This window comes from Streptomyces sp. CB02058 (assembly GCF_001905505.1).
In the GTDB taxonomy this organism is placed as follows: Bacteria; Actinomycetota; Actinomycetes; order Streptomycetales; family Streptomycetaceae; genus Streptomyces.
The window spans coordinates 1-57671 of sequence record NZ_LIPG01000009.1; the positions used below are offsets into that span (position 1 = coordinate 1).

49 protein-coding genes (1 of these 49 running past the window's edge) are annotated in these 57671 nt (G+C 71.6%); 20 read left to right on the top strand and 29 right to left on the bottom strand.

Annotated elements, in window-relative coordinates:
• The first annotated feature begins 344 nt into the window (after nt 1–344).
• On the top strand, nt 345–1340 hold the full coding sequence (locus AMK10_RS35020; protein ID WP_079180992.1) for an aldo/keto reductase: 996 nt from the start codon (nt 345–347) through the stop codon (nt 1338–1340).
• 347 nt (nt 1341–1687) lie between these two features.
• A complete protein-coding gene (locus tag AMK10_RS35025) occupies nt 1688–2953 on the top strand; it encodes an acyltransferase family protein (protein ID WP_073753580.1) in 1266 nt (421 codons plus the stop codon).
• 171 nt (nt 2954–3124) lie between these two features.
• Here AMK10_RS35025 and AMK10_RS35030 read toward each other — a convergent pair whose 3' ends face one another.
• Genes AMK10_RS35030 through AMK10_RS35050 form a run of 5 tightly spaced genes read right to left on the bottom strand, consistent with a single transcriptional unit; the run spans nt 3125 to nt 8959 of the window.
• Nucleotides 3125–4366: an NAD(P)/FAD-dependent oxidoreductase gene (locus AMK10_RS35030; RefSeq protein ID WP_073753582.1), complete on the bottom strand. Its 1242-nt coding sequence runs from the start codon at nt 4364–4366 to the stop codon at nt 3125–3127.
• 56 nt (nt 4367–4422) lie between these two features.
• Nucleotides 4423–5775 carry a condensation domain-containing protein gene (locus AMK10_RS35035; protein ID WP_073753584.1) on the bottom strand — a complete coding sequence of 451 codons (1353 nt, stop codon included), beginning with the start codon at nt 5773–5775 and terminating at the stop codon, nt 4423–4425.
• 36 nt (nt 5776–5811) lie between these two features.
• Complete coding sequence (gene hppD, locus AMK10_RS35040) at nt 5812–6939, bottom strand: 4-hydroxyphenylpyruvate dioxygenase (RefSeq protein ID WP_073753586.1); 1128 nt, start codon at nt 6937–6939, stop codon at nt 5812–5814.
• 29 nt (nt 6940–6968) lie between these two features.
• Nucleotides 6969–7181 carry an MbtH family protein gene (locus AMK10_RS35045; protein WP_073753588.1) on the bottom strand — a complete coding sequence of 71 codons (213 nt, stop codon included), beginning with the start codon at nt 7179–7181 and terminating at the stop codon, nt 6969–6971.
• A 32-nt stretch (nt 7182–7213) separates the two neighbouring features.
• On the bottom strand, nt 7214–8959 hold the full coding sequence (locus tag AMK10_RS35050) for a non-ribosomal peptide synthetase (RefSeq protein WP_073753590.1): 1746 nt from the start codon (nt 8957–8959) through the stop codon (nt 7214–7216).
• Between the two features lie 144 nt (nt 8960–9103).
• Between AMK10_RS35050 and AMK10_RS35055 the strand changes: the two genes are divergently transcribed.
• The 6 genes from AMK10_RS35055 (at nt 9104) to AMK10_RS35080 (ending at nt 15283) form a co-directional block, all read left to right on the top strand.
• Nucleotides 9104–10528, top strand: coding sequence for an FAD-binding oxidoreductase (locus AMK10_RS35055; RefSeq protein WP_338014686.1), 1425 nt, complete (start codon nt 9104–9106; stop codon nt 10526–10528).
• Nucleotides 10529–10610: 82 nt separating this feature from the next.
• Entirely contained in the window at nt 10611–11279 is a 669-nt protein-coding gene (locus AMK10_RS35060) for an aspartate/glutamate racemase family protein (RefSeq protein ID WP_073753592.1), read from the top strand.
• A complete protein-coding gene (locus AMK10_RS35065; protein ID WP_073753594.1) occupies nt 11279–12562 on the top strand; it encodes an aminotransferase-like domain-containing protein in 1284 nt (427 codons plus the stop codon). Before AMK10_RS35060 ends, AMK10_RS35065 begins: the two co-directional genes overlap by 1 nt.
• Nucleotides 12563–12659: 97 nt before the next feature.
• Nucleotides 12660–13475, top strand: a complete 816-nt coding sequence (locus AMK10_RS35070; RefSeq protein ID WP_073753765.1) for an SAM-dependent methyltransferase — start codon at nt 12660–12662, stop codon at nt 13473–13475.
• 7 nt (nt 13476–13482) lie between these two features.
• Entirely contained in the window at nt 13483–14133 is a 651-nt protein-coding gene (locus tag AMK10_RS35075; protein WP_073753596.1) for a maleylpyruvate isomerase family mycothiol-dependent enzyme, read from the top strand.
• A gap of 364 nt (nt 14134–14497) precedes the next feature.
• Nucleotides 14498–15283, top strand: coding sequence for an SDR family NAD(P)-dependent oxidoreductase (locus AMK10_RS35080; protein WP_073753598.1), 786 nt, complete (start codon nt 14498–14500; stop codon nt 15281–15283).
• 43 nt (nt 15284–15326) lie between these two features.
• On the opposite strand, the gene AMK10_RS35085 is transcribed toward AMK10_RS35080, so the two are convergent.
• The 4 genes from AMK10_RS35085 to AMK10_RS35100 all read right to left on the bottom strand — a co-directional run bounded on the left by AMK10_RS35085 (nt 15327) and on the right by AMK10_RS35100 (nt 19984).
• Nucleotides 15327–16718, bottom strand: a complete 1392-nt coding sequence (locus AMK10_RS35085; protein WP_241839784.1) for a cation:proton antiporter — start codon at nt 16716–16718, stop codon at nt 15327–15329.
• Nucleotides 16719–16864: 146 nt separating this feature from the next.
• Nucleotides 16865–17944, bottom strand: coding sequence for a glucose-1-phosphate thymidylyltransferase (locus AMK10_RS35090; protein ID WP_073753602.1), 1080 nt, complete (start codon nt 17942–17944; stop codon nt 16865–16867).
• Between the two features lie 202 nt (nt 17945–18146).
• Nucleotides 18147–19070, bottom strand: a complete 924-nt coding sequence (locus tag AMK10_RS35095; protein WP_073753604.1) for an oxidoreductase — start codon at nt 19068–19070, stop codon at nt 18147–18149.
• A 539-nt stretch (nt 19071–19609) separates the two neighbouring features.
• Nucleotides 19610–19984, bottom strand: coding sequence for an acyl carrier protein (locus AMK10_RS35100; RefSeq protein WP_073753606.1), 375 nt, complete (start codon nt 19982–19984; stop codon nt 19610–19612).
• 304 nt (nt 19985–20288) lie between these two features.
• On the opposite strand from AMK10_RS35100, the gene AMK10_RS35105 reads away from it, so the two are divergent.
• From AMK10_RS35105 to AMK10_RS35120, 4 genes are all read left to right on the top strand, one after another.
• Nucleotides 20289–21521, top strand: a complete 1233-nt coding sequence (locus AMK10_RS35105) for a helix-turn-helix domain-containing protein (RefSeq protein WP_073753608.1) — start codon at nt 20289–20291, stop codon at nt 21519–21521.
• 458 nt (nt 21522–21979) lie between these two features.
• Nucleotides 21980–22954 (top strand): proline dehydrogenase family protein, encoded by a 975-nt coding sequence (locus tag AMK10_RS35110; RefSeq protein ID WP_073753610.1) that lies wholly within the window; start codon nt 21980–21982, stop codon nt 22952–22954.
• A 198-nt stretch (nt 22955–23152) separates the two neighbouring features.
• Entirely contained in the window at nt 23153–23548 is a 396-nt protein-coding gene (locus AMK10_RS35115; protein WP_143195005.1) for a hypothetical protein, read from the top strand.
• A gap of 150 nt (nt 23549–23698) precedes the next feature.
• A complete protein-coding gene (locus AMK10_RS35120) occupies nt 23699–24754 on the top strand; it encodes a carboxymuconolactone decarboxylase family protein (RefSeq protein WP_241839786.1) in 1056 nt (351 codons plus the stop codon).
• A 33-nt stretch (nt 24755–24787) separates the two neighbouring features.
• Here AMK10_RS35120 and AMK10_RS35125 read toward each other — a convergent pair whose 3' ends face one another.
• The 5 genes from AMK10_RS35125 to AMK10_RS35145 form a co-directional block, all read right to left on the bottom strand.
• The gene (locus AMK10_RS35125; protein WP_073753614.1) at nt 24788–25861 is read right to left on the bottom strand and encodes a prephenate dehydrogenase/arogenate dehydrogenase family protein; all 1074 of its coding nucleotides are present in this window, start codon (nt 25859–25861) and stop codon (nt 24788–24790) included.
• A 145-nt stretch (nt 25862–26006) separates the two neighbouring features.
• The gene (locus AMK10_RS35130) at nt 26007–26810 is read right to left on the bottom strand and encodes a TIGR03084 family metal-binding protein (RefSeq protein ID WP_073753616.1); all 804 of its coding nucleotides are present in this window, start codon (nt 26808–26810) and stop codon (nt 26007–26009) included.
• Nucleotides 26811–27011: 201 nt separating this feature from the next.
• Nucleotides 27012–27485 (bottom strand): acyl-CoA thioesterase, encoded by a 474-nt coding sequence (locus tag AMK10_RS35135; protein WP_073753618.1) that lies wholly within the window; start codon nt 27483–27485, stop codon nt 27012–27014.
• A 164-nt stretch (nt 27486–27649) separates the two neighbouring features.
• On the bottom strand, nt 27650–29308 hold the full coding sequence (locus AMK10_RS35140; protein WP_073753620.1) for an FAD-dependent oxidoreductase: 1659 nt from the start codon (nt 29306–29308) through the stop codon (nt 27650–27652).
• On the bottom strand, nt 29305–29883 hold the full coding sequence (locus AMK10_RS35145; RefSeq protein WP_241839787.1) for a DUF5987 family protein: 579 nt from the start codon (nt 29881–29883) through the stop codon (nt 29305–29307). The genes AMK10_RS35140 and AMK10_RS35145 overlap by 4 nt, the downstream gene beginning before the upstream one ends.
• A 300-nt stretch (nt 29884–30183) precedes the next feature.
• Here AMK10_RS35145 and AMK10_RS38370 point away from each other — a divergent pair, with 300 nt between their 5' ends.
• Nucleotides 30184–31224, top strand: coding sequence for a transcriptional regulator (locus AMK10_RS38370; protein WP_241839789.1), 1041 nt, complete (start codon nt 30184–30186; stop codon nt 31222–31224).
• A 25-nt stretch (nt 31225–31249) separates the two neighbouring features.
• Nucleotides 31250–32023: a helix-turn-helix domain-containing protein gene (locus AMK10_RS38375; RefSeq protein ID WP_241839790.1), complete on the top strand. Its 774-nt coding sequence runs from the start codon at nt 31250–31252 to the stop codon at nt 32021–32023.
• Between the two features lie 36 nt (nt 32024–32059).
• Here the strand turns inward: AMK10_RS38375 and AMK10_RS35155 are convergent, their stop codons facing one another.
• The 8 genes from AMK10_RS35155 to AMK10_RS35190 form a co-directional block, all read right to left on the bottom strand.
• Entirely contained in the window at nt 32060–33409 is a 1350-nt protein-coding gene (locus AMK10_RS35155; protein ID WP_073753624.1) for a cytochrome P450, read from the bottom strand.
• Nucleotides 33406–33954, bottom strand: a complete 549-nt coding sequence (gene sgcE6, locus AMK10_RS35160; protein ID WP_073753626.1) for an NADH-dependent FAD reductase SgcE6 — start codon at nt 33952–33954, stop codon at nt 33406–33408. Before sgcE6 ends, AMK10_RS35155 begins: the two co-directional genes overlap by 4 nt.
• Nucleotides 33955–34162: 208 nt before the next feature.
• Entirely contained in the window at nt 34163–39988 is a 5826-nt protein-coding gene (locus AMK10_RS35165; protein ID WP_073753628.1) for a type I polyketide synthase, read from the bottom strand.
• The gene (locus tag AMK10_RS35170) at nt 39985–41103 is read right to left on the bottom strand and encodes an enediyne biosynthesis protein (RefSeq protein WP_073753630.1); all 1119 of its coding nucleotides are present in this window, start codon (nt 41101–41103) and stop codon (nt 39985–39987) included. Before AMK10_RS35170 ends, AMK10_RS35165 begins: the two co-directional genes overlap by 4 nt.
• A gap of 2 nt (nt 41104–41105) precedes the next feature.
• Complete coding sequence (locus AMK10_RS35175; protein ID WP_079180996.1) at nt 41106–43034, bottom strand: CRTAC1 family protein; 1929 nt, start codon at nt 43032–43034, stop codon at nt 41106–41108.
• Nucleotides 43031–44017, bottom strand: coding sequence for a DUF1702 family protein (locus tag AMK10_RS35180; RefSeq protein WP_073753632.1), 987 nt, complete (start codon nt 44015–44017; stop codon nt 43031–43033). The genes AMK10_RS35175 and AMK10_RS35180 overlap by 4 nt, the downstream gene beginning before the upstream one ends.
• A 104-nt stretch (nt 44018–44121) precedes the next feature.
• Complete coding sequence (locus AMK10_RS35185) at nt 44122–45105, bottom strand: DUF1702 family protein (RefSeq protein WP_073753633.1); 984 nt, start codon at nt 45103–45105, stop codon at nt 44122–44124.
• A 187-nt stretch (nt 45106–45292) separates the two neighbouring features.
• Nucleotides 45293–45736 (bottom strand): winged helix-turn-helix transcriptional regulator, encoded by a 444-nt coding sequence (locus AMK10_RS35190; protein ID WP_073753634.1) that lies wholly within the window; start codon nt 45734–45736, stop codon nt 45293–45295.
• 143 nt (nt 45737–45879) lie between these two features.
• Here AMK10_RS35190 and AMK10_RS35195 point away from each other — a divergent pair, with 143 nt between their 5' ends.
• A complete protein-coding gene (locus AMK10_RS35195) occupies nt 45880–46443 on the top strand; it encodes a hypothetical protein (RefSeq protein WP_073753635.1) in 564 nt (187 codons plus the stop codon).
• A 50-nt stretch (nt 46444–46493) separates the two neighbouring features.
• Complete coding sequence (locus tag AMK10_RS35200) at nt 46494–46919, top strand: hypothetical protein (RefSeq protein ID WP_107428561.1); 426 nt, start codon at nt 46494–46496, stop codon at nt 46917–46919.
• A gap of 115 nt (nt 46920–47034) precedes the next feature.
• On the opposite strand, the gene AMK10_RS35205 is transcribed toward AMK10_RS35200, so the two are convergent.
• A complete protein-coding gene (locus AMK10_RS35205; RefSeq protein ID WP_073753636.1) occupies nt 47035–48225 on the bottom strand; it encodes an IS701 family transposase in 1191 nt (396 codons plus the stop codon).
• A 322-nt stretch (nt 48226–48547) separates the two neighbouring features.
• Between AMK10_RS35205 and AMK10_RS35210 the strand changes: the two genes are divergently transcribed.
• The gene (locus AMK10_RS35210) at nt 48548–49150 is read left to right on the top strand and encodes a TetR/AcrR family transcriptional regulator (RefSeq protein ID WP_073753637.1); all 603 of its coding nucleotides are present in this window, start codon (nt 48548–48550) and stop codon (nt 49148–49150) included.
• A gap of 74 nt (nt 49151–49224) precedes the next feature.
• Here AMK10_RS35210 and AMK10_RS35215 read toward each other — a convergent pair whose 3' ends face one another.
• Nucleotides 49225–49995, bottom strand: coding sequence for an SDR family NAD(P)-dependent oxidoreductase (locus tag AMK10_RS35215; protein WP_073753638.1), 771 nt, complete (start codon nt 49993–49995; stop codon nt 49225–49227).
• A 127-nt stretch (nt 49996–50122) separates the two neighbouring features.
• Entirely contained in the window at nt 50123–50797 is a 675-nt protein-coding gene (locus AMK10_RS35220) for a ScbR family autoregulator-binding transcription factor (protein ID WP_198959859.1), read from the bottom strand.
• A 149-nt stretch (nt 50798–50946) separates the two neighbouring features.
• Between AMK10_RS35220 and AMK10_RS35225 the strand changes: the two genes are divergently transcribed.
• Both AMK10_RS35225 and AMK10_RS35230 read left to right on the top strand, forming a co-directional pair.
• Nucleotides 50947–51864, top strand: a complete 918-nt coding sequence (locus AMK10_RS35225) for a ScbA/BarX family gamma-butyrolactone biosynthesis protein (protein WP_079180999.1) — start codon at nt 50947–50949, stop codon at nt 51862–51864.
• Nucleotides 51865–52106: 242 nt separating this feature from the next.
• Nucleotides 52107–53534 (top strand): DNA primase family protein, encoded by a 1428-nt coding sequence (locus tag AMK10_RS35230; protein WP_073753640.1) that lies wholly within the window; start codon nt 52107–52109, stop codon nt 53532–53534.
• 128 nt (nt 53535–53662) lie between these two features.
• On the opposite strand, the gene AMK10_RS35235 is transcribed toward AMK10_RS35230, so the two are convergent.
• Nucleotides 53663–54526 (bottom strand): hypothetical protein, encoded by an 864-nt coding sequence (locus AMK10_RS35235; protein ID WP_198959860.1) that lies wholly within the window; start codon nt 54524–54526, stop codon nt 53663–53665.
• A gap of 348 nt (nt 54527–54874) precedes the next feature.
• Between AMK10_RS35235 and AMK10_RS35240 the strand changes: the two genes are divergently transcribed.
• The gene (locus tag AMK10_RS35240) at nt 54875–55429 is read left to right on the top strand and encodes a carboxymuconolactone decarboxylase family protein (protein WP_073753641.1); all 555 of its coding nucleotides are present in this window, start codon (nt 54875–54877) and stop codon (nt 55427–55429) included.
• 45 nt (nt 55430–55474) lie between these two features.
• Here AMK10_RS35240 and AMK10_RS35245 read toward each other — a convergent pair whose 3' ends face one another.
• The 3 genes in view from AMK10_RS35245 to AMK10_RS35255 are tightly spaced (each overlapping or abutting the next) and all read right to left on the bottom strand, a layout consistent with a single transcriptional unit that may run on beyond the window.
• Nucleotides 55475–55876, bottom strand: a complete 402-nt coding sequence (locus AMK10_RS35245) for a DUF6009 family protein (RefSeq protein WP_073753642.1) — start codon at nt 55874–55876, stop codon at nt 55475–55477.
• Nucleotides 55873–57423 (bottom strand): DNA primase family protein, encoded by a 1551-nt coding sequence (locus tag AMK10_RS35250; protein WP_073753643.1) that lies wholly within the window; start codon nt 57421–57423, stop codon nt 55873–55875. The genes AMK10_RS35245 and AMK10_RS35250 overlap by 4 nt, the downstream gene beginning before the upstream one ends.
• On the bottom strand, nt 57420–57671 hold the final stretch of the coding sequence (locus AMK10_RS35255; RefSeq protein WP_079181001.1) for a bifunctional DNA primase/polymerase. 861 nt of this gene lie beyond the right edge of the window; the window shows 252 of its 1113 coding nt (coding positions 862–1113); the start codon falls outside the window, past its right edge; its stop codon occupies nt 57420–57422. Before AMK10_RS35255 ends, AMK10_RS35250 begins: the two co-directional genes overlap by 4 nt.

Sequence of the window (57671 nt, forward strand, 5' to 3'; positions counted from 1 at the left end):
TTCCGGTGCAGACGGGCTACAGATGGGCGATGAATCGGCCAGGAGCCTATCGTTCGACCGCATTTCCGTATGCGTCCCGGGAATAGACAGGGAGACTTTGGCAGTTCTTCGGGTAAACCCGCGCGGTTGCTCGTTCTGATTGCTCTGGACCCGGGCATGCCCTGCGCCCTGGTCACCGCGATGTCGTCGTCTCGCGCTGTACCGCGTACCGGGTGTGCCGCCGGCACCCCGGTACGCGGCGGTCGTTGTTGGCGGCGGTGAAGTGCGGGGCACAGGAGGAGATGCGGCGCTCCCACGGCCCGCCGGAGACTGGCGCACCGAGGGACCGGCACCGGGGAGGCCGCATGAGTACGGACCGGCAGATTCCGTTCGGCCGCACCGGTCTGCGGGTCGGGCGGCTGGCCGTCGGCACCGTGAACTTCGGCGGACGTACCGAGGAGTCCGAGGCGCGCCGCATCCTCGACGGCGCGCTGGCGCACGGGATGAACCTGGTCGACACCGCCGACATGTACGGGTGGCGTGTGCACCGCGGGTACACCGAGGAGCTGATCGGGCGATGGCTGAAGGGTTCGCCCCGCCGCCGTGACGCCGTCGTCGTCGCGACCAAGGTCGGCGAGCGGACGGGTGAGGGCCCCAACGACCGCGGGCTGTCCGCCCACCACATCATCCGGGGCTGCGAGGCCTCGCTGCGCCGTCTGGGCACCGACAGGATCGACCTCTACCAGATGCACCGGTACGACCCGGACGTCGGCTGGGACGTGGTGTGGCAGGCCATGGACCAGCTGATACGCCAGGGCAAGGTGCGTTATGTCGGCTCGTCGAACTTCGCCGGGTGGAACATCGCCGACGCCCAGCACGCGGCCCGCGAACGCGGCCTGGTCGGGCTGGTCTCCGAGCAGTGCTCCTACAGTCTGCTCACCCGCCAGCCCGAGTTGGAGATCCTGCCGGCCGCGCGGGCGCACGGCCTCGCCACGCTGGTGTGGGCACCACTGCACGGCGGGCTGCTGAGCGGGGCGCTGCGCAAGGCGCGTGAGGGCACCGGGGCCAAGTCGGCGCAGGGGCGTGCGGCGGCGGCGCTGCCCGTGCACCACGCGGCCGTCGAGCGGTACGAGCGGTTCTGCGCCGGACTGGGGCGTGACCCCGCGGAGGTCGGGCTGGCCTGGGTGCTCTCACGGCCGGACACGCCGTTCCCGGTGATCGGGCCGCGTACCGTCGGGCAGCTCGACGGTGCCGTGCGGGCTCTGGACGGGGCGCTGTCCCCCGGGGAACTCGACGAGCTGGAGAAGATCTTCCCGCCGGTCGGCCACGGCGGTCCGGCACCGCGCGCGTGGATCGACTGAGGTGCCGGTCCCTCCGGCACGCTCCCCCGCACCGGCGGACAGCGGTGGCTTGAACGCATGGGTGGTATTGCTACGGTCCCGGCAGGGCCGGCGAGCCGCGCGCGAGGGCTTGATCCGTCCGGTCCGGTCGACACGTCTGTGAACAGGACGAACTTCCTCCCACCCGGCTGATGTGTCCCCGCGGGCCCCATGGCGGCGGTGCTCCGGCGCCGAGGGTGCGCACGAACGGAGATGCTCGCCGACTCGGCTGGAAAGCACGCTTCGGTCCGCACCGATACGCCCCCTCCGACCGGTCTCGTTCCGGCCATGGGGTCTCTAGCGGCACTGGAACGAATGGACCGATAGCCATGAACGACACACAGTCCAGACCCACTCGGCTGCCTTCCCTGGCCGGGCTCGGATTCATCGCCCTCTGCATGGTTCTCCTCTCCCACGTCGGGATCTCACTCGTGCTCCGGGTGGCACCGGCGGCCCAGACGCTGTGGACGTACGACTTCAAACTGGGCGTGATGGGCTTCACCTTCTTCTTCGTCCTGACCGGGTTCGCCCTCGCCTGGGTGCACGACTCCGGGACCGACGCGCGCCGCTTCTGGCGCAGGCGCGCGGCACGGGTCCTCCCCGTCCACATGCTCATGCTCGTCGTCGCGCTGCTGCTGGCCCTCGGCACCGGGGCCGCGCTGTCGCTCTGGAAGACGCTCCCCACCCTCTTCCTCGTGCAGAACTGGATCCCCGACCAGGAGGTGGTGCTCACCGGCAACCTCAACGGGCCGACCTGGGCCCTGTCCTGCGCGCTGCTGTTCTACGCGGTGTTCCCCTGGCTCAACCGGCTGGTCCGGCGGATCCGCCCCGAGCGGCTCTGGGTGTCCGCGGTCACCGTCGTCGCGTTGCTGGTCGCGGTCCCGCTCCTGGGCACGCTGTTCCCGAGGGAGCCGCTGCTGGTCAACACCTCCGACTCGTGGCTCCAGACCTGGTTCGTCGGCTACCTGCCCGTCTGCAGGCTGCTGGAGTTCCTGCTCGGCATGATCGCGGCCAGGATGGTCGCCACCCACCGGTGGCACGGTCCCGGCGTCACCGTCTCGGCGCTGCTCTCGGTCGCCGGACTCGCCCTGAGCGTGCGGATACCCGGGGAGAACGCCGGGTTCGTCGAGACCGCGCTCCCGCTCACCCTTCTGATCGCCGCGGCGGCCAGGCGCGAGTACGCCGGCGGGCGGACCGTCTTCGGGTCCCGGCCTCTGGTCGCGCTCGGCCAGATCTCCTTCGGCGCCTACCTGGTGCACTGGATCGTCATCTCCTACGGCCCGATCCACACCGCTGATCCCGCCAGCTGGAGCGCGCCGCTGTCCCTCGGTGGTGCGCTCGGCAAGTCCGCCGTCACGATCGGCGTGGTCCTCGCCCTCGGCTGGCTGACGACCGTGCTCGTCGAACGGCCGGCGCTGCGCCTGACCAGGGGCCGCGGCGAGGCCGTGCCGCTCGTGGAGCCGGTGCCGCTCGTGAAGCCGGTGCCGCTCGTGAAGCCGGTGCCGCCCCTGGCCACGGCAGATTCCGTCCAGGCCGTGCCGCTCCCGGTCCGGCCCCCGAAGCCGGAGCCGGACACCCCGGACCTGGCGGCCTGACCCCCGGGAGGGCCACGACACGAGCGCCCGGCGGTTCCCTCACGGAACCGCCGGGCGCTCGCGCGGCTCGCACCCCGCGTCGATGTCCCCGGGCCTGCCCCCGGGAACGCGGACGGCCCGGCGGCGAGGAACCCCTCGCCGCCGGGCCGTCCGCGTCGCGTCCGGCGCCGCTCAGGCAGCCTCGCTGCCGCGCTTGCGTCTGCGCTTGTCGAAGATGTCGTCGATGCCCGTCAGACCCGACAGCATCCGCGCGAAGTCCACCTCCCGGGGCCGCAGCTTGTCCGGGTCGATCTGCTCCTGCGCCTTGTCCCAGTAGTCCTCCTTGTTCTTCGTGCGGTCGTAGAAGAACCGCACGAAGTCCAGCACGGAGTCCAGGAAGGAGCGGTAGCTGTGCTCGTACCAGTCGAGGACGTCCTTCTCCGCCGACGGGTCGGTCAGCGCCTCGTCGACCGCCTCCGCCAGCGCCCGCGAGCCGCGCAGCGCGAGGGTGACGCCGGTGGACAGCAGCGGGTCGATGAACGCCGCGGCGTCGCCGACGAGCGCCCAGCCGGGGCCGTGGAACTTCTCGCAGGTGTAGGACCAGTCCTTGATGTTGCGGAAGCCGCTGACGCGCCGCGCCCCGGCCATCAGGGTCTTGATCTCCTCGGTCTGTGCCAGTTCCTTGGTGTAGAGGTCCTCGAGGGACTCGCCGGACGCCTTGTACTCGTCGATCGGCGTCACGTACCCGACGCTGACCGTGCCGTCGTGCAGCGGGATGTACCAGAACCATCCCGAGGGCCGGTTCTCCGAGACGATGTCGCCGGCCCTGTTGCCGCCGTAGCGGTTGCAGCCCTGCCAGTACGACCAGGTGGCGATGTTGCGCAGGTCGTCGTGGTAGTGGATCAGGTCGAACTCGCGGCCCAGCAGGTGGTTCTGCCCCGACGCGTCGACGAGCATCCTGCTCCGCGCGGTCCGGACCTCCTTGCTGCCCTTCTCCGTGTAGGTCACGCCGACCACCCGGTCCCCGTCGAAGACCGGGGCTTTGACCGCCGCCTCCTCCAGCACGGTCACTCCCAGCTCACGGGCGCGGGCCAGGAGCAGCGCGTCGAAGTCGGCGCGGCGCACCTGGTACGCGTGGTCGTACAGGGCAGACTCGTGGAACCGGAATCCCCAGGTGCCCTGGTTCTTGCCCCAGAGCAGGGTGCCGCCGTACTTCTTGGTGAACCCCATCCCCTCCAGGCGCTCCAGGAGGCCGAGCTCCTCCAGCGTGGGCATCAGACCGGTGATGAGGGACTCGCCGATGTGGTACCGCGGGAACTTCTCGCGCTCCAGCACGAGGACGCTGTGTCCCCTCATGGCCAGCAGGCCCGCGGTCGCCGAACCGCCGGGGCCACCGCCGATCACCACGACGTCGAACTCCTCCTGCGTGCTCACTGAACTCACTGAAGTCTCCGTTCCTGTTGCTGGCGGGTTCGTCCGGTGTTCCGGGGTCACAGCGCGGACAGCGGGGACGCCGGGTCCTGGACGCCGGCGCGGAGTATGCGGCGGAGCCGGCCGACCATCCTGACGACGGTGGACTCGTCGTACTCCTTGGTGTTGAACCGGGCGGTTCCGGCGACCTCGCCCGTCGGGAGGATGTCCAGCCCCCACAGGACGCCGTTGGGGATGTCGGAGGTCACCGGGTAGGACTTGTGCCGCTTGCGGATCGCGGTGTACTCGACGTCGCCGATCAGCTCGGCCTCCGTCACGCCCGGGTACTGCATCACCTGGAACGCCCAGACGGCCGTGCCGGGCTTCTCGTACGTCCTGGTGAGCGTCGGCGCCTGGGCGGCGATCTGCGCGAAGGGAAGCTCGTGGGTGTACGCCGCGAGGCATGCCTCCCGGGTGCGGCGGACCAGCTCCATGAAGGTGCGGCAGTCGCCGAGCCCGGTGCGCAGCGGCAGCATGTTGAAGAACGGCCCGACGGTCTCGTTGTAGTCGGGCTCGACCCGGCCCGAGGTGATGATCGCCGAGACCACGTCGTCGACGCCCGTCTCCTGGTGCAGCAGGGCGTTGAAGGCCGCCATCATCACCATGAAGGGCGAACTGCGCATGGCGGTGGCGAACGCCGCCGTCGCCGAGGCGGTCTCGCGGTCCAGCTCGAACCGGTACACGGCGTAGGAGGCGCGGTCGCCCGGCTCGTAGAGGTGATCGGTGGGGAGGTCGACGAGTTCGGCGCCGTGCATCGCCTCCCGCCAGTACGCCCTCGACTCCTCCGCCTCCGGCGAGGCGAGCGCCTTCCGCTGCCAGGCGGTGAACTCCCGGTACTGCCTGGCCGGGGCGGGGGCCGCGACGGGGAAGCCCCGGCGCGCGGCGTAGGCGTTCGCGAGATCGCGGATGATGACCTGGAGGGACACGCCGTCGCTCGCCACGTGGTGGGTGACGAGGACGCACACGGCGTCCTTGTCGTCGAACCTGCCGAGCACGACGCGCAGGTGCGGCAGTACGTCCGCGCTCATCGTGGTGGCCTCGGTCTCGTTGACGAAGTCGTCGGCCTGCTCCTCGCGCGGACGGGTCCCGTCCGCGGGCAGGCCGACGACCACCAGCTCCGGGGAGCTCGGCGGGAACACCTTCTGGTAGGGCTCGCCGTCGTCACGGACGATCTGGGTACGCAGCATCTCGTGGCGCGCCACCACGTCGTCCAGCGCTCCCTGGAACGCCGTCAGGTCCAGCTCACCGAGCAGCCGCCAGGCGAGGATGACCAGGTGCCGGGGGCCGAACGAGCCGTCCTGTTCGCCCTTGTCGAACATGCAGAGCATGTCCAGGTTGGTGGAGAGGGGTGCGCGGTCGCCAGGCAGGTCCATGTGTTCGTTTCCGTTCGCGCTCGTCGGGTGGGGAGGTCAGGCGGCCCTGGACTCGGTGCCGGAGGTTCCGGAGGCGGCGCCCGCGGCTCCGCGCTGGCGTTCCGCGGCCTCGTAGAGGGCGGTGATGTTGCCGCTGCCGAAGGTCCGCGCGCCCATCCGCTCGATGAGTTCGAGGAAGATCGTGTTCTTCGGGTGCACGGACTTGGCGAAGATCTGGTACAGCTGGCCCCCGTGGTCCTCGTCCACGAGGACCTCCTCGCCGTGCAGCTCCTCCACCGTGTAGCGGGTCGGCACGACGCGGTCGGACAGCGTGCGGTAGTACGCGTCGGGGGTTCCCATGAAAGCCACGCCGCGGCGGCGCAGCTCCGCGACGGTGGCCACGATGTCGTCGGTGGAGAAGGCGATGTGCTGGACGCCGGCGCAGCCGTGGTCGTCGAGGAACTCGTTGATGTGGCCTCGGTCCTGGGTGATGTCCGGCTCGATCAGAGTGAGTGTCACGTCGCCGGAGCGGCTCTCCACGACCTTCGTCGTCATCGCCTGGGAGCCGATCTGGAGCTTCTCGGTGAAGGTGAGTTCGAAGTCGAACACGTTCCGGTAGAACTCGACGGTGCCGTCGATGTCGCCGGGGTTCACGCACACCGCGAAGTGGTCGACGGAGCGCAGGCTGTTCTCCATGGCGCCGACGGCCCGGGGGACCGGGCGCATGCCGGGTACGGCCGGGCCGCCCGCGCCGCCGGGGCGCTCGACGAAGGTGTGCACGACGTCGCCGAATCCGCCGACCGAGGCGGTCACCACGTCGCCGGTCCGGGTGGGCGCGGCCACGGACCGGGCACCGCGGGCGACGGCCGCCGCGTGGGCGGCCGTCGCGTCGGGGACCCGCATCGCGATGTCGGCGACCCCGTCGCCGTGGCGCTCGACGTACTGTGCGGCGGGGTGGTCGTCGGTGACCGCCTCGGTGAGGACGAGGGTGATGCCGTTCGCGCCCACCTCGACCGACCGGGCCCCGGCCTCGTCGCCGGGGCCCGTCCCGGGCCTGGACACCGCGCGTACCGCAAGCCCGTATCCGCCGGTCAGCCAGCTCAGGGTGGTGTCGATGTCCCGGACGTGGAACCGGATGTGGTCCAGGCTCAGGTCGTCGAAGACAAACGGATCGGACGTGGGCATGAGTTCTCCAGTCAGGTGGTTGGTCCTCGTCACACGCGGGTGCCGAGGTCGGGCCATGCCTGGTTGACGTAGGCGAGGCAGGCCGCGCGCCGGTCGGTCCCGTGGACCACGCGCCATCCGCCCGGTACGGGGATGCCCGCGGGCCACAGCGAGTGCTCGCCGGCCGCGTTGGCGAGGACCGTGTAGTTGCCGTCCTCGTCGTCGAAGGGGTTGGTGGCCTGGTCGGCCATGGTCTGGCTCATGTGTTGTCCCTCTCGTTGCTGAGGCGTGGTGGTCAGGCGGCCTGCCGGGCGGCCACCACCTCGGCGAGGCCGGCCACCGTCGGCGTGTTGAACAGGGTGCGGATCTGCACCTCGACGCCCACCTCGGCGCGGATGCGGTTGAGCAGGCGCATGGCGAGCAGCGAGTGGCCGCCCAGGTCGAAGAAGTCGTCCTCGACGCCGACCTCGTGCAGGCCGAGCACCTGCGCGAAGATCTGGCAGATGGCCTCCTCCGTCGGGTTGGCGGGGGCGCGGTAGGCCGTCTCGCTGCGGAAGTCCGGCACCGGCAGGGCCGAGCGGTCGAGCTTGCCGTTGGGCGTCAGCGGTAGCCGGCCGATCACGGTGAACGCGGCGGGAACCATGTACTCGGGCAGGGCCTCGCGGACGTGTTCGCGCAGCGCGGTGAGGTCGGGCTCGTCGTTCTCCGGGACGACGTAGGCGGCCAGGCGGTCGCCGGCGCCGGTGTCGTGGGCGACGACCGCGGCGTGCGCCAGGCCGGGGAACCGGGTGAGGACGGACTCGATCTCGGCCAGCTCCACCCGGAAGCCGAGGATCTTGACCAGGTCGGTGGCGCGCCCGGCGAACTCCAGCTCGCCGTCGGCGGACAGCCGGGCGAGGTCGCCGGTGCGGTACATCCGCTCGCCGTCCTCGCCGAACGGGTCCGCGACGAACGCCTCCGCGGTGAGGTCGGGGCGTCCGAGGTACCCCTTGGCGAGGCCGCGCCCCGCGAGGTACAGCTCGCCGACGGCGCCGGGCGGCACCCGGTCGAGCCGCTCGTCGAGGACGTACAGCTCGACCCCGTCGAAGACTCGGCCGGAGCTGACGGTGATCCCGGGGCGGTAGGGGGCGGTCAGCGTGGCGTGGGTGCTGAAGACCGTGGCCTCCGTGGTGCCGTACAGAGCGCGTACGACGAGACCGGGGCAGGCGCGCAGGACCCGGTCGACGGCTCCGGGGGCGATGACGTCGCCGCCCGTGAGGACCTCGCGGACCGTCAGGAACGTGTCGGGTGCCTCTTCGGCCACGACCCGGAACAGGCCGGCGGTGAGGTGCAGGGAGGTGACGCCGTGCGTGGTGATGTGCGTACGCAGCCGGCCGATGTCGAAGGGGCCGTCGGGGAAGACGGCGACGCTGCCGCCGCGCAGCAGGGGGACCAGCATCTCGTACAGCGACACGTCGAAGGCGATCGGCGCGAGGAGGGAGACCCGTTCGTGGTTGCCGGTGTCCCAGCAGGGGTCGAGTGCGAGGTCGACGGCGCCGCCGTGGCGGACCGCGACGCCCTTGGGGTGGCCCGTCGAACCCGAGGTGTACATCACGTAGGCGAGGTCGTCCTCGCCGACCGCCACCTCCGGCGGTGTGGCGGGTGCCCCGGCGATCGCTGGCTCACCCGCGACGAGCACGGTCCGCCCCACGTCCGGCAGCCCGCGCCGGGTCATCGCGGCGTCGGTCAACAGGATCTTGGTGCCGGACTGCTCGACGATCCACTGCCGCCGGTCCGCGGGGTAGCCGGAGTGCACCGGCAGGTAGGTGCCGCCCGCCTTCAGCGTGGCGAGGAGCGCTACGACGACCTGTGCCGAGCGCTCCAGCAGTACGGCGACCGGGGCGCCGGGCTCGACGCCGAGGTCCACCAGGTGGTGGGCGAGTCTGTTGGCCTGCTCGTCCAGCTCGCGATAGGTGAGCACCGCCTCGTCCGACCGGACCGCCACGGCGTCCGGGGTGCGGGCGGCTTGCTCGGCGAAACCCTCGTGTACCAACCGGGACACTGTCAATCTCCAATCCGCCCTGATTTCCTGACGGGTTCAGTGTGGGCAGGGCCACCACCCCGGACATCTCCCCGTTTGCGGTGGTCACACAAGTCGCCACTCTCGAAGGGAAGCAGGACCGGCGGGCTGCCTACGGTGGGCGGCATGACGATCATGAGGGACGCCGTCGCGGACCTCCGGGCCGTGCTGACGGGCCCGGACAGCGTGCTCACCGACCCGGATCTGCTGCGCGCCGCGAGCCATGACGAGGCCGACCTGTGCCCGGCCGGCGTGCCGCTGGCCGTCGTGCGCCCGCGTGACACCGCCGAGGTCGCCGCCGTGATGCGGACCGCCGCGGCGCACGGGCTGCCCGTCGTGCCGCAGGGCGCGCGGACCGGGCTCACGGGCGGGGCCAACGCCGTCGACGGTGCGGTCGTCGTCTCCCTCACCCGTCTGAAGGGGATCCGGGTCGACGCCGCGAGGTCCCTCGCGGTTGTCGGCGCGGGCGTCGTCAACGCGGACCTGACGCGGGCGGTGGCCCGGGAGGGGCTGGACTACCCGCCGGACCCCGGCTCGTGGGAGTCCTCGACCATCGGCGGCAACGTCGCGACCAACGCCGGGGGCATGTGCTGCGTGAAGTACGGCGTCACCGGGCGGTACGTGGCCGGGCTGACCGTGGTCCTCGCCGACGGGGCCGTCCTGCGGTGCGGGGGCCAGGGGCCCGAGCGGACCGCCGGATACGACCTGACGGCGCTGTTCACCGGGTCCGAGGGCACCCTGGGCGTCATCACCGAGGTCGTCCTGCGGCTGCGGCCCGCGCGGCGCCCCGACCGTACGCTCGCCGCCGTGTTCCCCACGGTGGCAGCGGCATGCCGGGCGGTCGCCCGGATCACGGCGGCGGGCGAGGCCCCGAGCCTGCTGGAACTCCTCGACCGGACGCATCTGCGGGCCGTCGAGGACTACCGGCCGTCCGGGCTGGACACGGACGCCGGGGCGCTGCTGCTCGCCGCGTCCGACGCCGGGCCCGCCGCGCGGGCCGCACTGGACGCCATGGCCGCCCACTGCGAGCGCGCGGGCGCGAGTGAACTGCACGTCGCGACCGACCAGGTGGAGGCCGACGCGCTGCTGGCCGCGCGCAGGCTCGCCCACCCGGCGATGGAGCACCTCGCCGCGCGCCGCTTCCCCGGCGGGCGGGGCGGTCTCGTCGTGGACGACGTGGCCGTACCGCGCGACCGGATCGTCGAGCTGGTCGAGGGCGTCGCGCGCATCGCGCAGAGGCACGACGTGCTGGTCGGTGTGGTCGGGCACGCGGGGGCCGGCAACCTCCATCCGGTGATCGTGGTCGACCGGTCCGACCCGGACGTCCTGGCCCGGGGTCGCCAGGTGTTCGACGCGATCATGCGGCTCGGCCTGGAGCTCGGCGGCTCCTGCACCGGCGAGCACGGCGTCGGCCTCCTCAAGCGGGACTGGCTCGGGCAGGAGCTGGGGCCGGTCGGCGTCCGCGTGCACCAGGCCGTCAAACGGGCGCTCGATCCGGCGGGCATCCTCAACCCGGGCAAGGTCGTCCTGCCTGCGCACGACGGGAGTTGAGGGCCGCCCTCACCGGTCGTCAGGCTCTTGGAAGAGGCGTCCCGACGCCTGGAAGAGCCTGACGACCGCACGAGAGGGCGCGATGGAGATCGCAGTTGTCGCCGGCACCCCCTTCGACGCCGGGGTCGGTGCGAGCCTGCTGCGGAACGCCGGGCACGCGGCGGTTCCGTACCCGATGGCAGGGTCCCCGGACGAGCAGGACGCGTTGCAGTACGAGCGGCCCGGCGCACTGCGGTCCGCCTTCCTCGGCCTGGTGCGCGAACTGGACGCGCGCGGCCACCGGGTGGCGATGCTGTTCTGCAACTCGCTCTCCGCCGTGGTCGACGTGGACACGGCCGCCCGGTCCTCCTCGCTCACCCTGGTCTCCCCCGCCACCGTTCACCGCGAGGTCGCGGCCGCCCACCGGCGGGCGCTGGTCGTCACCGGCAACGGCTCGGCGGTGGCCGGCTACGAGCGGGTGACCGGACCGGCGGGCCACCGCGCGCTCGGCCTCTCCGACCCCGCGCTCGTGCGGGCGATCGAGGCGGGGGACGCGGCGGCGGCGTTCCACCGTTCCTCCCTGCCGGGGGCCCTGCGCCTGGCCGAGGACGCCGGGCTCGGCGCCGTCGTCCTCGCGTGCACCCACTTCACCGCACTGCTGCCGCAGGTGCTCGCGGCTTGCCGGCTGCCCGTGGTCGACGTCGGCAGCCGGCTCGTGGAGCTGACCGTGAAAGCCGCGGGCACCCTGGAGCCGGACGGGCGGGCCGTGTGATGGCCGTGCTCTCCCGCGAGGCGCTGCACGCCTCGGTACGGGACCCGGAAGCCACGTCGATGAACTTCCTCAACGAGGTCGCCGAGCGGTTCCCGGACGCGATCTCCCTGGCGGCCGGGCGCCCCTGGGACGGCTTCCACGACCCGGCCGACCTCCCCCGCTACCTGCGCGTCTTCCAGGACCACCTGGCGGCGTCCGGGATGCCGCCGGAACGGTTCGGCGCGCTGCTCATGCAGTACGGCAGGACCAACGGCATCCTCGGCGGTCTCATCGCACGCCAGCTGGCGAACGACGAGGGCATCACGGTGCCCCCGGAGGCCGTCGCGGTCACCTCGGGCTGCCAGGAGGCCATGGTCATCGCCCTGCGCGGCCTGTGCGCGGGCCCCGAGGACGTCGTGCTCGCCGTGGAGCCCTGGTACGTCGGGATCACCGGCGCGGCACGCCTGCTCGGGATCGACGTCGTCCCGGTGCCGGAGGCGCCCGGCGGACTCGACCCGGCGGCGGTCGCGGCGGCCGCCCGCGCCGTGCGGGCCGGGGGCCGGAACCCGAAGGCGCTCTACGTCGTACCGAACTTCTCCAACCCCTCCGGTCTCTCGCTGACGGCCGCGGCCAGGCGCGCCCTGCTGGACATCGCCGAGGCCGAGAACCTGCTCGTGCTGGAGGACGACCCGTACGGTCTGTTCGGTCTCGACGACGAGCCCCGCCCGTCGCTGAAGGCACTGGACCGGAACCACCGGGTGATCTACCTCGGCTCGTTCGCGAAGTCCTGCTTCCCCGGTGCGCGGGTCGGGTTCCTCGTGGCCGACCAGCCGGTCCTGGCCCACGACGGACGGCGCACCCTGCTCGCCGAGGAGCTGTCGGCGGTCAAGAGCATGCTCACGGTCAACACCTCGCCGGTGGCGCAGGCGGTGATCGGCGGCCTGCTCGTGGAGGCCGGCTGCAGCCTGCGCACGGCGAACCGGGCCAGGACCGCCTTCTACCGGCGCAACCTGCGCACGCTGCTCGCCGCGCTGGAGGAGCACTTCCCGAACGCCGCCGGACAGGGCGTGCGCTGGACCGTGCCGAGCGGCGGGTTCTTCGTGGTGCTGGAGGTGCCCGTGCCGGCCGACGAGAAGCTGCTGGAGCTCTCCGCCGAGCGGTACGGCGTGCTGTGGACGCCGATGAGGTTCTTCTACTCCAGTGGCGGGACGCACGCGCTGCGGCTGTCGTGCAGTGCGCTGGAGCCCGGCCGGATCGGCGAGGGGGTCGCGCGGCTCGCCCGGCTGCTGGCCGACAACGGCTGAGACCGGCACCGCGCCGGCATCACGGTTCCGAAAGAGGAGAAGTCCCAGGTACGCCAAGGAACCTGGGGTCAACAGGATGGCAGCGAAGGGACGTTCCATGAGCGAATCGGACTGGACACCGGCCCAGGTGGCCGAGCTGTACGACAGCTCGTGCCAGATGTCGACGTTGTTCAACGACGGATACGAGCACCTGGGGTACTGGTACGACGACAAGGACGACGCCAGTGTCGAGGAGGCCGGCAAGCGGCTGACCCGCAAGGTCATCGACACCCTGGGACTGCGCCGTGGGGAGCACCTGCTCGACGCGGGCTGCGGGGTAGGCGCGCCGGCCACCCAGATCGCCCGTGAGACCGGCACACGGGTCACGGGCATCACGATCAGCCCGGCCGAGTGCGAGGCGGCGGAGAAGCGGGCGGCGAAGGCCGGCCTGTTCGACCGGGTGCGCTTCCAGGTCCGCGACTATCACGAACTGCCCTACGGCGACGGCCACTACGACGCCGTGATGGCGATGGAGGCCCTGTCCCACTCGGTCGACCTGGGGAAGGCCCTGTCGGAGTTCTACCGGGTGCTCAAGCCGGGCGGCCGCGTCGCGATCACCGAGACGACCATGGTCCACCCCGACGCCGAACTGCCTCCGTTCTTCCGCAGCCGCCGGCCGATGACGACCGACGGGTGGCTGGAGGTCGTCCGCGAGGCGGGTTTCGTCGTGGAGGAGTGGACGCAGTGCGGCCACCGCGTCTACGGCATGGGCAACCGCTACGTCGAGCGCACCGAAGAGCTGCGGGACGAGCTGGTGGAGCGGTTCGGCGCGGACTTCGTCGACACGGTCAAGCAGGGCCAGAAGGACATGTTCGCGCCGGGCCCGGACCACATGAGCTACCTCATTCTCTGCGCCCGCAAGCCGGCGGGCTGAGGCCGCCGTGGGGGGCGCACCGGCGGGCGACGCCGTGTGGAGAGAGGTCGAGGCGGCCCGGCTGCGGCTGGCCGACCTGCTGGACGGCCTGTCCGACGAGGAGTGGGAGACGCCGTCGCTGTGCGACGGCTGGCGGGTCCGTGACGTGGTGGCGCACCTGACCCTGCCGCCGACGCTCACGACGGCGGGATGGATGAAGGAGATGCTGCGCGCCGGCGGCGGGTTCCACCGGATGGTCAGGGACTCGGCGGTGCGGACGGCCCGCGAACCGGCGGCCGAACTCGTGGCGCGCCTGCGCAAGCACGCCGGTTCCCGGCTCCTGCCACCCGCGCCGGGTGCCGGAGCGGACACGACGGTCATGGACGTGCTGACCCACACCCAGGACATCGCCGTACCGCTGGGCCGGGAAATCGAGATCGTGCCGGACGCCGCACGCGCCGGTCTGGAGAGCCTGTGGCGGCTGCGGTTCCCGTTCAATCCGCGCAAGGCGATGCGCGGCATCCGGTTCGTGGCGGACGACTCCTCCTGGGACGTCGGTGACGGTCCGGTCGTGACGGGCCCGACCGCGGCGCTCCTGCTGGTCCTCACCAACCGCGAGGCGGGGCTGGACCGGGTGACGGGGCCGGGGGCGGCACTGCTGCGTGCCCGCCTCCCCTGACCGGTCACCCGCCCGGAACACGCGTCCCTGCCCGGACTTCCGGGCAAGGGCGCGTTCTTCTGTTCCGGCGGCTTCTTGTGGTTCCGGGTGCTTCTTGTGGTTCCGGGGCGGTCACGCGGTCGTTCGCCACCCCGAAGGTGTCAACACGCCGGTCTCGACTACTCCATGAACGCATATTCGATATCGGGGGCCCGGCGGCGGCCGGACCACCTGAAACGTCGGTTCCGGCGGCCTTCCCACGCCGCATACGGGCCGCCACCGACGCGTGCGCGCACGCCGATCGATGAGTTTTCCCGCGCCGTTCCGTCTAATCGATCATGCGCACGGCCACTGGGGCACGTGCCCGACGCACGGGAGAAACCACATGCTGCTGCAGGACAGGACCGCGATCGTCTACGGCGGGGGCGGCTCGATCGGGTCCGCCGTGGCCCGCACCTTCGCCGCCGAGGGCGCGAGGGTCTACCTGGCGGGCCGGACCCGCGAGAAGGTCGAGCGCGTCGCCAAGGAGATCGCGAACGACGGCGGGGCCGCCTCGGCGGCGGTGCTGGACGTCTTCGACGAGCAGGCGGTCACCGAACACGCGGCGGGGGTGGTACGGGAGGCCGGCGGGCTGGACGTGTCGTTCAACCTGATCCGGGTGCCCGGCCTCCAGGGCGTGCCGCTGATCGACATGGCGGTCGACGACGTGACCACGCTGGTGCACGACCAGCTGCGGGCGAATTTCATCACGGCACGGGCCGCGGCCACCCACATGGTCGAGCGGGGCAGCGGGGTCATCCTGGCGCTGAACAGCGGTTCGGCGGTCGGGAGCACGATGATGGGCAGCACCGGCCCGGCGGACGCCGCACTCGACGTCCTGATCCGCAACCTGGCCGCCGAGATCGGCCCGTCCGGGGTGCGGGCCGCCGGCATCTGGACCGCGGGCCTGCCGGAGACGATCACCCGGGAGAAGCTGGCCGAGCACGGCGCCGTCGTCGACGACGCGGGCTTGCAGGCGATCCTCGCCAACCTCGACCAGATGCGGATGACGAAGAAGTCGCCGCGCCTGTCCGAGGTCGCCGACACCGCGGCCTTCCTCGCGTCCGACCGCGCCGGCGCGATCACCGGCACGTTCGTCAACGTCACCAGCGGTATGTTCACCACCAGCTGACGTCACGGTTCCGGGCCGCCCTCCCCCTGCGGGCGGGGTGCCGTCACGGCACCTTCTGCTCACGGACCTCGCCCGCGGAAGGGCCCCCGTCCAGGGCGGGGGTCGTGCCCGGGGTGGGGGTCACGTCCCACTTCTCGTCGAGTCCGCCTCCCCGGGCGATCAGGCGCAGCTCCTCCTCCTCGGTGTACTCAACCCGCCTCATGGCCACCCGCAGCAGCGGCGGCGCCATGACCGAGGTCACCACGGCGACCAGGACGATGATGGTGTACGTGGCGGTGTCCAGGATGCCCAGTCGCAGGCCGACCATGGCGACGATGATCTCGATGACACCGCGGGCGTTCATCCCGGCGCCGAGTGCCAGGGCCTCCCACTTGCTCAGCCGGCTCAGCCGGGCGCCGAGGCCGGCCCCGGCGAACTTGCCGACGACGGCGATGCCGAGCACCACCAGGCCGGCCACCAGCACCTGGGGCTGGGCCAGTGCTCTGAGGTCGACCCTCAGTCCCGCGGTGACGAAGAACACCGGGGCCAGCACGCCGAGCACGACGGTACGCAGCGGGGCCGTGTGCTTCGCGGTGAACCCCCGGCTGGAGCCGATGAGGACGCCGCAGACGAAGGCCCCGAAGACCGCCTCCAGCCCGAGGGACTGGGTGCTGGCGCCGGCGAGCAGGATCAGCACGGCGACGATCGAGACGACCCGCTCCTGGGAGCCCTTGCCGAACCGCAGGGCGGCCCTGACCAGAGGACGCCCGATCACGACCGCCACGAGCAGGACGAGCAGGAGGTGCGTCAGGGTGAGGGCGATGTCGTCGGCCCCGAGTCCGCCCACGGCCATCGCGGAGACGATCGACAGCATGAACCAGCCGAAGGCGTCGTCGATCGTGCCGGACATGAGCGCCAGCTGACTGACGTCGCGGTGGATGAGGTTCATGTCCATGAGCGTCTTGGCGATGACGGGGAGCGCGCTGACGCACATGGCCACGCCGAGGAAGAGGGCGAAAACCGTCGGGTCGGACCTGCCGGGGGAGAGCACCTTCGCCAGCGGGAAGCCCACGGCGATCCCGAGCGCGAGGGGGATGATCAGGCCGGAGAGGCTGACCTGCAACGCGGTACGGCGCCGGCGGCGCATCAGGGCGAGGTCCATCTCGGCCCCCGTGAGCCCCACCAGGAGCAGGACGGCGATCTGCCCGAAGGCGTCGAGCAGATGCATCTGCGCCGGGTCGGCCGGCAGCAGCCAGGCGGAGAGACCCGGGGCCGCCCACCCCAGCAGTGACGGGCCCAGGAGGACGCCCGCCGTCAGCTCCCCCACGATCGAGGGCAGTCCCATACGCGAGGCGAGGCGGCCCAGCAGGATCGCCGAAAGGAGGAGCACGCCCACCTGGAGGAGGAAGACGAGCAACGTATGGGGGTCCATGGACGGTACCGGGGCTGCCAGCACGAGAACTCCTCGGGAATGTGGTTCGACCGTGGGCCGGGATGCCGCCCGGGCCGGACGGGTTGACGATCCGGCCTCCGGTCGGCCGGTCCGGGAGCGCCCACGGAGACGTCCCCCGTCCGCTCCGGGACGGCCCGCCCGGGCGGGTCTCAGACGACGGTCATCTCGATCCGGGCGTGGTCGCCGATCACCAGGCGGTTGTCGGGGTCGCCCTGTTCGCCCGGTCCGACGGTGGCGAACCGGCCGACGAGGGAACCGCGCAGGCCCCGGGACGTGTGGATGCGGGCGCCCTGGAGGACGACCGAGTCGGACACGTGGGTGCCGCGCACCACGCAGTCGCGTCCGATGGAGGTTCCCGGCCCGACGCGGCTGTCCTCGATCAGGGTGCCCGGGCCGATGATCGCCGGCCCCTCGATGAGGGAGCGGACCACCCGGGCGCCCGCTTCGACGACGACCTGCCCACGTACCTCGCTGGCCTGGTCGATCTCGCCCCTGAGGTCGGTGCGCAGGTCGCCCAGGAGCCGGCGGTTGCACAGAAGGACGTCCCCGGCCCGGCCGACGTCCTTCCAGAAGCCGCTGTAGCGGCGGGCCATGACGTCGTCTCCCCGGTCGATCAGCCACTGGACGGCGTCGGTGATCTCCAGCTCGCCGCGCGCGCTGGGCCCGATGGCGTCGGTCGCCTCGTGGACGGCCGCCGTGAAGTAGTACAGGCCGATGACGGCCAGGTCGGTGCGCGGCAGGGAAGGCTTCTCCACCAGCCGCCGCACCGTGCCGTCCGCGTCCACCTCGGCCACCCCGTAGGCGCGCGGGTCCGCCACGCTCTGCACGACGAGGCCGGCGGCCGGGCGGCGCTCCCGGAAGTCGCCGACGATCTGTCCGACCGTGCCGGCCGGGTCGGCCAGGATGTTGTCCCCCAGGTACATCAGGAAGTCGTCGTCGCCCAGGAACGGGCGGGCCGACTGCACCGCGTGGGCCAGGCCGAGCGGCCGTTCCTGTCGCAGGTAGGTGAGGGACACACCGAAGCGGGAACCGTCGCCCATGACCTCGCAGATGACGTCCGTCCAGTCCCCGGTGAGGAGACAGACCTCCGTCGCGCCCAGCGTGCGGAGATGGGAGACCACGTGCTCCAGAACGGGCTTGTTCGCGAGCGGCATGAGCTGTTTCGGCGTGGAATACGTGAACGGACGGAGACGGACACCGGATCCGCCAGTCAGCACCAGTGCTTTCACCGGCTGTCGCCTCCCGATTCGTAAGCAGACGATTCCAGGGCTTCCCCATAGCAACCCGCCGGGCCGCCGTGGTTCATCTCCTGGAGTGCCGTGCACGGCGCGCGGCATGCCTGAAGCACGCCGGGAGCGGCCGTGCCGCCCGGGGCGTGCGGTGCGCCCGCCCTCAGGGGAGGAGGTCTCGCCGAAGGCGCGTCAGGCCGTCTCAGAAGTCGTAGGCGACGCCCGTCATCCGCTCGGACTCCGCCCAGAGCCTCTCCCAGGCCCGCGGGTCGCGTGCGGAGCGGCCGGGGCGTGCGGGACCGACCGGGCCCTTGGTCTCGGTCAGGCCGAGCGGGCCGTAGAACTCGCCGCCGCGGGCCCCGGGATCGGTGGCGGCGCGCAGCCCGGCCAGCATGCCGAGCCGGGCCGGCTGGAGGAACAGCGGGGCGAGCGGACGGGTGAGCGTCCGCACGGCGCCGGGGATGTTCCTGCCGAGTCCGGTGGCGGCCAGGCCGGGGTGGGCGGCGAGCGAGAGGGTATCCGCGCCGGACGCGGCGAGCCTGCGCTGCAGCTCCAGGGCGAACATCAGGTTCGCGAGCTTGGAGCGGTTGTACGCCCGGTATCTGCCGTAGCCGCGCTCGGAGTTCAGGTCGTCGAAGCGCATCCGGCCCAGCTTGTGCAGGTAGCTGCCGATGGTCACGACGCGTGCGCCGGGACGGGCGCGCAGCGCGTCAAGGAGAAGGCCGGTGAGCGCGAAGTGGCCCAGGTGGTTGGTGGCGAACTGGAGCTCGAACCCGTCGGCGGTACGGCTCCGCTCCGTCCACATCACGCCCGCGTTGTTGATCAGCAGGTCGATGGCGGGGAAGCGGTCGTTCAGTTCCTTCGCCGCCTCCCGTACCGATGCCTGGTCCGCCAGGTCGAGGCGGACCAGGACCGGTGTGGCGGCGGGCGAGGAGGCCCTGAGCCGGGAGACCGCCGCGGCGGCCTTGTCCACGTCGCGTACGGCGAACACCACCCGGGCGCCGCGGAACGCGAGGGCCCGTGCCGTCTCCAGGCCCAGGCCGGAGCCCGCCCCGGTGATCACCGCCGTACGTCCGCTCTGGTCCGGAACCAGCTCCTCGCCCCACTGCCGCGGTGTGCCGCCCATCCTGAAGCTCCCTGATCGCGGTTGGTCAAAGGTCCAAGGGTCTGCGGCGCGTGGTACGGGGCCTTCGCCGCGGCGCCGGCCGCAGTGTGGTGCCGTGCCGGAGCCGGGCCATCGCCTACGGCCAGTCCAGCTCACCGGAACCGCCCGAGCCGACCGGGCCGCCGGAGCAGGCCGGGAGGCCGGAGGTGGCGTCGTGCGGGGCTGTGGTCGGGGTGGTGCGCATGGGGGCCTCCGTGCGGGGTCGGCGGCCCCGAAGGGCCGGATGCGGCTCGTAAGACATGCCTTCGGCCGCTCATGGGTCGGCCGTCGGGTCTGGCGCGCGTGTTCGTCCGGGCTGAAGCTAGTGAGCCGGTGCCGCGTTGGCAAGAATGTTCCAAACTTAGGCAACTTGCCAGTGTCGGCGGGATCTTGGCCGTCAGGGGTCACCCGGCACCACCCGGCCGCGGGGCCCCGGGCAGACGCAGACGGCGAGGCCGCGCCCGGCTCGGCTGCCGGGGCGCGGCCTCGCCGCGGATGACTGCTGGGACCGTGCGGTCCTCTCACATCGGGCAGTCGGCCGGTGCCCGGCCGCGCCCTCCCGGCAGCTCGTCGGTCCGCGCGCTGTGCACCAGCGCGACCTGGTCGCCCAGATTGCGCCACGACATGTCGTGCAGCGGGACCCGGACGCCGAACTCCATGCCGATGCGGCGCACCAGACGGTTGATCAGCAGCGAGTCACCGCCGCGGACGAAGAAGTCGGAGTGGTCGGTGAGGTCCGATCGGCCGAGCAGCTCGCTCCACGCCCGGAGCATGAACTCCCGTACGTCGGCGGCCGGGTCGGGGTGCTGGAGGTGTCCCGGCCCGGGGGCCCCGTACGGGGCGGCCGGGGCGGTGAGAGGCGACGCAGCTGTGGCGTCAGAGCGGTCACAGGTCATTTACGCCACTCCTACGGCTTCATCGGACGATGGTGGCCGGGCGCATGTCTGCACCGCCCATGTTGCCAAGTAGCGTACGCCACGGGCAGACAAGTTGACAATAACTTGCCTTAATGATTACCAAGTCCTTGGAGGCGTCGAGCGGCCCTTCTTGACCAGGACGCTCAGGCCGCGAGAGTGCCCGTATCGCCAAAGGGACGCGTCGCGAGTACCATCTGGCACACTTGGTATGAAAATTGTGACACAACAGCGGCAAACGATCCGGCTGGAATGTCCGTAGTCCATCCACCGTGGGGGCAATCACGTGCTGGAGCAGCCATCCTTCGGCCGTCGTCTCAGGCAGCTGAGGACCGAGCGGGGCCTTTCGCAGGCCGTCCTCGCCGGTGACGGCATGTCGACCGGATATCTCTCGCGTCTGGAGTCGGGCGCCCGCCAGCCCACGGACCGTGCCGTGGCCCACCTCGCCGGCCGACTCGGCATCGAGCCCGTGGAGTTCGAGGAGTCACGGGCCACCTCGCTGGCGCAGAGCCTGTCGATCGCCACCTCCCTCGACTCGGACGAGACCAGCAGGCTGCTCGCCGAGGCGCTGGATTCGGCAGAGGCGCAGGACCCGATGCTGCGCTGGCAGGCCCTGTGGCTGCTCGCCCAGTGGAAGCGCCGGCACGGCGAGAACGCCGCCGAGCGCGCCTACCTGGAGGACCTCGTCGCGCTCAGCGAGGAGATCGGCCTGGCCGAGCTGCGCTCCAGGGCCCTGACCCGGCTCGCCCGGTCGCTGCGCACCGCGGGCGAGATCGCTCCGGCCGTCGACGCGGCCACCACCGCCCACCGCCTGGCCCTGGAGAACGGGCTGTCCGAGCAGGACCTGGCCGCGGTCCTGCTCGTGCTGGTCTCCGTGGAGGCCGAGGCCGGCCGGCTGCCGGATGCCCGGCGGCACGCCGACGAGCTGGCCGTCCTGGTCGAGGGCCGCAGTGACGCGCTGTGGGCCGAGGCCATGTGGACCGTGGTCGCCGTACGAGTGCGCCAAGGCGACTTCGTGCCCGCCCAGGAGCTTCTGGAACAGGCCCTCGACCGGTTCGCCAGCCGGGAGAACCTGACCCTGTGGCTGCGGCTGCGGCTCACCGCGGCCGATCTGCACCTGCAGAAGTTCCCGCCCGAGCCCGACGCCGCCCAGCGGTACATCGAGGACGCCGAGGCGGGGCTGCCCTTCGCCAGGACCTCCGCGATGGAGCACGAACTGACCGCGCTCAAGACCCATCTCGCCTTCCACGAGGGCCGGTACGAGGACGCCCGCGCCCTGCTCGACCGGCTCGGCCGGAGCGAACGGCGGATGTCCTACCGGGGACGGATCCGGCTCGACGTCATGGACAACCAGCTGCGCATCCTGGAGGGCGACGAGGACGCGGGGATGGCCGGGCTCCAGCGGCTCGCCCTGCAGGCCCAGGAGTCCTCCAACATCGACCTCGCGGCGACGATCTGGCGACTCGCGGCGGAGTGCCTGCTCAAGACGCGCGGCAAGACCCCCGGAACGAAGGTCTGACCCGCACCACGCACCCGGCCCCGGCAGCCGCGAGCCCCGCGCCCTCCTCCGCTCCTCCCGGCCCGGCGCCGTCCGCTCGGCCTGCCCCGGCGCCGCCGCAGGCCGCCCTTCCGCGCCCGGCACCTGCCCAACCCGCGCCAAGGCGGCCCTCCGGCATTGCCATGCGTACCGAACAACTGGCAACGTCTTGCCCATGCTTGGAAATATCGGCGGCTCCATGAGGGAGGCCGAACCCCGGTTCCAGAGCGGGGGACGGTGGCGGTCGCCCGGTGCGGCGGAGTGTTCCACCCCGCCGCCGCCTCACCGACGACGGCAGTTCTGTCATGTATTTGCCAAGCGGGGCTTGTGAGTCCGCGGCCGTCGCATCCGGGGCACCCCGTACGGGAAGAGGGCCGCGTGCCCACGACAGGGCCGGCCCCGCCCGTGCCCCCAGGAGAAGATTGCCGAGGCGCCACGTCATGTCCCAAGAAGTCTCCCAGCGAGCCCTGTTCGAGGCGGCGGCCGAGGGCTTGCGCAGGCTGGCGGCCGACCCCCGGGCCCGCGCGGCCTTCGCCCCCGCGGGCTCGGCGCTGCGGGACGTCCTCGCCCCCGCCGCCCGGCGCTATGTCGTGGCCTCGGAACTGACGTCCTTCCTGGAGCGGACCGAGGAGCTGCGGGCCAAGGGCTACCGGGTGGCCGCCGCGTACGCCGGCCCGGCCGGGGAGCGGGACGATCCCGCCTACGCCGAGGAGTTCGTCGGCGAGTACCTGGCCCTGCTCGCCCGTCCGTCGGCCCCCGACCGCCTCGGCCTGGACCTGTCGGGCGCGGGCCTCGACGTCTCCCACGAACTGGCCGTGGTGAACACCGGCCGCATCGCGGCGGCCGCGGCGGCCCGGGGCAGCGACGTGGTCCTGACGATGAACCGCTTCCCCACCGTGGACGCCGTGCTGGCCGTGCACCGGGAACTCGCCGGGCGGTACGAGAACCTGGGCATCACGCTCCAGGCACAGCTGCACCGCACCGCTGAGGACGCGGCGGCCGTGGCCCGGCCGCGCCTGCCGGTCCGACTGGTCAAGGGGGCGTTCCGGGAGGCGCCGGAGGTCGCCCTGGACCGGGGGCCGGCGCTGGACGACCGTTACCTGGAGCTCGCGGACCGGCTGGTGGACCGCGGCGTACGGCTGAGCCTGGCGACCCAGGACCCGGAGGTGCTGGCCGCGGCGGAAAGCAGCGGCCTCCTGGACCGGGTCTCCGAGATAGAGATGCTCCACGGGGTGCAGCCTCTGCTCCTGCGCCGCTACCGCGACAGCGGCCGCCCGTGCCGCGTCCACGCCACCTACGGCACGGACTGGTGGCCGCATCTGCTGCGGCGACTCGCGGAACACCCGCCGATGGTGCTCTGCGCCCTGGCTGACATAGGCACCGACCGCGACTGCGCCGCCGGCGCCGGTTACTGAGGTGCGCCGCCGGCCGGACCGCCCCGGGAGCGCCCCGCCCGGCCCCCTGCGGCCCAGTCCGACTGCGCACGGAAGGAGACGCGGCGGGCCGGGGCGAGGCTGAGAATGGTCTGTCCCGGACGCGCCGTACCGCGCCCCCTGCTCACCGTGAGGCGCGACCCGACGGAGAAGCCCGACGGAGAAGAGGGAGGGGCGGACATGAGCGACAGCCCAAGAGGACCCCTGGAAGGGGCCCGCGATCCGGCGTCCGGCCCGCCGGCCCCCGCACCGGACGGCGACACCCCCGCCTCGGTCGTCATGGCCGCCACGGCGCGCGCCTCCACCGCCTACACCGCGTCCACCGCGCAGAGCGCCGCAACGGCGCTGGTGCGGATGTGCATCGCCAAGGGGGTGTTCGGCCCCGGCCCCTGGGAACGGCCCGAGCAGCAGGACACAGAGCCGGACACAGCCCCCGACGAGGCGGAGACCGGGGAGGCCCGCTCCACGCCGGCCGCCGTGGAGCGGATCCGTGCCCTGCCCGGCCCGCCCGGCGCACGGCGGACCGAGGGGCCCGGCACGGAGCACCGGACAGCCGGAACGGCGCGCGCGGCCTGACCGGTGGCCCTTTCCGAGCAGTCCGGAGGATGCGGCGCGCGGTGGAGCCGGGGAGGATCGCCCACCCGCCCGCAGTGGGCCGTGCACGCCGACAGCGGCAGCCGCCGCGCAGGTGATCCGTTGTGAGCGCTGTCCCAAGGAGGGCTGCGCGTGAGCCAGGAGGTGCTTGACGTGAGGCCGGTCGTCAAAGCTGTGCTGCGGAACGCGCTCAAGGACGTGCGGCACGTACGGGCCGTCGCTCCGCGCGGCGCCGGGGAGCAGGTGGCCCGGGTGTACACGCAGATCGAGCGGGACTTCGGGGTGCTCGCCCCGCCGCTGGCCCTGCATTCGCCCGCTCCCGAGGTGCTCGCCGCGAGCTGGCTGCTGCTGCGGGAGATCCTTCTGGTCGAGGGGCGGGTGGGCCGGGCGGCCAAGGAGGTCGTCGCCACCGAGGTGTCGCGGGCCAACTCCTGCCCGTACTGCGTGGACGTCCACCGGGCCACGCTGCGGGAGCTCTCCGACCGGCCGGACGCCGGCTCCGGGGCGCTCGGCACCTGGGCCCGCTCCAGTGGGCTTCTCCCGGTGCCGGGAGAGCCCTCGCCGCCGGCGCCGTTCGGTCCCTCGGCCGCTCCCGAGCTCTACGGCGTGGCCGTCACCTTCCACTACATCAACCGCATGGTGAGCATCTACCTCGCCGGCTCCCCGGTGCCCGACCAGGCGCCCGGGTTCCTGCGCGGCCCGATCCTGCGTACGGCGACGAGGGCGATGCGCCCGGACGGCCCCGGCCCGCTGCGGCCCGGCACCTCCCTGGACCTGCTGCCCGACGCCCCCTTGCCCGACGGTCTCGCGTGGGCGTCCCCGAACAGGACGGTGGCGGCGGCGCTCGGCCGGGCCGCCGGCGCGGTGGAGAGCGCGGCGCGCTGGGTACCGGAGGGGGTGCGGGAGTGCCTGGACATCCATCTCGCCCGGTGGGGGGGCCGTCCGATGGGGCTGGGCCGCGTCTGGCTGGACGAGGCCGTCGCCGGCCTGCCCGCACCCGAAGTCCCCACGGCCCGGCTGGCGTTGCTGACCGCGTTCGCCTGCCACCAGGTCACCGACGCCGACATTCTGGCCTTCCGCGAACGACACCCCGCCGACCGGGAGCTGATCGAGCTGACGTCGTGGGCGGCGCTGTCGACCGCGCTGCTCCTGGGCCGCCGCTTCACCACCGCGCCCGCCTCCCCCTGACGGCCCCACGTACGGGGGGGGCGCGGCGGCGGGTCAGCCGGCGAAGCGTTGGATGCGCGGGACCGGTCCGGCGGGCCTGCCGGACCGCAGCGGCACGTGGTGTGTGCGGCGCGACGGGGGCTGCGCGGGCAGGCCCTGGGTGGCGCCGTCCGGACTCGCTCCGTTCCGACCCGCGTCCTGTCCTACGGCCGCTTGCCCGGTGGCCGGCTCCCCTGCGGCCGGCGCCCCGGGGCCCCCGTCCGGCGCCGCTGTGTTCAGGGCAGCCCTGCCGGTGTCCGCGCGGGCCAGGATTCCGGTGAGCACGGCAGCTCCGTCACCGCCGAGGTTCCTCAGCGCGCGGGCGACTTCGGACAGTTGCCCGGCGATACGGTCCACCCCGTCGGCCACCGCCTCCGGGTCGTGCGCGAAGACGTCGCCCCACCCCCCGCGCCCGCCGCCCGCGAGGCGCACCGCGTCCCGCAGCCCGGCACCGGCGAGGCCGAGGGCCTCGTCGGCGAGGCCGTCGAGACCGGTGAGCCGGGCCGCCAGCACGGAGCAGACGAGCCGGGGCACGTGGGCGAGCGCGGTGACGGCCCCGTCGTGTTCCTCGGGCGTCATCTCCCGTCGGCGTCCTCCGCACAGCGTGACCAGCGCGCCGGCCGCTTCCAGGGCTTCCGGCCGGCCCGTCGGGTAGGGGCACAGGATCCACGGCCGGCCGTCGAACAGGTCCGCCCGCGGCCCGCCGGGGCCCGCCCCCCACCACTCCCCCGCCAGGGGGTGCCCGGGGACGAACCCCATCAGGTCGCATCCGCGCATCTCGGCCTCCGCGCAGATGAGCCCCTTGGTCCCGGCGACGTCGGTGTAGGCGCGGCCGAGTCCGCGGACCTGGGCGGTGTAGAGCACGTCCACGACGGTGTCGGGGCCGGTGGCGATCACCACGAGGTCCGCGGCCGGTGCGGCCCGGGTCAGTTCTCTCCCGGCCCCTGCGCGGCAGGCGCGGTCCAGGGCGTCCCGGTCCTGGTCCTCCAGGGTCACATCGACTCCGGCGCGGGTGAGCGCGAGCCCGATGGACGTACCGGCCGCTCCACAGCCGATCACCGTCACCCGCCGCAGGCCGGTGCTGGTCATGGTGTCCTCCTTGGCGGTTCGACGGCTCGGGCGGGGAAGGAGCGGCGGGGCCCGGGGCCCGGGCGGTCCGGCGGTCCGGAGCCCGGGGCCCGGGGCCCCGGCGGTCCGGGCTGCCGCCGGTACTGTCCCGGGCTCCCGCCCCGGATCACTCCGCCAGGTCGGTGAACTGGCCCGCCTGCCGGCCCTCGCCGTGCGGGCCCCGGTATGCCTGGGCGATGTCCAGCCACTGCTCCGCGTCGGCGCCCCGCGCGGTGAGGGCCAGGTCGTCGCGGTGCCGGCGGCGGGTGACCAGGAGGGCGAAGTCGTGGGCGGGACCGCTGACCGTCTGCGTCGCGTCCGCGGGGCCGACGGACCACACCTCGCCGGAGGGTGCGGTGAGCTCGAAGCGGAAGGGCTCGGCGGGCGGGGTGAGCCCGTGCGCCTCGTAACCGAAGTCGCGGGTCAGCCAGGCGAAGCCGACCAGGTGACGGAGGCGGTCGGTGGGCTCCCTGCGGACCTTGAGTGTGTCGGCGATGTCCTGCCCGTGGCCGAAGAGCTCCATGATCCCGGCGCAGGCGAGCACGGCCGGCGGCAGCGGGTTGACCAGCCACGGCACGACCGTGTCCGCCGGCACCGCACCGAGCGCCTCGACCGACGCCTGCCCCTGGGCCCGGAAGCGGGCGAGCAGTTCCTCGGGCGAGAGGCCGTCGAACTGCTTCAGGGCGGCGTTGACGGCCCCGTCGAAGTTGCCCGCGGCGGCGGCGGTGACGGCCTTGAAGTTCTCCGGCTCGGCGGCGGCCGTCCGGGCCAGGTTGAAGACGAACGTGAGGTGCGCGATCTGGTCGGCGATGCTCCACCCGGGGGCGGGGGTCGGGGTGTTCCAGGCGTCGTCGCCGATGTTCTCGACCAGCCGGGCGACCTCGTCGATGTCGGCGGCCAGGTCCTTGAGCACGTCGTTCAGGGCGGTCATCTTCTTGCTCCTCGGGCTGGGAGGGAGGGGGTTCTCATGACGTGGGTCTCGTGCGGTGGGTCTTGTGCGGTGGGTCTCGTGCGGTGGGTCTCGTGAAGCAACTCACCGGTCCGGAAGAAGGGGCCGTCCGTGGCGGGGCCCCGGGGACCGTGGCGGGGTCCTGGAGGGTTCCGTGAAGCAACTCACCAGGCAGGGGTCGGGCTAGGCGGCGCGGCCGGCCGGGGGGCGGGCCTTGGCCGCGTACGGCTCCAGGGCCCGCGCCAGCGCGTCCGGGATGAGGGAGGGGACGGTGGCGGTGTTCGGACCGCGCATGCAGGCGATCCGCTGCCGGCCCCGGGCCACCAGGGTCTCGCCGCCGCCCTCGGTCACCTTGACGTAGTCGAAGGTGAACTCCAGCTGTGTCTGACGCAGTTCGGACAGCCGCATCCGGATCGACAGCTCGTCGAAGGCGGTGATCTCGGCGAAGAACTCGCAGTCCACCTTGAGCGTGAAGAGCTTGAGGTCGTCCTGCACCTCGGCCAGGACCGCCGGCGCCTTCTCCTTGAGGAAGAGCTCGCGGCAACGACCTTGCCAGCGCAGGTAGTTCACGTAGTACACGTTCCCGACGAGGTTCGTCTCCTCGAAGCCGACGGTGTGGCTGTACTCGAAGTAGTCCGGTGCTGTCGTCTTGGTCATGGTCTGTGTCCTTCGTCGTCATCCGTAGGTCGTCGGGGCCGGGGTCCCGCGTCGAGTTGCGTGAAACAACCCACTGGCCGGAGGTGTCCCCCCGGGGGCGGTTTCCCACCGCCTGGGGGGGGCAACGTGTGCGGGTCCGCGGCGGGTGCGGGCAGGTCCGGGGGTCAGCTGCGGGCCGGCGTGGCCAGCAGCGGCAGGGCCTTCTTGCGGCCGGCGACGGAACCGTCGGGGGCCGGGGCGCCGTAGGTGACGGAGACCCCCTTGCGCTGAGCGGCCCGCACGATACCCGGAACGGCACGCTCGGCGAGTGCGGCGATGGTCATCGCCGGGTTGACGGTCAGTGCGCCGGGGACGGCGGATCCGTCGGTGACGAAGATCCCCGGGTGGCCGCGGAGCTCGTTGCGGTCGTCCAGTGCGGAGGTGTGCGGGTCGTCGCCCATCCGGCAGGAGGAGAGGGGGTGGACGGTGTAGGCGCCCACCAGGTCGTTGGTCCACGGCATGACCTCGGCCAGGCCGTCCTTCTCCAGGATCTCCTTGACCTCGGCGTCGGAGGCGGCCCAGGCCGCCAGGGTGTTCTTCGTCGGCTCGTACCGGAGGTTGCCCCGGCCGAGCATCTGCTGGGAGATCCGGTGCGCGTTACCGGTGGCGGGCGGCGGGCCGAAGACGCCCTCGTTGTCGTCCTCGATCATCGAGAAGATCGTGAGCCAGGACGTCCACTTCCTGAGGATCTCCTTCTTCTCCTTGCCGAACCAGGCCGGCCCGGTGGCGCCGGGGACCTGGGCGAGGATCGTGCCGAGGCCCGGCGGGAAGTAGAGCTGTTCCAGGGAGTAGCGGGAGTACTCGGGCAGCGAGCCGTCCAGCTTGTCCCAGCTGGCCACGGTGGGGCCCTTGCCGATCTGGTTGGCGCCGTACGCCAGTCCGTCGCCGCGGTCGAGGCCGAACAGCGCGGCCGCCTTCGCCTCGTCGACGATGGCGGTGTTCAGCCGCTCTCCGTTGCCGGAGAAGTAGCGGCCGACCGCCCTGGGCATCGTGCCCAGGTGCTGCTCGCTGCGCTGGAGGATGACCGGGGTGGCGCCCGCTCCGGCCGCGATGACCACGATCTTCGCCTCGATGACTCCGCTTCCGGCCTGGAGGCGGTAGTCCTCGTCGTGCACGACGTTGTAGTGCACCTGGTAGTCGCCGTCCGAGGTGCGCGAGATGTGCTGCACCTCGTGCAGGGGACGGATCCGCGCGCCGTGGGCGATGGCCGCCGGAAGGTAGTTGACCAGCAGCGACTGCTTCGCCTCGAAGCGGCAGCCGGCCATCATCCAGTTGCAGTTGACGCACTTGGAGTTGTCGATGGCGACGGCCAGCGGGTTGGCGGTGCGGCCGGCGTGGTCGCAGGCCGCGGCCCACAGGCCACCGGCGTAGCTGACATCGTTCCAGTCCTGCTTGGCGACGGACAGGGACTCCTCGACACGGTCGTACCAGGGGTCGAGGGTGTCGCGGCTGACTGCGCTGGGCCACATCCGGCGGCCGATGGAGCCCTGCCGGTCGAAGACGAAGCGAGGGGCGCGGGGCATCGCGGCGAAGTACACGACACTGCCGCCGCCGACGCAGTTCCCGCCCAGGATGCTCATGCCGTCCCCGACGGTGAAGTCGAAGGCCCGGGTGTAGGAGGAGCCGAGCTTGTAGTCGTGCTCGAAGTCGCCGCTCTCCAGCCATGGCCCCCGTTCCAGGACGGTGACCTCGGCGCCGCCCGCGGCGAGGTGGTAGGCGGTGATCGCGCCGCCGAAGCCGCTGCCGATGACCAGGACGTCCGTGCGCTCGGCCGTGCTGCTCATGCGGGGCTCCCGGAGGCGGTGGTGTCGGGGTGGAGGCGGGCGAACGCGCGGCCGTAGCCGAAGTCCTTGAAGCGCCACAGGCCGTCCGCGTCGGGATGGCTCAGCCCCATCGCCTCGAGCCCGGGGTGGCCGTCCGCCAGTGCCTGCGCGGTGGGCAGGTGCGCGGCCGAGTCGAAGGACATGTTGCAGAAGAGGGAGAGCAGCACCCAGAACTCCTTCTCCGGATGACCGGGCTTCGTCAGCCGCAGGATCAGCGCGGCCCGGTCCTCGTAGGACAGGGACACGAAGGGCGGCACGTCCTGGTCGAGCGTGAGGTCCCGCTCCTTGGCGTAGTCCTCCGTGTGGCCGTTGAGCAGCCGCGCCAGGTCGTCGAGTCCGTCGTGGATGCCGGTGGCGTCCCAGGCGAGCAGTTCGAGCGCACCCGCCTGGACCGCGCCGCCGCCGGTGGCGACACCGGCGATCGCACGGTCTCCGGCCCAGCGCTTCTCCCCGGGGACGATGGTGTCCGCGAACGCTTCGAGAGTAAGGGTGCGGTAATCGCCACCGACCTCCACGTGCGTGTCGTGGTTACTCAACTCATCCTCCATTCGATCGGTTCGGAGTAGGACGCCCTTGCGGCGTGTTGGAAAGCTATGACGGGGTGCCGCGTTCAGGCAACTGCCCGAAGTATCAGCGAGAGGGAATTGAACTACCCAGAGTAGGAACGTCTGTTCCGCTGATTTCTCTGTATCCGGCACACGGTCGATAGGCTCCGTATCCGGACTCATTCCTCAGCCGCATGCGCAATTCATCTGCGCCGGTCAGCCCGCATGCGGAAGTTCATCTCGGTCTCGTGTCTGGGGGGAACAGTGAAAAGTGCCGGCGATTCGAAGCCCGTGCCGCAGCACTCCACGCACCGCGTGCGGATCGGCGACCTGGTCCCCGCGGACTCGCCTCGCCTGAACGGCGTGGACCAGGCGCACGTACGCCGTCTCTCGGCCGTCTACGCCTCGCTCCCGCCGGTACTCGTGCACCGCTCCACCCTGCGGGTCGTGGACGGCATGCACCGCATCGGCGCAGCCGTGCTCCTCGACCTCGACACCGTCGAGGTGCAGTACTTCGACGGACCCGAGGACCAGGTCTTCCTGCGCACGGTGACGGTGAACATCGCGCACGGACTGCCCCTGTCGGTGGCCGAACGCAAGGCGGCCGCCGGGCGCATCCTCGCCTCCCGCCCGCACATGTCGGACCGGGCGGTGGCCGCCTGCACGGGCCTCGACGCGAAGACCGTGGCCTCGGTCCGGGTGCGTTCAGCCGCGGGTTCTCCCCCGCTGAACACGCGCACCGGCACCGACGGCAAGACCCACCCCCTGGACAGGACCGCCGAGCGCATCCACGCCGCCGAGCTCATGACGCGCGACCCCGACCTGTCGTTACGGGCCGTCGTCAGGAAGACCGGTCTCTCCCTGGGCACCGCGCACGACGTGCGGCGCCGGCTCCTGCGCGGTGAGGACCCCGTCCCGCCCAGCCGTCAGAGCGGGCCCCCGCCGGGAGCCGCGCCCGTCGCGAAGGACGGCCCGCGGGACGGTTCCGGTACCCCCGTCGCACCCGCGGCCCCCGCTCCGGGGGGACGTCCGGTCTCCCCCCGCGCGCGCAGTCCCCTGGACACCCTGCGCAGGCTGGCCAACGACCCCTCCCTGCGCCAGTCGGACGCCGGGCGCGACTTCATCCGCTGGCTGCACATCCACTTCGTCGTCGACGAGGCATGGCACAAGCGGGCCGACGCCGTCCCCCCGCACGCCACCGAGTCCATAGCCGAGATCGCCCGGCACTGCTCGGACACCTGGCGCCGGTTCGCCGAGGACATGTCCCGGCGCAAGCACGCCGGCGTACCCCGCGGCACGGATCTGCACGCGACTCAGCCAACTCGGCGTTGACGCCGCGCCATCCCAGGGAGATACGGTGACCACGACCACCACCGAGCAGGCTGTCCGCCGGGTCATCCGCTATATGCAGATGAATCTCGCGCAGGAACTGAAGATCGATGACCTGGCGCGCACCGCGATGTTCAGCAAATTCCACTTCACCCGGCTCTTCCAGGAAGTGACGGGGACATCGCCGGGCCGTTTCCTGTCCGCTCTGCGGATACAGGAAGCGAAAAGTCTTCTGGTGAACAGCGGCATGAGTGTGGCCGATATCAGCTGCCAGGTCGGCTACAGCAGCGTGGGCACGTTCAGTTCGCGTTTCAAAACCTGTGTCGGACTCTCGCCGAGCGCCTACCGGGAATTCGGCGGTATCTCACCGGAGGTCGCCTCCCCCGCGTCGGCCCCGTCCGCCGTGGCACACAGCCTCTCGCTGCGCGGCCGGGTGGTCTTCCCGCCCGGCACGGCACCCGGTCCGGTCTTCGTCGGGCTCTTCCCGTCCTGCGTGCGCCAGGGCCGGCCCGCGCGCTGGAGCGTCCTCGACGGTCCGGGCGCCTTCGCGCTGAAGGACGTCCCGGGCGGCACCTGGTACGTCCTGTGCCACTCCGTGCCCCACGGCCACGAGGGCGAACTCTTCGGGCACCCCGCCCCCGGCCTGCTCTCGGTCGGGCGGTACGGCCCGGTCGCGGTGGTGCCCGGCGCCCTGCCGCAGCCCGCCGAGGTCGTCCTGCGCCCGCAGGACATACTCGACTCGCCGATACTCCTCGCGCTCCTGGACGTGGCCGGCAAACAGAGGGAGCGGGCCGCCCCCTGACGACCCGCCCGTCCCTTGTCCGCGCGCACGCGCGGTTCAGCTCACCGGATGCACCGTCATCGGCAGCCCGCCCCGCATCCGCAGCGAGAGCATCGGTTCCGCCACCGCGTCATGGCCGGGCACGGTGCGCAGGTCCAGGTCGCGGGTGACCAGGGCCGTGACGAACACGGCCTCCATCATGCCGAGGTTGCTGCCCACGCAGAAGCGCGGCCCCGCGCCGAAGGGGATGTACGCGTAGCGGGGGCGGGTCGCCACCAGCTGCGGTTCGAACCGCCCGGGGTCGAAGCGCTCCGGAGCGTCCCACAGGCTCGGATTGCGGTGCATGATGTACGGGCAGATCAGCACGTCCGCCTTGGCCGACACCGCGTATCCGCCGACCTCGTCGCGCCGCTGGGCGACCCGGGGCAGGACCCACACCGGCGGGTACAGCCGCATCGCCTCCTGCACCACCATCGTCGTGTACGTCAGCCGATGCAGGTCGTCGACGTCCGGCACCCGGTCGCCGAGGACGGCACGGGCCTCCGCGCGGACCGCGTCGCGGACCTCGGGGTGACGCTCGATCAGATGCAGGGTCCAGCCGAGCGTGCTCGCCGTCGTCTCGTGCCCGGCGAGCAGCAGGGTGACCAGTTCCTCGCGCAGCCGCCGGCGTACCCGGTCGGGGGCCTCCCCCGGCCGCCCGGCCGCCGCGATGATCCGGGAGAGCGCGTCGTCGCCCGGCTCGCCGTCGGCCATCCGCGCGGTGCGGTCGGCCACCAGCAGGTCGGCCACCCGGTACAGCTCCCGGCGGGCCCGCCGGAACCGTGCCTGCGGGGGAAGCGGGAGCCAGCTGGGCACCATGCCCTGGGTGACCATCTCCAGCATGGCCTGGTCCTGGACCTCCTCGAAGGCGTGCGCAAGGGAGTCGTGCGCGGTCACGTCGGAGTCGAGCAGCGTACGGCCGAGGACGCCGAGGGTGAGCCCGGTGACCTCCTGGAGGACGTCGACGGGACCGCCCCCCTCGTGGCCGCGCAGCAGTGCGACCAGCTTGGCGGCCTCCTCGGCCACCGCGGACGCCTGCTGGTTGATGCGGCCGGGCTTGAACGCGGGCTGCACCGCCCTGCGCTGACGGCGCCACACCTCTCCGTCGCTGGTCAGCAGGCCGTCGCCCAGGACCCGGCGGGCCTGCACGAGACCGATCCCCTTGTGGTAGTTGGCGCTGTTGTCGGCCAGCACGTGCTTGGCGTAGTCGGGGCGGTTGAAGATGTAGAGCTTCTTGGGCCCCATGGAGACCCGGACGGCGTCCCCCAGGCGGGCGGCGTCGCGCATCATGCCGAGGCGGTCGACCGCCAGCTTCCTCAGGAGGCCCGGCAGCGCCCGGACCGGCGGGCCGGGCGGGTCGATCCTCATGCCGCCCTGCCTTCGGCGTGTTCGGGTGCGAACCGGCGGAAGGCGCCGCCGGAGAACAGCAGGCCCTCACGGGCCGGCCGGCGTGTCGCGGTGAGCACCTCGCCGAGGAAGATGGTGTGGTCGCCGCCCTCGTACACCCGCCACTTCCCGCACTCCAGGTGCGCCGCCGCACCGGAGATCAGGGGCGCGTCGGACTGCTCGCCCGGCACCCAGTCGACGGCGTCGAACTGGGTGGCACCGGCGGGGCGCGACCGGTCGGCGAAGTGCCGGGCCACGGCCTCCTGCCCGGTGCCGAGCACCGACACGGAGAACGTGGCGGCGAGGTCGAGGCTCTGCTTCATCTGGGCGTCGTTGTTGACGCAGACCAGCACCAGCGGCGGCGAGAGCGAGACGGAGGTGAACGAGTTGGCCGTCATCCCGCGCGGTTCCCTCCCGCCGACGGTCACCACGGTGACGCCGGTGGGGAATGCCGCGAACACCCCTCGCAGCTGCTTTCGGTCCGTCAGGTCGACGGGCTCCACGATCGGAGCGGCGAACAGGCTCATGTCTGCCTCCCTGCCGGCGGCCGGGACCCGGCCGTGCAGTGAGCCGGCGCTCGGGCCGGCACGTCGGGGATCGGTGAGGGGACGAGGACCGGTCGGGGAACACGGACCGGCGCGGCGGCGCGGACCACCCGGGCTCCGTCGGTACCTGCCCCGGAAGGGGCGGCCGTGTGCCGTCGCACCGCCCCCTCCGCCCGGCCCGCGGGACACGTCATGGCCGTGTCCGTCCCGCGTCCAAAGTGCCCGTGTCGTCCGCGCCGTCGGTGAGGACGGCGAAGACCACCGGTTCCAGCGTGCTGCGCAGGGTCGTGACGAAGGTGGCGATCCGCAGTCCGCCCGCGGCCAGCACGACCCAGCTCTCCCTCGTCTGCGGGAGCAGGGTGAGGGGTGCCCCGGCCATCAGCCCGGCCTTCTTCAGGCATTCGGCCGCGCTCCACACCCGGGTCGCCGCGGTGTCCGGGGTCTCCCCCGTCTCCTTGGCCACCAGGGCGGCCAGCTCGGTGTGTTCGCCGAGCAGTCGCTCCCACTCCGCGGTGCCGCGGATGTCGACCGCCTCGACGTCGCAGGCCACGGTCGCGCTGGAGACGACGCCGAGGGTCACCCCCGGGCCGTGTGCCGCCGAGAGGTGTCTCCCGCCGTCGGTCTCGGGGCGGCCGTCGGGCCGGTAGCGCACTTCGGCGCTCGCGCCCAGTGCCCGCGCGACGGCCCGCGCGGTGGCGGCGCGGCGCTCGGCCGTGGACTGTCCGGCGTCGGGCAGGTCCGGTTCGACGGCGACGCCGATCCGGGCACCCACCACCTCCTCCAGGGTCCGTTCCAGGTAGGAACCGAGCAGCGGCGCGACCCACGGCCCGGACCCGTCCGTCTTGCGGACGGCGTGGAGGGTGAGCCCCTCCCACCGTTCGACGACGGTGCCGTCCGGTGTGCGTACCGCGATGTCGTACACGTAGGTGTCGCCGTCCCGGTAGCGCTCGGTGGCGCAGTAGCGGACCTCTTCGGGGAGGCCGGTGCCGGCGGCCATCGGGTACAGCCGGTCGATGCCGGACGGCAGCAGGGTCGCGTCGGGGACGCACACCTGGTTGCCGTGCATCAGCGCGTCCCGCATCCCCGGGTCGGCCAGCAGCAGCGTGCCCGGCAGGAAGCCCGCGAACCAGCCGGACTGTCCGGCGACCGCCACGTCGGCGTCGACGTGCCGGGCGGCGGCCCGGTGGAAGCGGCGCAGCCGCTGGAAGTGCTCGCCCTGGAAGAGGACACCTCCGTACAGGTCGGTCGCGGGGTCCAGAGGGACGTCCGGAACGTCCGGGTTCGCCCAGTCGGGGGGACCGTCCGGGACGGCGTCGCTGCCGTAGATCAGCCGGGCCCGGAAGTGTTCGGCCACGAAGCCCGTGTCCTGCGCGTGGACGGCCACGTCCACGGTGTCGGAGCCGGTGACGGTGGCCGCGATCCGGATGCGGGTCCTGCCGGTGGGCGGTACGACGATCGGACGCAGGAACCGCGCGTCCTCCATGACCGGCACGCCCTCGCGCCCGGTGGCCGCGAAGGCGACCTGGACCATGGCTTCCATGCCGATCACCGCGGGCAGCAGCAGGTTGCCGTCCAGAAGGTGGTCGGAGAGGTAGAGGTCCGTCCCGGCGTTCAACTCGGCCTCGGTGACGAGCTCCACACCGTGGTAGTGCACGAGCGGCTCACCGGTGAAGCGCAGCAACGGCAGCGGCGGCTGCTCACGCCGCACGGTCTCGATGCCTTCCGTGCGGCCGCTGATCACCGTCACCACGGGGGCGTCCGGATCGGCGATCAGGCGGAGCAGGATCTCGATGCCCTGGTCGGGCGAGACAGGCACGATGCCCTCACGGGAGAGCGACTCGACGACGGACAGCTTCTCGCCCATGCCGACGCCGGACCACACGGACCACTCCATGCACAGTGTGCGGCAGCCCGCGTTGCGGCGCGCGACGTCCTCGGTGAGGCCGGCCAGCCACTCGTTGGCGGTGGCGTAGTGCGCCTCTCCCCGCAGCCCCGCCCGGCCGATGATGCTGCCGAAGGTGACGAGGAGCTTGAGGTTCTCCTCGCCGACCACGGTCAGCACATTGCGCAACCCGTCGACCTTGGGAGCGAGCGTACTGTGGACGGCGGCCATGTCGAGCCCGGCGAGCGCGGTCGGCTCGTTCCGCCCCGCCCCGTGCAGAACGGCGGTGACGGGACCCAGGGTCCCGGTCAGCTCGGCGACCGCCTCGGCGACGCGCACCGGGTCGGTGACGTCGGCAGCCGCGTAGCCGACCCGTACGCCACTGTCCCGCATCCGCCGCAGGTTCGCGGCGAGATCCTGGTCCTGATCGGGGTCGGAGCGGCCCATCAGGGCCAGAGCCGCTCCGGTCCGCCCGGCGACAGCCAAGGCGCATTCGGCGGTGATGCCCTTGCCGCCGCCGGTGACGAGCAGGACGTCATCGGCACCCAGCACCTGGTCGGTGCGCTCCGGTGCGAAGGGCAGCGCCCGGAGTACGGGCACCCGGCGGCTGCCGTCCTCGGCAAGGTGCACTTCGCTGAAGCGGGTGGTCGCGGCGACCTCGTCGGCGACCCGGTCGGCGGCCCCGTCGGCCACCGGGGTGTGGACGACGGTGGTACGCAGGTGGGGCGCCTCCAGGTGCAGGGTCTTGGCCAGCGCGGCTGTCCCCCGGTCGTGCTGCACCAGGACGAATCGGCGTTCCGGCTCGCCCGCGAGAGCGGACTTGGCACCGTCCAGAGCGATTTCGAGCTGCTCCGGGGCACAACCGGGCGGCAGGCAGACCAGGACCCCGGAGCCGACCGCGGCGTTCTCCAGAGCGCGGTGCACGTCACGGGCGAAGGGGTGTTCGTCGGTGGTGAACAGCTCCCAGGTGCCGCCCTTCTTGTCCGCCACGGCGTCGGGGAGGGGCAGTTCGTCGAGGTCGACGGAGAAGGGCCGGGCCCAGGGGGCGGCGCCCGTCACGGTGGGTGCCGCCGGGGTGTCGCCGCCGGTCTCGACCAGGGTGGTGAGAGCCGTGGCCAGTTCGGCCAAGGTCGCCGTGGCGAAGTTGGTCGGGATGTGGGAGGCGGCGAGACCGAGCTGGACGGCGGCCTGGTTGACGATCTGGCCGACCGTGATCGAACTCATGTGCAGGTCGTCGAGGAGACTGCTGTTCTCGTCGATCAGCTCGAGTGGAAGCTCCGCGCGTTCGGCGACCAGCGCGCGCAGTACGTCGAACGCCGACTGCCCTGCCGAACTCCCGGCGTCCGCGGCCGTGTCGCCGTCGGACTCCTGGAGCGGACCTCGGGCAGTGGCGGGAAGCGTGAACTCGGGTGCCTGTTCGCAGGGGCTGGCCAGGAAGCGGAACTCCGCCCCCACCTCCAGCGGCCGTGTCAGCCGGTCGTTGAAGAGCCGCTCGTGGACGATCGGGGCACCCAGCACGTAGGCGGCTCCGACGACCTGGAGCAGACTGCGCAGAAACTCGTCGTCGGTGTTGAGCGCGACGGAGGGCTTCTCGGTGGCGCCCGCGGCCAGAGCGCCGAGGACACGACCGGGACCGACCTCGACGAACAGGTCGACCTCGTCTGCCGCCGCTCGGACCGCCTGGGTGAACAGCACCGGGTCGGTGATCTGCTGCCGCAGGAGCTCGGCGAGGTCGGTGTCGGTCTCCAGTTCGGCGCCGGTGACGGTGGAGACGACGCGGCGCTCCGTGCTGCCCAGTCGCGCGCCGGCGAGCCAGTCCCCGAAGGCGTCGGCGGCCGGAGCCACGAGAGGCGAGTGGAAGGCTTGGGACACGGCGAGGCGGGTGAAGGCGATTCCCGCGGCCGCCGCCCGATCGGTCACGCTCTCCACGGCCTCGACGGTTCCCGCGATCACCGTCTGCCGGGGCCCGTTGTACCCGGAGATCACAACGGGGAACCCTTCGACGAGGAGCCTGGTCTCCTCGGGGGTGGCGGTCAGCGAGGCCATCGTGCCCGCGGCACTGTTCTCGGCCATGGCTGCCCCGCGGACGCGTGCGGCCTCCAGCAGGGTGGTGGAGTCCATCGCGCCCGCCCAGTGGAGGGCGGAGAGCTCGCCGAGGCTGTGACCGAGCGCGATGTCGGCCTCGACGCCCAGCGAGTCCAGCACCCGCAGACCCGCCGTCGAACCGGTGACGATGCGCGGCTGGGCGACTTCGGTGGCGACCATGTCCCCGGCGGTGGGCAGGCCGGCGCGCGCGTACACGTTGGCCGCCTCGGTGAAGCGGCGGGCGAGTGCGCCTCCGGTGGTGGACGTTCCGGAACCCTGCCCCGGGAAGAGGAAGCCGATGCGAGCCCTCTCGAGAGCCTTGCCGAGGAAGGTGCGGCCGTCCGAGGAGAAGACCGGGCCGTCCTCGGGCGCGTGGGTCCCGGCGGTACGGGCGAGGTTGCGGAGCCTGAGCTCCGCGTCTTCGGGCGAGGTGACGACGACGGCGGCCCGGTAGGGGAGCTCGCGCAGTTCCCGTTGGAGCGTCACGGCCAGGTCGGCGAGCTGCGCGTAGGAGACCTGCGCGGCGAAGTCGGCCACGCGCGTCAGCCGCTGGGCCAGCGCTTCGGGCGATTCCCCGTCCAGGAGCAGCAGTTCGGAGTCCTGGAGGGAGTTGGCCAGCAGCGTGGTCCGGCGGCTGGCGGCCGGGCGGCGCCCGGGGGCGGCCGGCCTGTCGAGGACGACGTGGGTGTTGATCCCGCCGAATCCCATGGCCGTGATCCCGGCGCGCAGCGGGGCGTTCTCCGGCCACAACTCCGCCTTGCGCAGTACCCGCAGGTTCGCGGACTCGCCGGTGAGCAGTTCGTGAGGGTCCACGCAGCCGATGGCGGGGGGCAGCACCGCGGAGTCCAGGGCCATCACCGCCTTGATCAGGCCGGCCACCCCCGCCGCCGCCTTGGTGTGGCCGATCATGCCCTTGATGGAGCTGATGACGGCGCTGGGAGCCTGCGGATCGGCCTGGGCGCGGGCGCCCATGATGGCCTTCAGTTCGGTGGCGTCGCCGACAGCGGTACCGGTTCCGTGGCCCTCGAAGAGCGGCACGGTCTCGATGCCGAAGCCCGCCCGCTCGTAGGCACGGGACAGCGCGAGCTGATAACCGCTCACCTCGGGGCGGGTGATGCCGCCCTGTCCGTCGGACGAGATGCCCCAGCCGGCGATGGAGGCGTAGACGCGGCGCCCGGCGGCGATCGCGTCCTCCTCGCGCATCAGCACGACCATGCCGCAGCCCTCACCGGGCCAGAAGCCGTTGGAGCCGCGGTCGTAGAGCCGCATCTCCTTGCGGGCGAGCGCGCCGGTCTTGGCGAAGCCGATGATCTCGAAAGGATCGATGGACAGGTCGACGCCGCCGGCGACGGCGACATCGAGGTCGCCGCCCTGCAGCGAGGTGGCCGCGGTGGTGATCGACAGCAGCGAGGAGGAGCACGCCCCGTCGACGGTGTAGCCCCCGCCGTTCAGATCGAAGTGGTTGCAGATCCGGCCGGCGATGGTGTTGGACAGGCCACCTGCGAGGGTGTCCTCGTCGACGGCGGGAAACGGCTTCTTGTAGGCGGCCTCCACCCCCTGGAGGAACGTGCCGAGGCGGTCGTCGTCCCAGTCCTGCCCCTTGAGTGCGTCGGCGAGCACCCGGCGTACGTAGGGCCATCGCAGGCGCAGCCCGTTGGCGCGGGAGAACTCGCCGGTCAGGGTGTTGCCGACGACGACTCCGGTGCGTTCCCCGGGCAGGCCCTGGCCGCCGGGGAAGCCCGCGTCCGCCAGCGCCCGGGTCGCCGTGTCCAGGGCGAGCCAGTGGGTCAGGTCCGTGGAGCGGTAGGTGCTGCCCGCGATCCGGTGGGCGACACGGTCGAACTCCCATCCCTCCAGGACCGCGGCGTTGCGGGAGTAGAAGGTGTCGGGGACCGTGGGGTCCGGGTTCCAGTAGTCGTCCAGGCGCATCCGGACGTCGGGCAGCCGGCGGAAGGCCCGCCGCCCGGCGACCGCGTTCTCCCAGAGTTCTCGGGGCGTGGTGGCGTCGGGGTAGGTGCATGCCACCCCGACGATGGCTATGCGGCTCATACGGACACCGCCGTCTTTTTCTTCGTCGCTCGTTCGGCCGCGCACTTGCCGTGGAAGCAGGTGCCGTCCTCGCAGGGGTCGCCCGAGAGCACGACCATCGCCGGTCGCGGCGCGGCCTCCGCCGGTGCGGGCCCGGCGGCGGGCGCGAACTGTTCGACCGGAGAGCCCTCCTGCTCCCGGGACGCGGCCACCGGGGGTGCCTGCCGCATCGCTGTCTCGCGCTGCTTGGCGAGGAAGTGCAGGCCCCACAGGTAGCCGCCGCGGATCAGGCACACCAGGGCCGTGGCGAAGAAGATGCCGTACGCGATGCCGAGAGCGGTCAGTACCCCGTACATCGCGGCGACGCCGGCTCCGAAGGCGATCTGGGAGGAACGCTTGGAGGGCGAGGTGCCGGGGTCGGTGACCATGTAGTTGGTGAAGAGGACGAAGGCCACCCCGGTCATCATGCCGAGCGCCGCGGGGATGGAGGTCCCCATGACCAGACCGCGGACGACGGCCTGCACGACGAAGCCGACGAGCCAGGCCATGATCAGCCACATACGGCCGGTCAGCTTCGCGTTCAGCATGGTGCCCAGGGTCAGGATGATCGCCGGGAGGACCCAGTCGGCGGGCCCGTACAGGTACTCGGTGAAGTGGTAGGGCGGAGCGATGCTGGCCCAGGGGAAGAGGAGCAGGATCACCGCGATGCCGAAGTTCGACGGGTTCATGTAGTGCCGCATGCGCCCCTTGAGCGGAGCCCGCAGGACCCACTTGGTGCCGACGGCCACGATGACGCCGAAGACCATGACCCAGACGCGGTCGTTGACGTAGGTCAACATGTTCACCGCGAGGCCGGTGATGTGCGCGGGGAAGAGGAACTCGACCAGTCCCTTGAACCCGCCGCCCGCGTAGCGGGGGGCCCGCTTCTCACCGCGGGCGCTGATGGCCTCCAGCGCGATCTCCACCACGTAGGCGGTGAGGACCGCGATGAACGGCCACAGCCAGGGCTGCTCGAAGCCGAGGAAGGTGTACCCGGCGATGTTGAGGATCGAGATCGAGATCGCGAACCGGCGGAGGGCTGTGGTGACCTTCACGTCGTGCCGGGGCGCGGCCGTGAGCGTCTTGGTTTCGGGCACGGTCACTTCTCCTTCACGTCGGCGCCGAGTTCCAGCGAGTGATGGCCGGGGGTCAGCTGGAGGTCCTTGTTCTGCACCTGCCCGGTACGGTCACGCCAGGTCAGGTGGGTCGGCATCGGGCCATCGGCCTCCTGGCCCAGGCCGATGTGCACGTCCTGGCTGCGTTTGCCGGAGTGCCCGCTGCCGCCGTCGACACGCCCCAGGCGGGTAGTGCCGTCGGACAGGGTCACGGTGACCTGCGCGCCGATCACGGGCGAACCGTCCTCGTCGGTGAGAGTGAGGTTGAGGTAGCCGCCGGAGTCCGGGCTCATGTTGCAGTAGAAGACGGGGTCCTCCCACTGACGTGCCACGACCATGTCGAGGCGTCCGTCCCCGTCGGCGTCGCCGGTGGCGATGCCCCTGCTCGGCACGGGTACGGCCAGGCCGAGCTGCTTGGACAGGTCGCTGTATCCCTCGCCGTCCTTGTCCTGGACGTAGAAGCGCAGGTGCTGGTCGCCGGCGAGGTCGTCGCCCTCCTCCACCCGGGGCCAGAAGCGGGGGTGCTTGACCAGCGCGTCGTTGGCGGTGGCGAGCTCCTGGAGCTGCGCCCAGCGGTTGCGCTTGCCCTTGACGAATCCGACTGCCTGGGTGATCTCCTGGATCCCGTCGTTGTCGAAGTCGCCCATCTTCACGTCCCAGCCCCATCCGGACCAGGCGAGCTTGAGAGGTGCGCTCTCGTCCTTGTAGGGGGCGACGCCGTCGCGGAACTGGGCCCGCAGGTCCGCCTTGTCACGGGCCGTTCCGATGAAGGCGAAGTTCGACTCCTGGATGCCGAAGGACGTGGTGATGTTGGAGACGAAGGCGTCGTACAGGCCGTCGTTGTCCAGGTCGCCGAAGTCGACACCCATGCCCTTGAAGGAGCTGCGGCCCATCTCCTTGGACTTCGGAGTGGTCGCGGTGTGCCTGGCCTTGACCTCGCTGAACTTGAACGTGCCGGGGGTCGACCTGTTGTACAGGAGGGCCGAGGTCCCGAAGTCGTGCGCGAGGTAAAGCTCGGGGCGCTGGTCGCCGTCCAGGTCGGTGGCCGAGACGGCCAGCGTCCAGCCCTGGTCGATGCCCTTCGGCAGGACGTTCTTGACCTGCTCGTAGCCGGAGGGGGTCCAGCGGAAGAAGTGGCCGCCGCCGCCGTTCTGGGCGTGGGACAGCGAGTCGTTCATCGTCACGCCGCCGTGCACGGTGTCGTCCAGGACAGGGCTGTCGGGGAAGTAGTTCCCGATGTAGATGTCGTTGTGCCCGTCGCCGTCGAAGTCGGCGACGGCCGCGGCGTTGGAGTTCCACAGCGGGCCGGTGTAGGTGTCGGTGCCGTTGCCGGGGACGAGTTCGATGGGCTCGAAGCACTTCGGGTCCATGGTCGTCGTGTCCTTGCCCGGTTCCCTCTTCGCCTGGAAGATCACCGGGGTGCGGCCCCAGTAGTAGACGAGCAGGTCCGTCGCGCCGTCCTCGTTGAAGTCTCCGGGGACACAGCCGATCGGGGCCATGATGTCGCTCTTGGACAGCGGCGCCGGGTCGAGGACGAACGGGGCGTACGAGGTGCTCTTGCGTCCGGGCACCGGGGCGGGAGTGACGACGACCTGGTCGATCTGCGGGTCGGTGACGCACAGGTCGTTGGGCAGGCCGTCGCCGTCGATGTCGTTCATGGCGACGCCCGCGCCGACCGAGGAGATCCACCCTTCGATGTGCTTGTACGCCTTGTTCACCTTGCGGACGCTCTGCTTCTTGTATCCGCCCGGCATGGATATCGCCATCGGCTCGAACGTGAAACTCTCCGCCATCTCCGCTTTTTCGGACGCGCTGGACTCTGCTGGTTTCACCGCGTAAAAGGTGCTGACCATGAGAGCGAGCGCGATGACTCCGGGTGCCTGCTTCCGCAGCCAGGAAATGGGATGTGTCATGCGACGGCGCCCTTCTGCGCGTGCGGAACGGAACTGATAGTGGTGGCGATGTGCTGCCGCCAGGTCTCGAAGGCCGGGATCTCCCCGCCGTCGCAGGTGGCGGGCCGCGCGTCGGTGCATACCTGCGCGGCTTCCGCGGGGGTACGGCCACCGCACAGGACGCGGGCCGCCAGGTGCGTGTGGGCGATCGTCGTCCCCGCCCGCTCCCGGGCCTCGCAGGCGAACGCGGAGCCCTGCACGAGGTTGGGCAGGTGGTCGCCCGCATGCTTGGCGAAGCGCCGCAACTCGTCCTCGTCGACGCTTCCCGCGTAGGTGCAGGCGAGCCCGGCACCGGCATAGAGGTCGCCGTGGCGGTGCTCGGGGAACGTGCCGATGAGGTCGGCCACGACGTCGGGGTCGGTGCCCCCGACGAACCACATGGCCCGCCCGATGCCCTGGTCGATGGCGCGGGCGCTGTAGGCGTCCGGGCCGCCCTTCCAGGTGAAGGGGTGTTCGGCGGCGGGGTCACGAACGTAGGAGTCGGTCTTGAAGTACGCCTGGTGGAAGCCGTACCCGTCCAGGATCAGCCAGCGCAGCACGGGGTCGGTCGCCGTCACGTCGGGCCACAGGAATTTGGGCAGTCTGGCCATCGCCCAGCCGATGCCGACGTAGATCATGTAGTTGTGGTGGCAGCCCTGGCCCTCCAGGATCCCGGTCAGCCGCTTGTCGCCACCCGTCAGCGAGTCGAGCATGACGGCACCCATGCCGGCACCCTCGTAGGCGAACCCGCGGAAGGCCCGGGGCACGGTCTCCAGCCATTCGACGGCCTCGTCCGCGCAACGCGCCTCGACCGCGTAGGCGTAGCCCTGGAGGAAGCTCGCCCCCACGGTTTCCAGCTGCTGCTTGGCCTCCGGGTTCTTGACGTGGAATCCGCGTGTTTCCAGCTGCGTTTCCCGGATGTTGGGTGTGAGGACTCTGCGCCTCAGCGCACGCAAGATGGACACCTAAAAAACCGCCCCTCGATTCTTCTGACCGAATTCCTCTGACCGAAATCCCTGTTCGCCAAATCGAACATATTGGAGTATCCGAACGTCTACTCCCGGAATGCTCAAAGGGCATTCACCAGCAGTTGTCCACGCACCGCTCGGCGCCAGATCTCGTAGGTGGGGACGCCGCCGGCGCCGTCCGGTGCGGGCGCGGCGTCGTCGGCGAGCGCGGCGGCCGCCTCGACGGTGATCCCGGCCAGCGCGTGCAGCGCGGTCCGGGTGTGCTCGGGGACGGTCGCGGAGAAGTGGCGGGCCTTCGCCGCGAAGACGGAGCCCTGCGCGACGTGCCCGCGCAGCTCACCGGCCTCGGCGCGCAGCGTGGCCAGTTCGGCTGCCGTGGAGCAGCCCGCGAAGGTTGCGGCGAGGCCGACGCCCGCCCACAGGTCCGGCCGGCGCTCGGAGGCGAACCGGCGGACGGCGGCGCAGACGTGTTCGACGTGCGCGCCGTGGATGAACCACAGGGCGCGCCCGATGCCCTGGTCCACCGCCCGCTGGAAGTAGTCCGGGTGGCCGTCCCAGGCGTACGGGGTGTCCGGGCGCTGGCCGTCGACCCAGCGGGCGGGGTCGAAGTAGGCCCGGTCGAAGCCGTAGCCGTCGACGGCGAGCCAGCTCATCGGCGGGTAGAACTCCGCGCCGTCGAGCTCCTGGGGCATGAGCTTCTTCCACAGCGGCCTCGGCAGCTTGGCCATGGCGAAACCGATGCCGATGTAGTTGAGGAAGATGTGCCGCCGCCCGGCGCCCTGGAGCAGTTCCGCGGTGCGTCCGCCCCTGCCGGGCATCGCGTCGCGGATCACCGCGGCCATCGTGGCGCCCTCGTACGCGAAGCCCTGGAGTTCCAGGTCGACCAGGGACAGCCGGCGTTCGATCTCCCACAGGTCCTTCGACTCGATGCCCCATTCGAAGCCGGTCACCACCGTCTGCGGAATGCTCTCCAGCTGCCGGGTGGCGGCGGTCTCGGTGACCGGGAAGCCGCGTCCCGAGAAGCTGACGTCCCGCAGGGACGGAGCCATGAGCAATCTGCGCAGAGTTCCCGTTGCCGATGCCACGCGCTGCCTCCTCGACCGGCCACCAGGGGTGTGGCGAAGGGCCTCATGGTCGGCCGCCGGCGCGAAGCAGGGCATCTTCGCGCATGCGCAGCCCCCGTGCCCCGGGCCCGGTGGGGGTGGGGCACGGGGGCGGTGCGGCAATGTCCGGCGTGCAGTGCTCGGCGGTGGCCAAAGGGCGGCCGCGGCTTCAGGGGGTGCGGCGCACCGCGACCTCCTCGTCGTGGACGTCGCGGCCGCACGAGGCGCAGCGCATACGCACCTGGACCTCGCCGTCGCAGCCGAGGTGCCGCGCCTGCCGCGGCGGGCCGGCTTCGGTGGGCAGGTTGCGGTCACCCCACTGCATCAGGGCGACCACGGCGACGGTCAGGTCCCGTCCCATGGGGGTGAGCGGGTACTCGTGACGCACCGGTTTCTCCTGGTAGGGGACCCGGTTCATGATGCCCAGCTCGACGAGCCGGGCGAGTCGGCTGGTGAGTACGTTGCGCGCGATCGGCAGCTGGCCCAGGAACCCGTCGAACCGCGTGACCCCCAGCAGGGCCGAGCGGACGATCAGCAGGGTCCAGCGTTCCCCGATCACTTCGAGGGCGCGGGCCAGCGAACAGTCCTGTCCTTCGTACGTCCGTGGGAGCATGCCTGACCGTAACGCGTGGGTTGCGTGACAGGACCCTTTCGTGCGCCCGCACGGGAGAACCGGGCAAGGCGGGAGAAGCCCGCACCCCTGCGCGGCTGCTGTGCTGGAGGGCGCCACCGGTCCCGGATCATGGAGGTTCCAGCATGACGGCCAGTACCGAAGCTCCGCCGCGCACACTGCGGGGCCAGATCGACTCCCTCAACAGCAGACACCATCAACTCGGCCTGCGCCTGTTCCTGTTCATCGTCGTCGCTCACTGGGCAGAGCACCTGGTCCAGGCGATCCAGATCTACGCACTGGGCTGGCCCATCCCGGAGGCGCGCGGGGTGCTCGGCGTTCCCTTCCCGTGGCTCGTCACCTCGGAGTGGATGCACTACGGCTACGCCCTGGTGATGATGGTCGGCCTGTTCCTCCTGAAGCCGGGCTTCACCGGCCGCTCGGGCACCTGGTGGAAGGCGTCGTTCGGCATCCAGGTGTGGCACCACTTCGAGCACCTGCTGCTCCTGGTCCAGGCCCTCGCCGGCGCGTACCTGATGGGCAAGGCCGCGCCGACGAGCATCATCCAGCTCATCGCTCCCCGGGTGGAGCTGCACCTGTTCTACAACACGCTCGTCACCATCCCCATGGTCGTGGCGATGTACCTTCACACCCGTCCGGGCCGGGCGGACAACGCCTCCGCACGCTGCGCCTGCGCCCCCAGGGACTGACACCGGGCATGGGGAGGAACGGGAAGAGGAAGCGGAAACCCTCCGGGTTCGTGTCGCTGCTGCTGCTGCTGGCGGGGGTGCTGCTGCTGTACGTGGCGCTGCCGAATCTGGGCAGCGCGGCCAGGGCGGCATTCGTCGACGGGGCCCCGGGCACCTTCACCGCGAGCCGGCTCACCTGTGTGAGCCACCCCGGTCACGAGACCTGCGAGTGGTCGGGGGTCTTCCGTACCGCCGACGGCACGGTGGAACGGCGGGGCGTCAAGCTGTACGGAAGCGGCCGGGACACGTTCGAGTCGGGGCAGGAGGCCGCGGCCGTGGACGTGGGCAACGCGGGGCGGGTCTACGACCCGTCGGGCTCCAACGAGTGGATCTTCACGGCCCTGATGCTGATCGCGGGGTACGCCCTGCTCGCGGTCGTGGCCGTACGGCATCTGATGCCTCCCGCCCGGCGCCCGGTGCGGCCCGTCCTGGCCTGAACAGGAGCCGACGGCATACGGACGGGGCGCCCGGTGACCTGCCGGGCGCCCCGCTCCGTCACCGTTCCCGTCCTCCGCTCCCGCGCGCCGGCGGCCGGGGCCGCCGCACGCCCGGTCAGCCCGGTGTCCCCACGAGCCCGCGGCGCTCGCCGGACAGCTCCAGCCCGCTGTACGCGGAGGCGGCCGAGACCAGCGTCATGTGGTGGTGCCACCCCGGGTAGGAGCGCCCCTCGAAGTCGAGCAGGCCGAAGCTGCTCTCCATCTGCTGCACCGTGGCACCCGCCCGGCGCTGGAGTCCGGTCAGCGCGGTCAGCTCGTCGGTGCGCCGGTGCGCCATGTTGGTCAGCCACATCCGGGTGGAGCGGCGTCCCGCGTAGGAGCGGACCGCGAAGAGCCGGTAGGTGTGGTGCGGCGCGTGGCGGGCGAGCCGCAGCTCGGGCAGCCGTACCAGGGCCGTCATCACCGAGGTGCGTTCCGCCGGGCCGCCGAGCGTGTCGTGGGTCGCGGTCCTGTGGTGGCCGCTGTGCACCTGGTCGAACAGGCGCTGCGCCTCGACGGCGGCGGGCAGTTCGGCCATGTACGGTCTCTGCACCGCCGACCGGCCGACGGGGACCACCGGGGTCCGGCCGGGCAGGCTGATGACGAAGTCGCGTCCCCGGGCGCTGAGTCCGCGTACCAGCGAGGTCACACCGGTGTAGTAGCTCAGGTCCGCCACGACGGGCGGAGCGCTGAGGTGGGTGCTCTCCTCCAGTGCGTCGACGAGGTCGAGCGCGTGCTGCTCGATGGTGCGGTGGCCGGCGTCGTCGGGGATGCGGGCGCGGGCGCGGCGCTGTTCGTCGTTGACCCAGGCGCCGGGCAGCAGCAGACCCCAGTGGACCGGCACTGCCTGCGCGCCGGCAGCCAGGAACGCGCCTATCCCGAGCTGGCAGTTGACGGAGCGTCCAGTGGCGGGGACGAAGCGGCGGTGCACCCCGCAGGAGTGGTCGCCCCGCTTGCGCAGGACCGCGACATCGAGCACCCAGGCGCGCGGCGTCATCCGCTGCTCGGCCCACCGCGTCAGCTCGGCGCGCACCGGCCCCCACTCCCAGGGGCTGGCGTTGACGAACTGGTGCATGGACTGCGAGGCGGTGGGCGATCCGGAGACGGTGGCGGCGATCCGGCGCACCGACTTCTTGCCCTCGGTGGTCAGAAGACCCGTCAAGTATGCCTGGGCCCAGGCGCGCTGATCGGCCCTCGACAGGTGCCCGAATATCTGTTCGGTGAGCGCGGAGACCGGCAGCGCGCCGCTCCCGTCGTGTGCCGCCATGGCTCGTCCCCTCCTACTGGGCATCCGATCGAGCGAGCTATAGAATAGCGAACGTTATCTTTTTTTTGCAACGGGAGGAGCACGCCTCCCCCTTCGCAGAAGGAGGAAGGATGCGGCCACTTCCCGGGGCCGATGGCTCCCTGGCCTGCCTTGACCAAGGCTTTTTCCTACTTGGGCAACTAGTGGTTGCCCGTGCGTCACGGCCGCGCCCAAGCTGGGGGCACGCCGACCGAACGATCAAGACACGTATCGGAACACCGCACCAGCACCCGGGTACCGCGCAGCGCGCGCCGTACCCGCAGACGCCTTCGGAGAGAACAGGGTGAAACAGGAACGGGCGGCGCGAACGCGGCGCACCCTTCTACGGGCGGCAGCCACGCAGTTCGACCGCGACGGGTACGCGGGCACCTCCCTGGCCAGGGTCAGCAAAGCCGCCGGCATCTCCCTGGGGGCGGTGACCTTCCACTTCTCGTCCAAGGCGGACCTCGCCGACGCCGTCGAGGACGAAGGCCGGGCCGAGGTCAGGGCCGCGCTGCAACGCCTGGAGGCCCGCTCCGCCCCGTTGCAGCACCTGGCCGCACTGACCCTGGAACTCGCCCGGCTCATCGAGCAGGAGGACACCGTCCGTGCGCTGCTGCGGCTGGAGCGGGAACGTCCGGGCGACGCCTCGTGGACCGAGATCTGGCTGCCCACGGCCGACGGACTGCTGCGCCGCGCCTACGACAGCGGCGACCTACGGGCCACGGCGCACCCCGAGGCCATGTCGACCCTGGTCGTGCACCTGGTCGCCGGTGCCGAGATAGTGCTCCGCCGCCACCGCTCCGCCGGTACGGCGACACCCGAGAGCGCGGTGGACCTGCTGGCACGCATCTGGCAGCTCGTCATGACGGGGATCGCCTCCACGGGCGGAACCTCCCACCGGTGAGACCGCGGGCCGGGGGCCCGGCCCGCGGTCTCACCGCGGACCGGCCCCGGACACCACCGGGACCCGCTGACGGGTCAGACCGCGCTGCACCCGCCGTCCACCGGGACGGCGCCGCCGGTGACGAAGGACGAGCGGTCGCTGCACAGCCAGGCCGCAGCCTGGGCGACCTCGGACGGATCCGCCATCCTGTGCTGGATCGCGCGTGTGGCGACGGGCCGCTGGGGCCCGCCGCGCGGGTTCTGCTCCGTCAGGCCCGTGCGCGTGGTGCCCACCACGAGAGCGTTGACCCGGATCCCCCGGGCCCCGTACTCGGCGGCGGCGGCCTTGGTGAGCCCGAGCACCGCGTGCTTGGCGGCCACATAGGGGGCCAGCGCGCCGGTGGCGAACAGGCCCGCGGTACTGGACGTGTTCACTATCGTCCCGCCGGTCCGCTGGTCCAGCATGAGCGGGATCTGGTGGCGCAGGCAGTTCCACACCCCGCGTACGTTGACGTCCATGATCCGGTCGTACGCGGAGTCCGCCGTCTCGTGCAGGTCGGTCCCCCTCGCCCCCCAGCCCGCGTTGTTGAAGGCCGCGTCCAGGCCGCCGAAGGCCTCCACCGCCACCGAGACGACCCTCTCGACGTCACCGGGGCTGGTGACGTCCCCGGCGACCGCGGCGGCCCGGCCCCCGGCCGCCCGGATTTCCTCGGCCAGGTCGCACAGAGGCTTCTCCCGCCTCGCCATCAGGACGACGGACGCCCCTTCGTCGGCGAAGAGACGGGCCGAGGCGGCCCCGATCCCGCTGGAAGCCCCCGTGATCATGATCCGCTTGCCGTGCAGTAACCCACTCGACGTCGTGTACATGGATCCCTTCCCCACACGCCCCGCCGAGGCAGGACGTGATGTCGGTCACCGTATCCCTCCGGGGGGATGACCCTAGCGGTCAGCGGACGAACTCCCGGGCCCGAGCGCGGAATTGCACCGTGTCAGGTCACCCGGACAATGGCTCGGGCTTCCTGCCGCGAGGCACCGACCTGCCGCGCGCCTCGCCGAACACCATCTGCTCGGCGGCACTCGGCACGGCGATCGCGGGCAGCATGCACCGCCATATCTCCTCGACCCGGTCGGGCAGGTCCCGCCGCCCGGACTCCATCTGGGCGTGCATCTGCGCACCGGTGCAGGCGCTCACCAGCATCCGTGCCAGAGCCGGGATGTCCACCCCCTCCCGCAGCTGCCCCATCTCCTTCGCCTCGGCGAACGTCGACATCGCGACCATCGTCCACTGCTGGTGCGAGTTCTCCTCGGTGGAGATGAAGAGTTCCTGGTCCGTCACCAGCCGGGCGCCGGCCAGCAGCAGCGGCTCGTCGAGCATCTGGTAGGACCAGGTCAGGGTGATGTCGATGATCTTCTGCAGACCGTCCGAAGGCAGCGGTGGCGCGACGGCGTCCGGCTGGCTGCGGACGATCTCACGTGCCAGCGCCTCCTTGTTCTTGAAGTGGAAGTACATCGCCCCCAGCGTCAGCCCGGCCCGCTCGGCGATCCGGGAGACGCTCGCACCGGCAAACCCGCTCTCGGCAAAGACCTCGGCGGCCGCCCGGACGAGACGCACCCTCGTCCTGAGCGCCCGCTCCTGCTTCACCGGACGTTTGTCAGGAGATTCGGACACGGTGTCTCCCCCCTCGTAGACAAAAAAAAGAATAATCCTTATGTTACATCACAGGTACTCGCCGTCACCTTCGAGACGGCCCGGCACCCGAGCACGTCCAGGCACCCAAGCACGGTCAGCTTCGATGATCCATGGGGAGTGCACACGTGATGTCTTCGTCCAGCAGCCACGGCTCGACCGCCCTGCACCTGCAACGGCCCACCGTAGCCAAGCGCCTCGTCCGCAAGACGGACGCCTCGGAAGTGCTCGTCACCGCATGGCGCGGTCTGTCCGACCACCAGCACGTCGTCACCACCGACTGGCCCTTATCGCATCCCTTCTACACCCCGGAGCCGGATTCCCACAGCGCTCTGCTCTTCACCGAGAGCACCCGGCAGGCCCTGGCCCTGCTGTCCCACACCGAGTTCGGCATCCCTCTCGACCACCGCCTCGGCTGGGACCACGTCAGCTGTTCCACCAGCCCCGAGGGCCTGCTGACCGCCGGGGGCCCCGCCCAGGTCGAACTGCACATCACCCACACGTCGGTGAGCCGGCGGCGCCTGGGCTGCGCCCGCCTCAGCGCGGAGATCGAGGCCACACGCGGCGGAACACGGGTGGGCACCGCCCAGATCAGATACACCACCTACCCGGAGGCGGTCTACCGCCGCCTGCGCGGCCGGTACGCGAACGCCGCCGAATGCTGCGCAAGAGCCCTCCGTCCAGGCCCTCCCGTCGCCCCTGGCCTGGTCGGCCGCGAACACACCGGCGACGTCGTCCTGAGCCCGACGACCCGCCCCGACCTGTGGCTCCTGCGCGCCGACCTCGGCCACTCCGTCCTGTTCGACCACCCGCACGACCACATCCCCGGCATGGTGCTCCTGGAAGCGTTCACCCAGGCCGCACGGTCGCTCCGCGCACCGCGCCCCATCCAGCCCGTCTCCTTCGACGCCGTCTTCAAGCGGTACGTGGAACTCGACCAGCCCTGCCTCATCGAGGCGGAGGAACTCGACCGCTCCACCGTCCAGCTGATCGCCACCCAGGGGGACACCGTGGCCGCGTCGGCGCTGGTCACCGCCCCACCCGCGTAAAGGCCGCCGGCACCGAAGACCACGCGCACCGCACAGGGGCGCCCAGCCACCGACGACAGAGCCGAGTTTCCCCACCTCATGTGCGTCCCCCATGCACCACGCGGCGGGAAGCGTCCCCTCGGGTACCCGCACCATGCCCCGCACATGCCCGGCCCTGAGCCGCCGCGGCCGCGGAAAGGACGCGACCGCACCCCGGCACCCGGCGCTTCCCGGAAGCGGCTCAGGGCCACGGGCAGACCACGGTGAACGCCGCCACAGGACCGGCCGCGGTGCTGCCCGACACCCTGACCGACCGGGGCAACGCCAAGCTCTTCGCCTCCCTGTACGGCGGACGGTTCCGCCACGTACCGGACCTGGGCTGGTACGCCTGGTCGGGCACCCGCTGGGAACGCGACGAGAACGACACCGTGCTGTGGGCGGCGGGGGAGATGGCGGAAGCCCTGGCCGAGACGGACCCCTCCGGCCGCCACACCGACGCCACCCTGCGCCGCCACCGCAGCAGAGCACTCTCCACCCCCGGCATCAGGGCCATGCTCGTGCAGGCGCGTTCGGCGCCGGGGATGGTGTTGGGTCCGGGGGTGCTGGACGCGGATCCGTATGTGCTGTGCACGCCGGCGGGGATCGTGGATCTGCGGTCGGGGGTGTTGCGGGCCCCGGACCCGGACAAGGACTTCCATTCCCGTTCGACGTCGATCGGTCCGGACCGGATGGCGACACCCCGCTGGGACCGGTTCCTGACCGATACCTTCGGCCAGGACGAGGAAGGCGCTCAGATGATCCGTTTTCTGCGCCTCCTGCTCGGCTACTCCCTCACCGGCGATGTCGGCGCTCAGGTCATGCCCTTCCTCTACGGGTCAGGCAAGAACGGCAAATCCGTCCTCCTGGACGTCCTGATCAAGCTCCTGGGCGACTACGCCGACGCCGCACCCCCCGGCTTCCTCATGGCCCGCCCCTACGAAGGCCACCCCACCGACCTCGCCGAGCTCCACGGCCGCCGCGTCATCGTCTGCTCCGAAGTCAAACCCGGAGACCGCTTCGACGAAGCCCGCGTCAAACTCCTCACCGGCGGCGACCGCATAAAAGCCCGGCGCATGCGCCAGGACTTCTTCTCCTTCGCCCCCACCCACAAACTCTGGCTCCTGGGCAACCACCGCCCCGAAGTCGGCACCGGAGGCTACGCCTTCTGGCGCCGCATCCGCCTCATCCCCTTCGAACGCGTCGTCTCCGACCACCACAAAATCGACAACCTCGCCGACATCCTCGTCACCGAGGAAGGCCCCGGCATCCTCAACTGGCTCATCACCGGAGCCCACCACTACCTCAACGGCCCCCGCGACCTCACCGGCCCCGAAACCGTCCGCATCGCCACCACCGCATACGCCGAAACCGAAGACCACACCGGCCGCTTCCTCACCGAATGCTGCACCCACGAACCCCACCACCGCACCGAACAAGCCCACCTCTACAACACCTACAGAACCTGGTGCGGACGGGAGAACGCCGTCCCCGTTTCGGCGAGGACCTTCGCCGCACGGGTCCGCGAATCGGTCGGGCTCCCCGAACACCGGGCGGCACGGTCCGACCGGTACGGGTACTACCCGGGCATCCGACTCCTGCCGGCCCACGAACAGGAGCCCGGCCCGGTGCCGTCGCGGACCGCCGCACCCTGACGGCCTCGCGGCCGCGTACCGCGTACCGCGCACGGACGCCGGCCCGCGACGGGGCGGGCCGGACGTTGCACCGGTGCCGGGGCCGGACGTGGTCACGGCCCCGGCACCGGCCGGTTCGGACGCCCCGCTCACTCCGCCCAGGGCGCGATCGGGTACCAGGGGATGATGTCGCGGCGGGCGAGCAGCCTGACGTCCCAGTAGAGGAAGGTGAAGACCCCGGCGACAATCAGGGTCACCGCCGTCACGGCAGCCATCCGCCCCGGCTTGGCCATCAGCCACACCGACAGCCGGCCGCCGGCGACGTACGCCGTCAGGGCGAGGATCACCGCCATGATCAGCACGTTGCCCGCCGACTGCAGCACGAAGGCCACCGCACCGTAGAGGGGATTGCCGCTCTCGGCCGTGTCACGGAAGAGCTGCCGGAAGAGCGGGTACGGCCGCCCGATGAGAAAGCCGCCGACCAGCACACCCATGAACACGGACTGGGCGTGCGGGAAGCGGCGGGACAGCCGCGCGAACGGATCCCGCACGTATCCCAGCGCGGCCAGCCCCATGTAGAGCATCGCCAGACCGATGAGCCCGAAGGTGACCATCGACTGGATCGAACGCCCCGACAGCACACCCGGCGTGGGCTGCGCCTCGGAGAACTGCGGCATCGACGTCCCCACCAGACCGACCAGCGCACCGTACGCGGCCGACACCACGGCCATGCCGAGGAACAGCCACCCCAGCGGCTTGAGCGCCTGGACGGCCCGGCCCACACGGCTCCCGGCCGCGCCCATCATGGGGGCGACCGTACCGAACACCGCGATGTTGCAGGCGGTGAACGTGCCCGCGAGCCCGGTGACGAACGCGAAGGCTATTCCGGCCGTGGCCGAACCGAGCGTGGCCGTCTGCGGGTCCTGTCCGAGAATCGGCTCGGCGATACCACCGCCCACGGTCTGGTCGACGAATTTCGCCGACCAGACCACCGTCAGGAGAAAACCGGCCACCGTACTCAGAAGAAGAAGGAGGCCACGCCTCCGTACCCCGGTTCCGCCCGGCAGATCTCCCGGGGGAAGAGGTTTCCTTACGCGCGCACGTTCACGGACCGTCAATTCCTCTGCACGTGCCACAACAGCCTCCTACACCGACTACCGGACGAGGAACAGAGTAAGCAGAGGATAAAGATCGTCCTTTCTTTCAGATTGCCGGGAGCGAAAGCGGGACGAAAACTCCCGAGACCCTGTCGGAGAAACAGAGAAATGAATGGAACACGGTCAGCACTATGGGAGTTGGGCGCCCGGGACGCCCTCGGCACGATGGAGCGGATTCCCTCACCGAGACCCGAGGACTGACCCATGCCGCACATCGCGATCGACAACGACCAGCCCGGCATCCGTGGGCTCATGCTCCACCGCCCCGACACGGCGGCCCCGTTGAACCACCTGGCCGGCGTCCTGCTCGCGGGGGACGCGGTCCTCAGCGCCGGGGAACGCGAGCTGATCGCGTCGTACGTCTCCCACCTGAACCGCACCCCCTTCTGCGCAGGCACCCATGGAGCGGTCGCGGCGGCCCGGATCGAGGGCGGCCAGGACACGGTGGCGGCCACGTTCGCGGACCCGGCGACGGCCCCGGTGCCCCCGCGGCTGCGCGCCCTGCTGCGGATCGCGGCGGAGGTCCAGGCTCACGCGCGGCCGGTCTCCGACGAGGCCGTGGCCGCCGCCCGCGCCGCTGGGGCCCACGACACCGACATCCACGACACCGTGCTCATCGCGGCGGCCTTCTGCCTGTTCAACCGCTACGTCAGCTGCCTGGCCACCGCCGTGCCGACGGAGCCGGAGTACTACGAGGAGGCGGCCCGGCGCATCATCGGCGAGGGCTACAGCACGGGACGCGTCCGGACGGCCGTCTGACCGCCTTCCCGTCCGTGCCTCTGACCCGGGTCACCACGGGCCCGGTCAGAGGCGCAGCCGTGTGTCCATTTCACAGATCACGCTGGAGAGTGGCCCGCCCTCCGAGCGCTCCGTCTTGTGGCCCTTCGCCTTGGCGGCCACCGTTCGCGGATCGACCGACTCGGAGGGGGCGCCGGTCCCGTACAGGCCCTCCGGATCGCAGTCCCGGTCGTGCGGCAGCAGCCAGAACACCCGCCGCCGGAACGTGCCCGAGGGCCGCGACGCACGCGCCTGCGGACCGAGCAGCGCATAGCCCACCATGCGGCCGTCCCTGTGGTAGGCGGGCCTCCCCCGCCGGGTGGGCAGCCGGTCCAGACTCTGCCGTACGTAGTCCAGGAGCGACACGTCCTCCAGCCAGACGAGCTCCACCTCGTCGCTGATCTCGTCCTCGCCGATCAGAGCACTCACCCGCTCTCCTCCTCCACGCGCAGCCCCACACCCGGGTAGTACTTCCGCTGGTTCGACAGAATCATCTCCCTGGGCGAGGACAGACCTGCGAGCTCGCGGACCCGTGCGGCGAAGGCCCGGGACGACACCGCGGACACTCCGTCATTCTGGCACCAGGTTCTGTAGGTGTTGTAGAGGTGGGCTTGTTCGGTGCGGTGGTGGGGTTCGTGGGTGCAGCATTCGGTGAGGAAGCGGCCGGTGTGGTCTTCGGTTTCGGCGTATGCGGTGGTGGCGATGCGGACGGTTTCGGGGCCGGTGAGGTCGCGGGGGCCGTTGAGGTAGTGGTGGGCTCCGGTGATGAGCCAGTTGAGGATGCCGGGGCCTTCCTCGGTGACGAGGATGTCGGCGAGGTTGTCGATTTTGTGGTGGTCGGAGACGACGCGTTCGAAGGGGATGAGGCGGATGCGGCGCCAGAAGGCGTAGCCTCCGGTGCCGACTTCGGGGCGGTGGTTGCCCAGGAGCCAGAGTTTGTGGGTGGGGGCGAAGGAGAAGAAGTCCTGGCGCATGCGCCGGGCTTTTATGCGGTCGCCGCCGGTGAGGAGTTTGACGCGGGCTTCGTCGAAGCGGTCTCCGGGTTTGACTTCGGAACAGACGATGACGCGTCGGCCGTGGAGCTCGGCGAGGTCGGTGGGGTGGCCTTCGTAGGGGCGGGCCATGAGGAAGCCGGGGGGTGCGGCGTCGGCGTAGTCGCCCAGGAGCTTGATCAGGACGTCCAGGAGGACGGATTTGCCGTTCTTGCCTGACCCGTAGAGGAAGGGCATGACCTGAGCGCCGACATCGCCGGTGAGGGAGTAACCGAGCAGGAGGCGCAGAAAACGGATCATCTGAGCGCCTTCCTCGTCCTGGCCGAAGGTATCGGTCAGGAACCGGTCCCAGCGGGGTGTCGCCATCCGGGCCGGACCGATCGACGTCGAACGGGAATGGAAGTCCTTGTCCGGGTCCGGGGCCCGCAACACCCCCGACCGCAGATCCACGATCCCCGCCGGCGTGCACAGCACATACGGATCCGCGTCCAGCACCCCCGGACCCAACACCATCCCCGGCGCCGAACGCGCCTGCGCCAACAAGGCGTTCATCCCCGATGTCGACAGCGCGCGACGACGGTGCTTGCGCAGCGAGGCGTCGGAATGCACACCCCGGGGGTCGGTGGTGGCGATGTTCTCCGCCATCTCCCCCGCCGCCCACAGCACGGTGTCGTTCTCGTCGATCTGCCAGCGGGTGCTGTCCCAGCGGTACCAGCCGAGCCCCGGCACGTGCCGGTAGTCATTGGCGTAGAGCCGCACGAAGAGCTTGGCGTTGCCCCGGTCGGTCAGGGTGTCCGGTATCAGTCCCGTGGACGCGACCCGTTCGCCCGAGGTGGGCGCATCGCCCCGGGCCGGGACCGAGGGGAGGAGCTCGGGTGCGGCGGGACGGGGACTCGCCGGCCAAGGTGCCGACCGGGCGATGATCTGCTCGGCCACCGCACGGGCGTCGAAGCCGGACAGGGAACTGTCACCGGACGACGTCACGCGCGCCCCCTCGGATACAGAGGCTGCCGCAGTCCGGCACTCATACCGCTGTGGATGATCTGGGCCGCCCGCCGCTCCTGCCCCGGGCGGGCGGCCGCGGCGGCCGAGCGGAGCAGCTGCTCGGCCTGCTCCCGCGTGAGGTGCCCGGCGGCGACGAGCCCCCCGGCGGTGTACGCGGCGCGGTTGAGCTTCTCCGAGAACGCCGCGCCGTGCGCCACCACCGCACAGGCGGCGACCTCCGTCAGTAC

Bases quoted from the DNA above. Each gene is read 5' to 3' on its own strand.
- AMK10_RS35020 (WP_079180992.1), top strand. From the start codon at position 345: ATGAGTACGGACCGGCAGATTCCGTTCGGCCGCACCGGTCTGCGGGTC.
- AMK10_RS35025 (WP_073753580.1), top strand. From the start codon at position 1,688: ATGAACGACACACAGTCCAGACCCACTCGGCTGCCTTCCCTGGCCGGG.
- AMK10_RS35035 (WP_073753584.1), bottom strand. From the start codon at position 5,775: ATGGACCTGCCTGGCGACCGCGCACCCCTCTCCACCAACCTGGACATG.
- hppD (WP_073753586.1), bottom strand. From the start codon at position 6,939: ATGCCCACGTCCGATCCGTTTGTCTTCGACGACCTGAGCCTGGACCAC.
- AMK10_RS35045 (WP_073753588.1), bottom strand. From the start codon at position 7,181: ATGAGCCAGACCATGGCCGACCAGGCCACCAACCCCTTCGACGACGAG.
- AMK10_RS35055 (WP_338014686.1), top strand. From the start codon at position 9,104: ATGACGATCATGAGGGACGCCGTCGCGGACCTCCGGGCCGTGCTGACG.
- AMK10_RS35060 (WP_073753592.1), top strand. From the start codon at position 10,611: ATGGAGATCGCAGTTGTCGCCGGCACCCCCTTCGACGCCGGGGTCGGT.
- AMK10_RS35065 (WP_073753594.1), top strand. From the start codon at position 11,279: ATGGCCGTGCTCTCCCGCGAGGCGCTGCACGCCTCGGTACGGGACCCG.
- AMK10_RS35070 (WP_073753765.1), top strand. From the start codon at position 12,660: ATGAGCGAATCGGACTGGACACCGGCCCAGGTGGCCGAGCTGTACGAC.
- AMK10_RS35080 (WP_073753598.1), top strand. From the start codon at position 14,498: ATGCTGCTGCAGGACAGGACCGCGATCGTCTACGGCGGGGGCGGCTCG.
- AMK10_RS35095 (WP_073753604.1), bottom strand. From the start codon at position 19,070: ATGGGCGGCACACCGCGGCAGTGGGGCGAGGAGCTGGTTCCGGACCAG.
- AMK10_RS35100 (WP_073753606.1), bottom strand. From the start codon at position 19,984: ATGACCTGTGACCGCTCTGACGCCACAGCTGCGTCGCCTCTCACCGCC.
- AMK10_RS35110 (WP_073753610.1), top strand. From the start codon at position 21,980: ATGTCCCAAGAAGTCTCCCAGCGAGCCCTGTTCGAGGCGGCGGCCGAG.
- AMK10_RS35115 (WP_143195005.1), top strand. From the start codon at position 23,153: ATGAGCGACAGCCCAAGAGGACCCCTGGAAGGGGCCCGCGATCCGGCG.
- AMK10_RS35125 (WP_073753614.1), bottom strand. From the start codon at position 25,861: ATGACCAGCACCGGCCTGCGGCGGGTGACGGTGATCGGCTGTGGAGCG.
- AMK10_RS35130 (WP_073753616.1), bottom strand. From the start codon at position 26,810: ATGACCGCCCTGAACGACGTGCTCAAGGACCTGGCCGCCGACATCGAC.
- AMK10_RS35135 (WP_073753618.1), bottom strand. From the start codon at position 27,485: ATGACCAAGACGACAGCACCGGACTACTTCGAGTACAGCCACACCGTC.
- AMK10_RS35140 (WP_073753620.1), bottom strand. From the start codon at position 29,308: ATGAGCAGCACGGCCGAGCGCACGGACGTCCTGGTCATCGGCAGCGGC.
- AMK10_RS35155 (WP_073753624.1), bottom strand. From the start codon at position 33,409: ATGAGGATCGACCCGCCCGGCCCGCCGGTCCGGGCGCTGCCGGGCCTC.
- sgcE6 (WP_073753626.1), bottom strand. From the start codon at position 33,954: ATGAGCCTGTTCGCCGCTCCGATCGTGGAGCCCGTCGACCTGACGGAC.
- AMK10_RS35165 (WP_073753628.1), bottom strand. From the start codon at position 39,988: ATGAGCCGCATAGCCATCGTCGGGGTGGCATGCACCTACCCCGACGCC.
- AMK10_RS35175 (WP_079180996.1), bottom strand. From the start codon at position 43,034: ATGACACATCCCATTTCCTGGCTGCGGAAGCAGGCACCCGGAGTCATC.
- AMK10_RS35190 (WP_073753634.1), bottom strand. From the start codon at position 45,736: ATGCTCCCACGGACGTACGAAGGACAGGACTGTTCGCTGGCCCGCGCC.
- AMK10_RS35195 (WP_073753635.1), top strand. From the start codon at position 45,880: ATGACGGCCAGTACCGAAGCTCCGCCGCGCACACTGCGGGGCCAGATC.
- AMK10_RS35205 (WP_073753636.1), bottom strand. From the start codon at position 48,225: ATGGCGGCACACGACGGGAGCGGCGCGCTGCCGGTCTCCGCGCTCACC.
- AMK10_RS35215 (WP_073753638.1), bottom strand. From the start codon at position 49,995: ATGTACACGACGTCGAGTGGGTTACTGCACGGCAAGCGGATCATGATC.
- AMK10_RS35225 (WP_079180999.1), top strand. From the start codon at position 50,947: ATGTCTTCGTCCAGCAGCCACGGCTCGACCGCCCTGCACCTGCAACGG.
- AMK10_RS35240 (WP_073753641.1), top strand. From the start codon at position 54,875: ATGCCGCACATCGCGATCGACAACGACCAGCCCGGCATCCGTGGGCTC.